The sequence below is a fragment of the Spiroplasma endosymbiont of Nebria brevicollis genome (assembly GCF_964030895.1).
Classification (GTDB): domain Bacteria; phylum Bacillota_I; class Bacilli_A; order Mycoplasmatales; family VBWQ01; genus Spiroplasma_E.
Genome location: NZ_OZ034986.1, coordinates 1,211,098 through 1,268,768, shown reverse-complemented (window position 1 = coordinate 1,268,768; position 57,671 = coordinate 1,211,098). Strand labels below are relative to the sequence as shown.

78 protein-coding genes (2 of these 78 only partly in view) are annotated in these 57,671 nt (G+C 23.4%); 50 read left to right on the top strand and 28 right to left on the bottom strand.

Annotation, left to right across the window (positions count from 1 at the left end):
* The 13 genes from AAHM98_RS07495 to AAHM98_RS07435 all read left to right on the top strand — a co-directional run.
* Positions 1 to 504, top strand: the 3' portion of a protein-coding gene (locus AAHM98_RS07495) for a hypothetical protein (protein ID WP_342275991.1). The gene continues 21 nt to the left of window position 1, outside the view; 504 of the gene's 525 nt are visible here — the last part of the coding sequence; its start codon lies off the left edge, out of view; the stop codon is at positions 502 to 504.
* A gap of 12 nt (positions 505 to 516) precedes the next feature.
* Entirely contained in the window at positions 517 to 1,836 is a 1,320-nt protein-coding gene (locus tag AAHM98_RS07490; protein ID WP_342275922.1) for a hypothetical protein, read from the top strand.
* A 3-nt stretch (positions 1,837 to 1,839) separates the two neighbouring features.
* Entirely contained in the window at positions 1,840 to 2,130 is a 291-nt protein-coding gene (locus AAHM98_RS07485; RefSeq protein WP_342275923.1) for a hypothetical protein, read from the top strand.
* Positions 2,096 to 2,938 carry a hypothetical protein gene (locus AAHM98_RS07480; protein WP_342275924.1) on the top strand — a complete coding sequence of 281 codons (843 nt, stop codon included), beginning with the start codon at positions 2,096 to 2,098 and terminating at the stop codon, positions 2,936 to 2,938. Before AAHM98_RS07485 ends, AAHM98_RS07480 begins: the two co-directional genes overlap by 35 nt.
* Entirely contained in the window at positions 2,938 to 3,855 is a 918-nt protein-coding gene (locus AAHM98_RS07475; protein WP_342275746.1) for a hypothetical protein, read from the top strand. The genes AAHM98_RS07480 and AAHM98_RS07475 overlap by 1 nt, the downstream gene beginning before the upstream one ends.
* Positions 3,856 to 3,863: 8 nt before the next feature.
* Positions 3,864 to 4,379 carry a hypothetical protein gene (locus AAHM98_RS07470; protein WP_342275917.1) on the top strand — a complete coding sequence of 172 codons (516 nt, stop codon included), beginning with the start codon at positions 3,864 to 3,866 and terminating at the stop codon, positions 4,377 to 4,379.
* A 6-nt stretch (positions 4,380 to 4,385) separates the two neighbouring features.
* Positions 4,386 to 4,727: a hypothetical protein gene (locus AAHM98_RS07465; RefSeq protein WP_342275748.1), complete on the top strand. Its 342-nt coding sequence runs from the start codon at positions 4,386 to 4,388 to the stop codon at positions 4,725 to 4,727.
* A 41-nt stretch (positions 4,728 to 4,768) separates the two neighbouring features.
* A complete protein-coding gene (locus AAHM98_RS07460) occupies positions 4,769 to 6,424 on the top strand; it encodes a hypothetical protein (RefSeq protein WP_342275926.1) in 1,656 nt (551 codons plus the stop codon).
* A 4-nt stretch (positions 6,425 to 6,428) separates the two neighbouring features.
* Positions 6,429 to 7,898: a hypothetical protein gene (locus AAHM98_RS07455; RefSeq protein WP_342275927.1), complete on the top strand. Its 1,470-nt coding sequence runs from the start codon at positions 6,429 to 6,431 to the stop codon at positions 7,896 to 7,898.
* 1 nt (position 7,899) lies between these two features.
* Positions 7,900 to 9,255, top strand: coding sequence for a hypothetical protein (locus AAHM98_RS07450; RefSeq protein WP_342275928.1), 1,356 nt, complete (start codon positions 7,900 to 7,902; stop codon positions 9,253 to 9,255).
* A complete protein-coding gene (locus AAHM98_RS07445; protein WP_342276221.1) occupies positions 9,209 to 12,139 on the top strand; it encodes a hypothetical protein in 2,931 nt (976 codons plus the stop codon). Before AAHM98_RS07450 ends, AAHM98_RS07445 begins: the two co-directional genes overlap by 47 nt.
* A 39-nt stretch (positions 12,140 to 12,178) precedes the next feature.
* Entirely contained in the window at positions 12,179 to 12,406 is a 228-nt protein-coding gene (locus tag AAHM98_RS07440) for a hypothetical protein (protein WP_342276220.1), read from the top strand.
* 292 nt (positions 12,407 to 12,698) lie between these two features.
* Entirely contained in the window at positions 12,699 to 13,169 is a 471-nt protein-coding gene (locus AAHM98_RS07435) for a Panacea domain-containing protein (RefSeq protein ID WP_342275932.1), read from the top strand.
* 67 nt (positions 13,170 to 13,236) lie between these two features.
* On the opposite strand, the gene AAHM98_RS07430 is transcribed toward AAHM98_RS07435, so the two are convergent.
* The 14 genes from AAHM98_RS07430 to AAHM98_RS07365 all read right to left on the bottom strand — a co-directional run bounded on the left by AAHM98_RS07430 (position 13,237) and on the right by AAHM98_RS07365 (position 19,618).
* Positions 13,237 to 13,413: a hypothetical protein gene (locus AAHM98_RS07430; protein WP_342275753.1), complete on the bottom strand. Its 177-nt coding sequence runs from the start codon at positions 13,411 to 13,413 to the stop codon at positions 13,237 to 13,239.
* A gap of 105 nt (positions 13,414 to 13,518) precedes the next feature.
* A complete protein-coding gene (locus AAHM98_RS07425) occupies positions 13,519 to 14,049 on the bottom strand; it encodes a hypothetical protein (RefSeq protein ID WP_342276219.1) in 531 nt (176 codons plus the stop codon).
* Positions 14,042 to 14,839 carry a recombinase RecT gene (locus AAHM98_RS07420; protein WP_342276218.1) on the bottom strand — a complete coding sequence of 266 codons (798 nt, stop codon included), beginning with the start codon at positions 14,837 to 14,839 and terminating at the stop codon, positions 14,042 to 14,044. Before AAHM98_RS07420 ends, AAHM98_RS07425 begins: the two co-directional genes overlap by 8 nt.
* Positions 14,839 to 15,489 (bottom strand): PD-(D/E)XK nuclease family protein, encoded by a 651-nt coding sequence (locus AAHM98_RS07415; protein WP_342276217.1) that lies wholly within the window; start codon positions 15,487 to 15,489, stop codon positions 14,839 to 14,841. Before AAHM98_RS07415 ends, AAHM98_RS07420 begins: the two co-directional genes overlap by 1 nt.
* Positions 15,464 to 15,634 (bottom strand): hypothetical protein, encoded by a 171-nt coding sequence (locus tag AAHM98_RS07410; protein WP_342276216.1) that lies wholly within the window; start codon positions 15,632 to 15,634, stop codon positions 15,464 to 15,466. Before AAHM98_RS07410 ends, AAHM98_RS07415 begins: the two co-directional genes overlap by 26 nt.
* A 2-nt stretch (positions 15,635 to 15,636) precedes the next feature.
* A complete protein-coding gene (locus AAHM98_RS07405) occupies positions 15,637 to 15,822 on the bottom strand; it encodes a hypothetical protein (RefSeq protein ID WP_342275906.1) in 186 nt (61 codons plus the stop codon).
* Between the two features lie 14 nt (positions 15,823 to 15,836).
* On the bottom strand, positions 15,837 to 16,043 hold the full coding sequence (locus AAHM98_RS07400) for a hypothetical protein (RefSeq protein ID WP_342275759.1): 207 nt from the start codon (positions 16,041 to 16,043) through the stop codon (positions 15,837 to 15,839).
* 13 nt (positions 16,044 to 16,056) lie between these two features.
* The gene (locus AAHM98_RS07395) at positions 16,057 to 16,236 is read right to left on the bottom strand and encodes a hypothetical protein (RefSeq protein ID WP_342276215.1); all 180 of its coding nucleotides are present in this window, start codon (positions 16,234 to 16,236) and stop codon (positions 16,057 to 16,059) included.
* 126 nt (positions 16,237 to 16,362) lie between these two features.
* Positions 16,363 to 16,851, bottom strand: coding sequence for a hypothetical protein (locus tag AAHM98_RS07390; protein WP_342276214.1), 489 nt, complete (start codon positions 16,849 to 16,851; stop codon positions 16,363 to 16,365).
* Between the two features lie 17 nt (positions 16,852 to 16,868).
* Positions 16,869 to 17,066 carry a hypothetical protein gene (locus AAHM98_RS07385; protein WP_342276213.1) on the bottom strand — a complete coding sequence of 66 codons (198 nt, stop codon included), beginning with the start codon at positions 17,064 to 17,066 and terminating at the stop codon, positions 16,869 to 16,871.
* On the bottom strand, positions 17,066 to 17,254 hold the full coding sequence (locus AAHM98_RS07380) for a hypothetical protein (protein WP_342276212.1): 189 nt from the start codon (positions 17,252 to 17,254) through the stop codon (positions 17,066 to 17,068). The genes AAHM98_RS07385 and AAHM98_RS07380 overlap by 1 nt, the downstream gene beginning before the upstream one ends.
* A gap of 483 nt (positions 17,255 to 17,737) precedes the next feature.
* On the bottom strand, positions 17,738 to 17,986 hold the full coding sequence (locus tag AAHM98_RS07375) for a hypothetical protein (protein WP_342276211.1): 249 nt from the start codon (positions 17,984 to 17,986) through the stop codon (positions 17,738 to 17,740).
* A 3-nt stretch (positions 17,987 to 17,989) separates the two neighbouring features.
* Entirely contained in the window at positions 17,990 to 19,309 is a 1,320-nt protein-coding gene (locus tag AAHM98_RS07370) for a hypothetical protein (RefSeq protein ID WP_342276210.1), read from the bottom strand.
* Between the two features lie 12 nt (positions 19,310 to 19,321).
* Entirely contained in the window at positions 19,322 to 19,618 is a 297-nt protein-coding gene (locus AAHM98_RS07365; protein ID WP_342275921.1) for a hypothetical protein, read from the bottom strand.
* Between the two features lie 109 nt (positions 19,619 to 19,727).
* Here AAHM98_RS07365 and AAHM98_RS07360 point away from each other — a divergent pair, with 109 nt between their 5' ends.
* The 7 genes from AAHM98_RS07360 to AAHM98_RS07330 all read left to right on the top strand — a co-directional run bounded on the left by AAHM98_RS07360 (position 19,728) and on the right by AAHM98_RS07330 (position 23,917).
* Positions 19,728 to 20,555 (top strand): Mbov_0401 family ICE element transposase-like protein, encoded by an 828-nt coding sequence (locus AAHM98_RS07360; RefSeq protein ID WP_342276209.1) that lies wholly within the window; start codon positions 19,728 to 19,730, stop codon positions 20,553 to 20,555.
* 192 nt (positions 20,556 to 20,747) lie between these two features.
* On the top strand, positions 20,748 to 20,969 hold the full coding sequence (locus AAHM98_RS07355) for a DpnII family type II restriction endonuclease (protein WP_342276208.1): 222 nt from the start codon (positions 20,748 to 20,750) through the stop codon (positions 20,967 to 20,969).
* The gene (locus AAHM98_RS07350) at positions 20,947 to 21,237 is read left to right on the top strand and encodes a DpnII family type II restriction endonuclease (protein WP_342276207.1); all 291 of its coding nucleotides are present in this window, start codon (positions 20,947 to 20,949) and stop codon (positions 21,235 to 21,237) included. Before AAHM98_RS07355 ends, AAHM98_RS07350 begins: the two co-directional genes overlap by 23 nt.
* Positions 21,228 to 21,470: a DpnII family type II restriction endonuclease gene (locus AAHM98_RS07345; protein WP_342277256.1), complete on the top strand. Its 243-nt coding sequence runs from the start codon at positions 21,228 to 21,230 to the stop codon at positions 21,468 to 21,470. The genes AAHM98_RS07350 and AAHM98_RS07345 overlap by 10 nt, the downstream gene beginning before the upstream one ends.
* A 24-nt stretch (positions 21,471 to 21,494) precedes the next feature.
* Positions 21,495 to 22,187 (top strand): 16S rRNA (guanine(527)-N(7))-methyltransferase RsmG, encoded by a 693-nt coding sequence (gene rsmG, locus AAHM98_RS07340; RefSeq protein ID WP_342276206.1) that lies wholly within the window; start codon positions 21,495 to 21,497, stop codon positions 22,185 to 22,187.
* Positions 22,188 to 22,272: 85 nt separating this feature from the next.
* Positions 22,273 to 23,037 (top strand): AAA family ATPase, encoded by a 765-nt coding sequence (locus tag AAHM98_RS07335; RefSeq protein ID WP_342276205.1) that lies wholly within the window; start codon positions 22,273 to 22,275, stop codon positions 23,035 to 23,037.
* Positions 23,030 to 23,917 (top strand): ParB/RepB/Spo0J family partition protein, encoded by an 888-nt coding sequence (locus tag AAHM98_RS07330; RefSeq protein WP_342276204.1) that lies wholly within the window; start codon positions 23,030 to 23,032, stop codon positions 23,915 to 23,917. The genes AAHM98_RS07335 and AAHM98_RS07330 overlap by 8 nt, the downstream gene beginning before the upstream one ends.
* A gap of 48 nt (positions 23,918 to 23,965) precedes the next feature.
* Here the strand turns inward: AAHM98_RS07330 and AAHM98_RS07325 are convergent, their stop codons facing one another.
* Positions 23,966 to 24,145: a hypothetical protein gene (locus AAHM98_RS07325; protein WP_342276203.1), complete on the bottom strand. Its 180-nt coding sequence runs from the start codon at positions 24,143 to 24,145 to the stop codon at positions 23,966 to 23,968.
* Positions 24,146 to 24,490: 345 nt separating this feature from the next.
* Between AAHM98_RS07325 and AAHM98_RS07320 the strand changes: the two genes are divergently transcribed.
* The 8 genes from AAHM98_RS07320 (at position 24,491) to gltX (ending at position 30,827) form a co-directional block, all read left to right on the top strand.
* Positions 24,491 to 25,063 (top strand): hypothetical protein, encoded by a 573-nt coding sequence (locus tag AAHM98_RS07320; protein WP_342276202.1) that lies wholly within the window; start codon positions 24,491 to 24,493, stop codon positions 25,061 to 25,063.
* Positions 25,033 to 25,170 carry a hypothetical protein gene (locus tag AAHM98_RS07315; protein WP_342276201.1) on the top strand — a complete coding sequence of 46 codons (138 nt, stop codon included), beginning with the start codon at positions 25,033 to 25,035 and terminating at the stop codon, positions 25,168 to 25,170. Before AAHM98_RS07320 ends, AAHM98_RS07315 begins: the two co-directional genes overlap by 31 nt.
* Before the next feature lie 103 nt (positions 25,171 to 25,273).
* A complete protein-coding gene (locus AAHM98_RS07310; protein ID WP_342276200.1) occupies positions 25,274 to 25,993 on the top strand; it encodes a hypothetical protein in 720 nt (239 codons plus the stop codon).
* A 224-nt stretch (positions 25,994 to 26,217) separates the two neighbouring features.
* Positions 26,218 to 27,315: a redox-regulated ATPase YchF gene (gene ychF / locus AAHM98_RS07305; protein ID WP_342276199.1), complete on the top strand. Its 1,098-nt coding sequence runs from the start codon at positions 26,218 to 26,220 to the stop codon at positions 27,313 to 27,315.
* A 73-nt stretch (positions 27,316 to 27,388) separates the two neighbouring features.
* Positions 27,389 to 27,895: a hypothetical protein gene (locus AAHM98_RS07300; protein ID WP_342276198.1), complete on the top strand. Its 507-nt coding sequence runs from the start codon at positions 27,389 to 27,391 to the stop codon at positions 27,893 to 27,895.
* 19 nt (positions 27,896 to 27,914) lie between these two features.
* Positions 27,915 to 28,568, top strand: coding sequence for a hypothetical protein (locus tag AAHM98_RS07295; protein ID WP_342276197.1), 654 nt, complete (start codon positions 27,915 to 27,917; stop codon positions 28,566 to 28,568).
* 14 nt (positions 28,569 to 28,582) lie between these two features.
* The gene (locus AAHM98_RS07290; protein WP_342276196.1) at positions 28,583 to 29,365 is read left to right on the top strand and encodes a hypothetical protein; all 783 of its coding nucleotides are present in this window, start codon (positions 28,583 to 28,585) and stop codon (positions 29,363 to 29,365) included.
* On the top strand, positions 29,304 to 30,827 hold the full coding sequence (gene gltX / locus AAHM98_RS07285; protein WP_342276195.1) for a glutamate--tRNA ligase: 1,524 nt from the start codon (positions 29,304 to 29,306) through the stop codon (positions 30,825 to 30,827). The genes AAHM98_RS07290 and gltX overlap by 62 nt, the downstream gene beginning before the upstream one ends.
* A gap of 692 nt (positions 30,828 to 31,519) precedes the next feature.
* Here the strand turns inward: gltX and AAHM98_RS07280 are convergent.
* Positions 31,520 to 31,735, bottom strand: a complete 216-nt coding sequence (locus AAHM98_RS07280; protein ID WP_342276194.1) for an ankyrin repeat domain-containing protein — start codon at positions 31,733 to 31,735, stop codon at positions 31,520 to 31,522.
* 475 nt (positions 31,736 to 32,210) lie between these two features.
* Here AAHM98_RS07280 and AAHM98_RS07275 point away from each other — a divergent pair, with 475 nt between their 5' ends.
* From AAHM98_RS07275 to AAHM98_RS07255, 5 genes are all read left to right on the top strand, one after another.
* Positions 32,211 to 32,777 carry a hypothetical protein gene (locus AAHM98_RS07275; RefSeq protein WP_342276193.1) on the top strand — a complete coding sequence of 189 codons (567 nt, stop codon included), beginning with the start codon at positions 32,211 to 32,213 and terminating at the stop codon, positions 32,775 to 32,777.
* Positions 32,778 to 32,794: 17 nt separating this feature from the next.
* Positions 32,795 to 33,700 (top strand): hypothetical protein, encoded by a 906-nt coding sequence (locus AAHM98_RS07270; protein ID WP_342276192.1) that lies wholly within the window; start codon positions 32,795 to 32,797, stop codon positions 33,698 to 33,700.
* A gap of 51 nt (positions 33,701 to 33,751) precedes the next feature.
* Positions 33,752 to 34,267, top strand: a complete 516-nt coding sequence (locus tag AAHM98_RS07265) for a hypothetical protein (RefSeq protein WP_342276191.1) — start codon at positions 33,752 to 33,754, stop codon at positions 34,265 to 34,267.
* Between the two features lie 17 nt (positions 34,268 to 34,284).
* Entirely contained in the window at positions 34,285 to 35,028 is a 744-nt protein-coding gene (locus AAHM98_RS07260; RefSeq protein ID WP_342276190.1) for an ABC transporter ATP-binding protein, read from the top strand.
* Between the two features lie 346 nt (positions 35,029 to 35,374).
* Entirely contained in the window at positions 35,375 to 35,524 is a 150-nt protein-coding gene (locus AAHM98_RS07255) for a hypothetical protein (RefSeq protein WP_342276189.1), read from the top strand.
* 92 nt (positions 35,525 to 35,616) lie between these two features.
* Here the strand turns inward: AAHM98_RS07255 and AAHM98_RS07250 are convergent, their stop codons facing one another.
* From AAHM98_RS07250 to AAHM98_RS07240, 3 genes are all read right to left on the bottom strand, one after another.
* Positions 35,617 to 36,252 carry a UPF0236 family transposase-like protein gene (locus AAHM98_RS07250; protein WP_342276188.1) on the bottom strand — a complete coding sequence of 212 codons (636 nt, stop codon included), beginning with the start codon at positions 36,250 to 36,252 and terminating at the stop codon, positions 35,617 to 35,619.
* A 240-nt stretch (positions 36,253 to 36,492) separates the two neighbouring features.
* Entirely contained in the window at positions 36,493 to 36,780 is a 288-nt protein-coding gene (locus AAHM98_RS07245; protein ID WP_342276187.1) for a hypothetical protein, read from the bottom strand.
* The gene (locus tag AAHM98_RS07240; RefSeq protein ID WP_342276186.1) at positions 36,755 to 37,645 is read right to left on the bottom strand and encodes an Mbov_0401 family ICE element transposase-like protein; all 891 of its coding nucleotides are present in this window, start codon (positions 37,643 to 37,645) and stop codon (positions 36,755 to 36,757) included. Before AAHM98_RS07240 ends, AAHM98_RS07245 begins: the two co-directional genes overlap by 26 nt.
* Positions 37,646 to 37,920: 275 nt before the next feature.
* Between AAHM98_RS07240 and AAHM98_RS07235 the strand changes: the two genes are divergently transcribed.
* The 11 genes from AAHM98_RS07235 (at position 37,921) to AAHM98_RS07185 (ending at position 45,369) form a co-directional block, all read left to right on the top strand.
* Complete coding sequence (locus AAHM98_RS07235) at positions 37,921 to 38,175, top strand: hypothetical protein (RefSeq protein WP_342276185.1); 255 nt, start codon at positions 37,921 to 37,923, stop codon at positions 38,173 to 38,175.
* Positions 38,154 to 38,489, top strand: a complete 336-nt coding sequence (locus AAHM98_RS07230) for a hypothetical protein (RefSeq protein ID WP_342276184.1) — start codon at positions 38,154 to 38,156, stop codon at positions 38,487 to 38,489. The genes AAHM98_RS07235 and AAHM98_RS07230 overlap by 22 nt, the downstream gene beginning before the upstream one ends.
* A 183-nt stretch (positions 38,490 to 38,672) precedes the next feature.
* The gene (locus AAHM98_RS07225; protein ID WP_342276183.1) at positions 38,673 to 39,062 is read left to right on the top strand and encodes a terminase small subunit; all 390 of its coding nucleotides are present in this window, start codon (positions 38,673 to 38,675) and stop codon (positions 39,060 to 39,062) included.
* Positions 39,056 to 40,186: a phage terminase large subunit gene (locus tag AAHM98_RS07220; RefSeq protein WP_342276182.1), complete on the top strand. Its 1,131-nt coding sequence runs from the start codon at positions 39,056 to 39,058 to the stop codon at positions 40,184 to 40,186. Before AAHM98_RS07225 ends, AAHM98_RS07220 begins: the two co-directional genes overlap by 7 nt.
* Before the next feature lie 22 nt (positions 40,187 to 40,208).
* Entirely contained in the window at positions 40,209 to 40,409 is a 201-nt protein-coding gene (locus AAHM98_RS07215) for a hypothetical protein (protein ID WP_342276181.1), read from the top strand.
* A 3-nt stretch (positions 40,410 to 40,412) separates the two neighbouring features.
* Positions 40,413 to 41,708 (top strand): hypothetical protein, encoded by a 1,296-nt coding sequence (locus AAHM98_RS07210; RefSeq protein WP_342276180.1) that lies wholly within the window; start codon positions 40,413 to 40,415, stop codon positions 41,706 to 41,708.
* Positions 41,671 to 41,874: a hypothetical protein gene (locus AAHM98_RS07205; RefSeq protein WP_342276179.1), complete on the top strand. Its 204-nt coding sequence runs from the start codon at positions 41,671 to 41,673 to the stop codon at positions 41,872 to 41,874. Before AAHM98_RS07210 ends, AAHM98_RS07205 begins: the two co-directional genes overlap by 38 nt.
* Entirely contained in the window at positions 41,852 to 44,500 is a 2,649-nt protein-coding gene (locus AAHM98_RS07200; RefSeq protein ID WP_342276178.1) for a hypothetical protein, read from the top strand. Before AAHM98_RS07205 ends, AAHM98_RS07200 begins: the two co-directional genes overlap by 23 nt.
* A gap of 18 nt (positions 44,501 to 44,518) precedes the next feature.
* A complete protein-coding gene (locus AAHM98_RS07195; protein WP_342276177.1) occupies positions 44,519 to 44,782 on the top strand; it encodes a hypothetical protein in 264 nt (87 codons plus the stop codon).
* A gap of 187 nt (positions 44,783 to 44,969) precedes the next feature.
* Positions 44,970 to 45,239 (top strand): hypothetical protein, encoded by a 270-nt coding sequence (locus AAHM98_RS07190; protein WP_342276176.1) that lies wholly within the window; start codon positions 44,970 to 44,972, stop codon positions 45,237 to 45,239.
* A gap of 1 nt (position 45,240) precedes the next feature.
* Complete coding sequence (locus AAHM98_RS07185; protein WP_342276175.1) at positions 45,241 to 45,369, top strand: hypothetical protein; 129 nt, start codon at positions 45,241 to 45,243, stop codon at positions 45,367 to 45,369.
* Positions 45,370 to 45,837: 468 nt separating this feature from the next.
* On the opposite strand, the gene AAHM98_RS07180 is transcribed toward AAHM98_RS07185, so the two are convergent.
* From AAHM98_RS07180 to AAHM98_RS07140, 9 genes are read right to left on the bottom strand one after another with little or no spacing between them, the layout of a single operon-like run.
* Positions 45,838 to 47,094, bottom strand: coding sequence for a hypothetical protein (locus AAHM98_RS07180; RefSeq protein ID WP_342276174.1), 1,257 nt, complete (start codon positions 47,092 to 47,094; stop codon positions 45,838 to 45,840).
* 14 nt (positions 47,095 to 47,108) lie between these two features.
* A complete protein-coding gene (locus tag AAHM98_RS07175) occupies positions 47,109 to 48,296 on the bottom strand; it encodes a hypothetical protein (protein WP_342276173.1) in 1,188 nt (395 codons plus the stop codon).
* A gap of 15 nt (positions 48,297 to 48,311) precedes the next feature.
* The gene (locus AAHM98_RS07170; RefSeq protein ID WP_342276172.1) at positions 48,312 to 48,692 is read right to left on the bottom strand and encodes a hypothetical protein; all 381 of its coding nucleotides are present in this window, start codon (positions 48,690 to 48,692) and stop codon (positions 48,312 to 48,314) included.
* Between the two features lie 21 nt (positions 48,693 to 48,713).
* Complete coding sequence (locus AAHM98_RS07165; RefSeq protein ID WP_342276171.1) at positions 48,714 to 48,899, bottom strand: hypothetical protein; 186 nt, start codon at positions 48,897 to 48,899, stop codon at positions 48,714 to 48,716.
* Between the two features lies 1 nt (position 48,900).
* A complete protein-coding gene (locus tag AAHM98_RS07160) occupies positions 48,901 to 49,158 on the bottom strand; it encodes a hypothetical protein (RefSeq protein WP_342276170.1) in 258 nt (85 codons plus the stop codon).
* Between the two features lie 15 nt (positions 49,159 to 49,173).
* Positions 49,174 to 49,866 carry a hypothetical protein gene (locus AAHM98_RS07155; protein ID WP_342276169.1) on the bottom strand — a complete coding sequence of 231 codons (693 nt, stop codon included), beginning with the start codon at positions 49,864 to 49,866 and terminating at the stop codon, positions 49,174 to 49,176.
* Positions 49,867 to 49,868: 2 nt separating this feature from the next.
* A complete protein-coding gene (locus AAHM98_RS07150; protein ID WP_342276168.1) occupies positions 49,869 to 50,162 on the bottom strand; it encodes a hypothetical protein in 294 nt (97 codons plus the stop codon).
* Between the two features lie 5 nt (positions 50,163 to 50,167).
* Positions 50,168 to 50,536: a hypothetical protein gene (locus AAHM98_RS07145; RefSeq protein WP_342276167.1), complete on the bottom strand. Its 369-nt coding sequence runs from the start codon at positions 50,534 to 50,536 to the stop codon at positions 50,168 to 50,170.
* A 4-nt stretch (positions 50,537 to 50,540) separates the two neighbouring features.
* Positions 50,541 to 50,807, bottom strand: a complete 267-nt coding sequence (locus AAHM98_RS07140) for a hypothetical protein (RefSeq protein WP_342276166.1) — start codon at positions 50,805 to 50,807, stop codon at positions 50,541 to 50,543.
* A 621-nt stretch (positions 50,808 to 51,428) separates the two neighbouring features.
* Between AAHM98_RS07140 and AAHM98_RS07135 the strand changes: the two genes are divergently transcribed.
* The 6 genes from AAHM98_RS07135 to AAHM98_RS07110 all read left to right on the top strand — a co-directional run.
* Complete coding sequence (locus AAHM98_RS07135; protein ID WP_342276165.1) at positions 51,429 to 51,914, top strand: hypothetical protein; 486 nt, start codon at positions 51,429 to 51,431, stop codon at positions 51,912 to 51,914.
* Positions 51,915 to 51,989: 75 nt separating this feature from the next.
* Complete coding sequence (locus tag AAHM98_RS07130) at positions 51,990 to 53,183, top strand: HD domain-containing protein (RefSeq protein WP_342276164.1); 1,194 nt, start codon at positions 51,990 to 51,992, stop codon at positions 53,181 to 53,183.
* 181 nt (positions 53,184 to 53,364) lie between these two features.
* Positions 53,365 to 54,462 (top strand): hypothetical protein, encoded by a 1,098-nt coding sequence (locus AAHM98_RS07125; protein ID WP_342276163.1) that lies wholly within the window; start codon positions 53,365 to 53,367, stop codon positions 54,460 to 54,462.
* Between the two features lie 93 nt (positions 54,463 to 54,555).
* A complete protein-coding gene (gene argS / locus AAHM98_RS07120) occupies positions 54,556 to 56,199 on the top strand; it encodes an arginine--tRNA ligase (RefSeq protein WP_342276162.1) in 1,644 nt (547 codons plus the stop codon).
* A gap of 52 nt (positions 56,200 to 56,251) precedes the next feature.
* On the top strand, positions 56,252 to 56,650 hold the full coding sequence (locus AAHM98_RS07115) for a hypothetical protein (protein ID WP_342276161.1): 399 nt from the start codon (positions 56,252 to 56,254) through the stop codon (positions 56,648 to 56,650).
* Between the two features lie 44 nt (positions 56,651 to 56,694).
* Positions 56,695 to 57,671, top strand: partial view of a CTP synthase gene (locus AAHM98_RS07110; protein WP_342276160.1) — the 5' portion only. The gene runs 628 nt beyond the window's last position; the window shows 977 of its 1,605 coding nt (coding positions 1-977); its start codon is at positions 56,695 to 56,697; its stop codon lies beyond the right edge, outside the window.

Here is a 57,671-nt window from a genome sequence, read left to right as displayed (position 1 = left end):
GATAAAGTAGATTATTCTAAACCAGAAAATTTACAAAGATTAGTTAAAGAACATGAAGAATTTATGGAAAATAAAATCTTAAATCCAAAACTACAAGAACAACAAACTAAATTAAAAGAATATGAAACTAAAATTAATAGTTATGAAGAGCAACAATTATTTTCTAATATTAAAGATACTAAAAAAGTAAATTTAATTAAAAATTTAATGAGTACTGATAATTATAAATCTTTATCTAAACAAGAAGCATTTAATAAAATAAATGAAGATTATAAAGAATTTCTTATTGATAAAATATCAGAATCTTTTAAACAAGAAAATAAACCTAATACAAATGATTTTAATCCTAAAACTCTTTTAGATTTACATACAAATAGTATTAATCCAGAAGAATTAGAAAGAAAATTAAATGAAAAAGCAAAAACTACAGGTATTACTGACCCTAACGAATTAGAAAAACTTGTAAATTTAGCAAGAGGAAATGCACTTAAATCTATTAAATAGAAAGAGGATAAAATGGCAATTCCACAAATACCTAAAGCATTTATTATTGGTGGTAATACACCTACTGAAAATGCTGTTTTAAGTGTACTTGAAGCACAAGTTCGTGGTGAATTAACTGCTGAAATAAGTACTTTATTTATGAGAAATACTGTTACTGCTGACCAAATAGCAAATATTAGTGGTGTCGCAATGGCAATATATAGAGCAACAGTTCGTGTATTATGAGGTTCAACATGAGATGAATTTACTGGTACTAAAAGACAAAAAGGAACAGTTAAAACAACAACATTAATTATTGATAAAGAATTAACAATTGATTTTAATATTCCAGAATTTGATATTGAAAGATTTATGACTTCACCAGCAAATGTAGCAACTCAAATTGTTTCAAATTGAACAAGTTCATTTATGAGAAATTTAAGAGAAAATTTTGAATTAATATTTTTACAAGGTACCAAAGATTATGCAATTGCTAAATCATTAGTATTACCTTTAAATTTAAATAATATGACTAAAGAACAAGCATTAAATGCTTATTATATAATTGGAGAAAGAAATAATAAATTAATTAAAAAAGTAGATGATATTACGGTTGGTATTAATAAAGCAGATTTAACTGGTGCTTGTGGTATTGATAGTAGTTTTAATTTGGCAAAAGCATTTACATTATTAAATTATGGTCAAATTGCTGCAAATACTTTAGCAACTGGTAAAAGATATACAAATCAAATTATGGGTATGGAATTTTATGAAAGTTTTTATTTAGAACAAGATTTTATTCATGATACAGTTTCTGGTATGCATTTAGAAAAAGATTATAATTTATTAAATTTATTTGGTGTAGTTTATAACAGATATATGTGAGGTATGCCTATTTCATTTACAAAAGTAAGAAATAAATTAGATAATGCAACAGATAATATTCGTATTATTGGGAAAGCATTATATGCATTACCAAGTGCAATTAGACCAGATTTAATGTATATTATTCAAGAAAAAATGCCAACAATTGATGAAATTAAAACAGCAAGAGCAAAAAATTATAAAACAGACCCAACTAATGTTAATGCTACTTATCAATCAACAGATTATGATAATATGAATATTTTAGATTTACAAAATATAATTTATTATAAAGATTTAGGAAAAATTACTATTGCTAGTGATAATCCTACTAGTGATGAATTAGATATAGCAATAGTAAAAATAGGTAATGTTGGATTTGAACCTAAAAAAGCAACATATACTAATATTACTAATACAAGTGCAACTATGACTGGTGATAATAAAGAATATTATGGAACAGTTAAATTAACATTTACTAAGGCTTAAATTATGGAATTTATATATAAATATTTTAATGATAAATCACATATTATTATAAATTCCCCAAAACCAGAAGATTTAAATAGTTCGCAAGATATATTAGCAATATTACTTTATGAATTTCCAACATTAAATCCAAATTATATAAGAGTAAGTAATGTACATGATAATTTTGCTGTATGTGTTGGAGATAATGTTAATTTAAAAGGTAAAGTATTAATTCAAATTAAAAAATCTACTAAATTATTAAAAGGAGAAAATAAACATGCCACAACATGCTGAAACTATACCATTGAGTAACTATACTTTAATAAAATTAATAAGAACAGGTATAAGTCCAATTTTAGCAATGATTGGAACCAGTGCTTATTATGGACAATTAATAGGTAATCCAATATTAGGCTCAATTAATTCTTTATTATTTGGTAAAAAATTAGGTTTAGATATATGAAATTTAAATCAAAGACCTTCTTCTAAAACTAAATTTATTAATAGTAGTAAAAAAATATTATTAGGTTTAGGAACAATTAGTTTAGCAAATTATAGTAAGTTTTTAAATACTGTTATTACACCAATAGAACCTAGTACAACAATTAATCCAATAACAAGTACTATATCTCCTATAACTACTACAAGTACAACATCAACAACTGTTAATCCATTTCCAGATAATTTATTTAATAATAATTCTAATAATTTAATGGATTGAGATACTTATATTTCATTAAATGCTTATGGTATTTCAAATCTTATTAGTGGAATTACTGAATTAATACCTAATAGATTTGAACCAATAAGAAAAATAGCAAATATGGGTACTGGTGGGTGTTTAATTAGTAGTGGTGTAGCAATGGGTATTAATAATGATTTTAATAATGCTTATGCTATTCCTACAATAATAGCGGGTGCTAGTGAAATTATACATAATTTATTACCAATGAAAACAAATCATGATAGAGAAATGCAAGAAACTTCATTTATTGATAATGAAACTCAACCAATAATATCAGATGATAATAATTTTGATTGAGATAACTATGAAACAAGAGATACTATTAATGATTATGACCCTAATATTCAACGTAGTAATAGTTTATTTACTTTATAATGTTACCTTTAATTATTAGATTAATATATTCTGCATTAGCTAGTGATGATATTCGAGTATTAATTGTTAGTTTATTAAAAAATTATAGTAAAGATAATGGATTAAAATCAGTGTTAGATAGTGAAAATGTTTCTATTGAAGAATTAAATCAACCTTATTCAGTTTTTAATCCTAATATTGCTAAAAAATTATTATCTATTTTAAAACCTAATGAATTAACTATTTTAAAAACTGAATTAGATAAATTATTTGTTAATCCAATTAAAAAAGTTAATAATTTATTTAAAGATAATAAAACTAAAGATACTAAAGATTTAAATAATAAAGATGTAAAAGAAACTGATAATAAAGATGATAAAGGTTGAGTAATATTATCTAGTTCATGATTAAAAAAAGGTTTATTTTATAAATCTAATAAATCACTTAAATTAGGATTATTACAAGTTTTAATACAATCTGATACATATAAAAATAAACGTTGATATGGTCCATATACTTATCCTAATGTAAATGAAGAGACTTGAGAATTAATGAAAGTTCAAAAAGGTAAAAATGGTAGTGGTGCTGGAACAATATTTTGAAGATATTTTTTAAGGGGTTTTTTACCTTCACAAATACGTAAATATGTTAAGAAACAACTTAAAGAAGAGAAAGGTATTAGTAAAGGTAAACAACGCTATAATGTGCTTAAATCAACTAATATTAATGTATTAAAAACAACTGCATTTATTAATAGATTAGAACGTGGATTTTTTAAACTTAAAGAATTTAAAACTTTACCAAAAACTGAATTAGGTAGTAGAGCATGAAGAGTAGAAAGAAAAGAATATTTAAATTTTCATAAAACAAGTAGTACTACTAAAAATATAGGTATTTCTATTTATAAAAATAAAAGTAAATATAAAACATGAAAGTAGGTGATTATATGGATATAGATTTAACAAAACCTATTAAACCAATTGGTATATGAAATACTATTAATCCAATATCAAAAGATAATAAAGAATATAAAAAATTAAATAAAATTTGATTTAATAAAAATAGTACTCATATAGATAAAATCAAAATATTAATATCTAATATTTTAAAAATAACTAGTCATATTATTGGTATATTAATAACATTATTTTTTACAATAACACCATGATTACTACCTAAAATACCAATAGAAATGGGAATTGGAAGTTATACAACTCAATATAATTTTACTTGACCTGACCATTTGGTTTTAACTTTATTTCCAATGTTTAGTCATATAGGATTAAATCTAGCAACTAAATTAGGTAATTATGGAAAATTACTTAAATTTGGATTAATAATAATTCCAATTATTATTACAAGTCCTTATTTAATTTATCAATATCAACAAATTAAAAAACATAAAAAAGAATGTATTTTATGTAAAAATCATTCAAATAAAATTCAAATAGAAAAGGTGTAATAAAAAATGAATTTAACAGTATATTTATTAAGTGGAATTATAGGAGGAGCAGTTACTAGTGGTGTTATTATTACTTTTGTATTATCTATTATTTCAAAAAAAATTAAAAAAAATAAACAAGATATAGTTGCTAAAGAACTTAAAATTAATAAATTAATTGAATATATTATTTTAAATATTAAACAATTAAATGATAGATTACAATTAACAGAAACTCCTATTGCACAAAAATTAGATGCTTTTGATGTTGATGAAAAAGATTTTGAAGATTTTATTATTGCTCAAAAAGCAAAACGTCAAGAATTAACAAATAAAGATAAGAAAAAAGTAACTAAAATTAAAATTTAAAGGGTTTAAATACCCTTTATTTTTACATTAAGGAGTAAATTATGGCAATTAAAGACCCAATATTATTTATTACAGTTGAAGAATTTAAATTATCAAAATATTTTAATGAATTATTTTTTGATAAAGTAACTACTCCAGATAATGAAATTTGATTTGCAATATCTGTAGCTAGTAGTAATATTGATTATTTAAGTGGTTTTACTATTAGTAAAAAATGACCAGAAATAACACCAACAGATTTTACAAATAATGTTCAAACAGCAACTACTAATTATGTTAGATTTTTATTAACTAAAGATGTAGATTATTTACGTGGTCAAGGTTCAATTAGTCAAGGTGGATTAACTTATAGTGAAACTAATCCAGATGACCCTTATTTTATCCCACCCGAAGTATTTAATTATTTAAGAAAAATTAAAGAATATCCAAATATTAAAGGTTTTAATTTAAAAGGAATAGAACCACAAAAAAATAATTATTTTAATAAATTTATTTCAAATTGTGGAGAAGATAGTCCATTAAATGCATATATACCATATACTAATATAAAATCATTAGATATTAGAACTAAAATTACTATTACTAATACACAAAATATGTTAAGACCAGTTGTTAATATTGATACTAGAGGTATTAATACAAGTACTACAGTACCTGAATTTAAAAGTCCAAAAAAAACTATTAATATTAAATATGATAAAGAAACTCATATAGTTAATAGTGATGTTAGTGATAAAGTAATTTATTTTGATGACCTTGATGATAAAAAAAATGCTATTGAAATTTTAAAACATACTTTAGTACCTAATTTTATATATAAATGAGTTGCTTATAAAAATTTTAATCCGTTTACAGAAGATTACTCAAGTTATTTAAATGGAACTTTAATTCCAAAAAAATATGCAGATGATAAATTATTATTAAAACAAGATAAATTAATTGCAGGTACTAATATAACTATTAAAGATAATATTATTAGTGCTACTGGTGGTAGTGAACCGCCAGATTTAACTGATTATTATAAAAAAGAAGAAACTAATAATTTATTAGATAAAAAAGAAAGTATTGAAAATCATAATAATGATATAAAATCAGTAGAATTAAAAATTAGTCAACTTCATACTGAAGTAACTAATAATATGAATATTATAGTTTTAAAACAAAATATTAAAGATGATAATTTACAAACTACTGATAAAACTATTACTGGTGCTATTAATGAATTAAATAAAAGAACTAAACCTTTAAAACTTAAATCAAGTAGTTTAGAAACTAATGAAATAGAAGAAAATTATTGAGATATTGAATTTAAAAATAATCCAAATCCTACTCCGAGAATTCCAAAATGAAAAAAAGTAGGAAAATTAATAAAAAATAACACACAAATAGAATATGAATTAAAACCTAATAAAAAATATAAATTAACTTATAATAATGTAAGTAATCTTGAACCTTATTATAGTTATGCTCCAAAATTAGAAATTATATTTACACCACAATTATTACCAGACCAAGTACCACTTACTCCAAAAATATGTCATCTTTTTGGAAGTGTTAAAGGAAATTATGGAATTACTGGTGCAATTTATTTAAATAGTATTCCAGTTGGTACACGAGAAAGAAAAATTGTTTGTGTTACTATAATTGATTTATATAATTCATCTGGTTTATATTTACTAGAAGAATTACAGGAATAATATTATGAATAAAGAATTTACTTATTTAAATGAAATTAGTTATTGATTATTAAATAAAAGTGATTTTACTCATAGTGAATATAATCTTAGTGGTAGTAGATATTCTAGTAAAACATATAGTATAGCAGAAGAATTAGCAATATTAATAGTTATATCAATTAAAGTACAAAAATCAATTGCTATTTATGCATTTAGAAAATTAAATAAAGATATTAATGATTTAGTAAAAGAAATATATAATGCTTTAATAATAATTGGATTGAATGATTATAAAGACTTTACTTTAAAATACCCTAATAAGCAAGCAGACTTTCGTTTTAAAGGTTTTAAATCATTTATTAGGGTAATGGGTGTATATAGTAATTCAAATGATAGAATACCTTTAAAAGGTCTTTCTCGTAGTGAAATAAAAGGTTTTGATTTAGCAATTGAATGATGTGAAGAAGCAAATGAATTTAGTCAACAAGAATTTCAAGCAATAACATTTGCATTAGGTAATGCTAAAAAAAGAATAAAAATAAAAAGTTGTAATCCAGATAATATTTATCAATATTATATTGAATATATGAATAAAATTGTACCTTTTAATTTAGAAATAATGAAAGAAAAAAATGAACAAATTAAATCAATATTTGATAATAATATTTTTAAATTATTTCATTATAGTAATTGAAAAGTAAATGCTCATAATCTTACATTAGATATGATTAATGATTTAGAAGAATTAAAAGTATTAGATCCAATTAAAGCACAAAGTTGATATTATGGTGTACCAAGTATTTTACAAGGTGCTATTTTTGCTAGATATTTAGATAAAGTTAATACTAAATTAGATTTTCAAGTACAAAGATTAACTGGTGGTTTAGATATAGGTATGGCAACAAGTCCAAGTGGTCATCCTACATCTGCTTCATTATGATTTATTGGTGAAAATGATAATGGTAGAAGAGCACATAAAGAAAGTGAATTTTATCATAGTAATGTTACTATGCAATATAAAGATACTGATACTTTAGCAAATGATATTATTAATTATTATATTAATGAAAGTAAACGTTATATAGCAATGTTATTTGGTTTTACTTGTTATGTTGATTATGGTAATGGTGGGTTAGTATTTATTGATGTTTTAAAAAGTTGAGTTAAAAAACGTAATATAACATGATTAAAATTTATAGCAGTAGATAAATCAATTTTATATTTAAATGATAGAATTGATTTTACAACAATTTGTATGCTTAAAAATATTATTAGTTTTAATTGAGAAAGATGTCCAGAAACTAAAAGACAATATAGTTTAATGCAATGATTAGATAAAAAGAAATTAGATACTAATAATAGTCCGAAAATGTTAGATTTACATGATGATACTTGAGATAGTGATATGTATGCATTAATGCATGAAATGAAATGATTAATTAATGGTATTAATAATAAATTATTAATTAATAAAAATAATTTTGGTGGTGATTAATATGATAAATACAATGGAATATTTAAGTTGTGATAAAAAAGATTGATATATTGATATACCAATGATTATTGCTCAAAAATCAACTAAATTATGATTAGGTAAAGGATTTTTATTTAATTCAAGTAAAAAAGAAATATTAGATTATCTTAATGAAATGAATTTAAAAGATAAATGATTAGAAAAATTTTATAAATTTGGTTTACAAAATTCACTAATGGGTAAAGTATTTATTATGATTATAATTAATGAAGATAATAGTAAATCCCTTAAAATATTACCTAATAGTTTTTGTGGTAGAGTTGCTAAATATAATGAACAAGAACAATCAGCAGAATTTTATTTTATTAATGAACAAGCTGATAGTGCTACTTTAACTTGAGTAATAATACAAAATGGAAAAGTTAAATATGAAACATATAAAGATAATAATAAAGATATTATTTTAGGTTCTACAAGAACTAAATTAAAACCAAATATAACACCATTAAAAACTTATGAAATTAAAAATTCATTTAATTATATTCCTATTTTTGAAATAACTAATTTACCAATTATTAATTTATATGGTAATACAACTACTTTAAATGCATATCCAGATTGTACAGCAGTATGAGATTTAATATGAGATTTAAATCAAGTTATTAAGAAAAAAAGATTAGAAAGAGAATTTAATGTTACTACTTTATTTGCTGTATTAGATAATGAAACAGTTAAAGAAATGCAAGAAAATGGTAATATTATTGAAAATCCTAAAAAAGATATGATAGTTAATGTTGGTAGTGCTGGATATGATAAAAATGGGAATGGTAGTATGCAAATTATACAAGGTGACCCAAAATTTAGTGAATATTGATTAGATTATAATGGTACTGCTAAAGCAATATTTAATGGTTCTGGTTATGATTATGATGAACATGGTAATGATGTTTATACTAATAAAACACAAAGTATGTTTAATAATAAATTTGATATGGAAACAACAGAAATTAAAATAGCATTTTATAGTGCTTATTTTTATCGTATATTTGATTTACTTCTTATTAGTGAAAATTTATGAAATGGTATTGGTGAAAGACCTTATTCATTTAAATTTATACCTATAGCAATGACTGACCAAATAGTACAAGACCAAATTATTAATTCAAGATTAAATAATGGTACTATGACAGTAAGTGAAGCAATTGGTGAATATGATAATATTGACCAACTTATGGCAGAAAATAAATTTGAAAATATTATTACAGAAAATAAAAAATTAAATAAAGAATTAGGAGATAGTGAAAATGAGCAATCATCAACGAATTCAATTAATGAAACACGCACATCTAAATCTAAAGAGACAACAAGCAATAATTAAACGTTTAAGTCATTGAAAAATATTTCCATTTATAATTAATAATGGAGCAATACCTTTAACTGAAACTGGTTATAAACCTATTAATAGTAAAATTAGTGATTTTGGTCAATATGAATTAATACTTTCTGGTAATACTCCAGTTGTATGTATTTGAAAAAATAGTACTAAAATCTATCAAAAAAATAAAGGTATAACAGACCCAACTACTCATAAAACTACTGGACAAGACCAATATTATACTAAACAATATAAAATTGGTGATTATTGAAATGCTTATTTAATTGATGATACAAGTGGTGTAGATTTTGGTGGTTTACCTAATAATCAATTATTTAAAACAATTTCTACAACAAGACAATATATATTAGTTATGTTTGAAGAACAAATTACAGTAGATGATTATTTACAATTTTTTTGTGTATTTAATGATAAAAATGAAAATATTGGTGGTAATACTGGTAAAAATCAAGATAGACAATTATTATATATTTCAAATGTAACTAATTATTATAGTCCTTATAATGGTGAATTTAGTATGCAAGTATTAACTTTTAGTTCAGTTAATGATAGAGCAGTAGCAAGTGGTCAAAATACGCTTGATTATGTACAATATGCAAGTCCAGGTAGTGGTTATGCTTTCCCTACTATTCAAAATAGTTTAGTAACGTTAAATCGTACTTTAATGCGTGATATTGGAGTTAGATATAGTCATAGACAATCTTATGGTTTAGAATTATTATCTAGTTGTTATTATTATGGTAGACCTATAATACAAGGTCAAGCACCTAATCAAATTAATAATAATGAAATATTTGAACAAAAAGTATTTGCTTCAAGAAGATTATTTATTGCTGGTAATAATGACCATTCAAGTACATCAGTTAAAAATAATGGTGGTTTATTAGCAGGTATTAATGATAAAATAACTACTAATAGTCATCCAGAAACTACATTTTATAATTTAATGGATGCAAAACCTACTGGATATCTTAATTTTAAAAATTGAAAAGAATGATTATCAACTAGTTTAAATTTACAAGCAAATTTATTTGTTACAAAAGATTTTAAAGGTATGTTAGCATTTGATAAAACAAAAGCAACTAATAGTAATGGTACAGCAATTGGAGAAGCTAAATTCTTTTGAGATAGTGAATGAAATATTAATAATATCTCTGGTAATTATAATGTAGATATGTCTAGTAATTTTAAATATAAAGACCCAGATACTAATTTAATTATTGGTTCACCAACTGTAGATTATTCAAAAATAAGTCAAAAATATATGAGTGCTATATTAAATTTTAATTCAGTAGTATTTAGTAGTTTAATACAAATGCCTTATGATAGTGTACAATGATTACCTTTTGCTTCAAGTGATATACCATTAATTGGTAAATTATTAAATGTTTTAAGTTTAGGTATTCCAATTGGTTTTATTATTAATCAAAATAATCAACAATATAAAAAAATGTTATATTTTAATGGTTTTATGTCAGCATTTTTTACAAATAATTTAGAAAATATTATTGGTAATGGTGGTTTAATTCCATTAAATGCTTTTGCTAATGAAAATGCTTTTGCTATTGGTAAATTATTAGGTGCTAATGTTTCTACAACTGCTATGACTATGAAATTAACTGATAGAATATCAGTATATCCATGAGACCCTAAAACTGGTCATAAATTAAAAACAAAAGAACAAATAAGTACAGTTGATTTATCACAAAAGAAAAATAATAAAGTTTATATTTTAGCAGAAGATACTGAATTTTTAGATATAGCAAGTCCATTAACTAACTTAGACACAGAAATGCAATGAAATCCAACAAGTAATGGTGTTGGTGATAGTTCTAATTATGCATACATTATTGATACAATTGTAACTCAATCATTACATCAAGGTGAAGAAAGACATACATTTTATAGTGATAATCCATTTACTTATCAAGGTGATTATAATGAACTTTCAATAGCACAATTTAGATATAAAAATAAAGGAGCATTAACTAGTAATGCTTTTAATTGAACTACTTTATATAAATTAAATCATGATGAATATAAAGAAACTGAAGAAACTACATTTAGTTATCCAGCAAATATCTTACCACCAAGTCCACAAAATATAGCAAAACAAATAGTTATTATTCCAAGTAATCCAACTATAAAAATGGATTTACCATTAGAAAGTTTATTTAGTATAGGTAATGATAATAAGTTACAATATTCACCTTATAATTGAAATGATTATGTAGCACCAAAAATTAAACCCTTAGAAATAGATATTAATTTTAAAGATTATTTAGACCCTACATTATTAATTAATACTTTTAATGATTTAAAAAGATATTATAAAAGTATAGATGTATACTTAAGTTATGAATATGAAACAGATGAGTTTATTAATCATCAAACGGAAGGTTGTTCTACAAAAGAAATTTTTAAACCTTCTAAATCTCAAACCTTCGTTTTTTCAAGAGATTTAAAAGAATTATTAACATATAATAGTTCATTAAAATTAAAATATTATGAAGACCATAATATTACATATCATGGATTATATGCCGGATATTATGGTAATGGTAAAATAGGAATAGAAATTGATAGAAATGAAAATAATGTATATAGTGTTGAAAATACTTATATGCAATCTAGAATTGAAGATAATATTACTACACAAAGTATTGAAAATCAAAAAGACACAATATTAGGATTTTGTGATTTATCTGACAAAGAATTTAAGTGAAAAATACAATTATTACCAAATATTATGCAATTAGAAGTTTCTTGATTCAGTGAAAAAGCGGTTTTAGGTTTAACACAGTACATAAGATATTATAAATATTATAATTTAACTATTTCACAAATTATACTAAATTCAAGATAAACATGTTATAATAAACATATTAGTAGGAGGTTTAATTAAATGAATTGATTATTAGGAACAACTCATGAGATTATATTAGTTAAAATAGCAGTAATAGCAACTTTTTTTATGATAGTATTTTTAATACCTGCAGTATTATTATGTAACTCTATTGAAAAGAAAAAAAGTATTAAAAACAAAAGCGGAATTATTGGTATTTGTTTTTCTATATTAGTTTTTATGTGCATTATAATAGTTGCGTTAGCAACATTTACTAATATATTTTAGATTTTTTTGTTTATATTATTAAATATATTTGGTTTAATATTAGGTTGTTGATGATTATATAATAAAACAAAATAATATTCCCCCACAATCTTAAATATTAATGTATAATATAATTAATCTATTTATTTTTTCTTAGTAGTTTTGATAGATTAAATTTAAGGTTAAAAAGTTACTAGAAATAGTAACTTTTTTTATTATATTTTTGTATTATCAATTATTCATTTTTTAAATATGTTAATATGTGAATATAAAATAATAGTTTTTGCTAAGTTATCGTTCGGATGTGATTAAAATGGAAATTAATAAAGTAAAAGGATTATGTAAAGAAATCATAAAATTTTATGATAAAGAACAAAAAAATAAGAATATACCAAAAGAAATGCAAGAAAATATTAGTAATTTAAGATTACAAAAAATCTTATTATTTCTTTATTGTTATTATTGAAAAGAACTTAAAAAAGAAATAATAAATATTAATTTTTATGCTTGAACATATGGACCAGTAGTAAAACCATTATATAATTTTTTAAAAGATTGTGGTTCTAATGGGATAGATATTTATAGATTTCAAGAATTTGAAACTCCTAAATATAATAAAAAAATATTTCAAAAAATATTAAATCATTTAAGTCAATTTTCTACAATGAGATTAGTTAGTGCTTCACATGATACAGAACCATGATTAAAAACTCCAAATTCATCTGTTATTGATAATGAATTAATTAAGAAATGATTTGAACAAGATGTCCCTGAAATCAAATAAAAATAGACAAAAATCATTAAATATAAATTATCTATATTTAGTTATTAATCTCAATCAAATTCATTATTTACTCCTTATTTTTATAATATTCTTTAATTTCTTTTACTTTATTATTAAAATCTAATTGATGTTTTTTACACATTTTAAAAAATTGAACAGAAGTATTTTCTAAATCTGTAGATTGTAATTTAATTAATACTTTACTATTACAATCTTTACAAATACATTTTAATTTAGTTTTCATTTTATTTTTTCCTTACTAAATCAAGTAATAAAACAATAAAACAACCTAAATTTATTAATGCTATTATTGTAGAATTTATAATTATTAATATTTCTCATCAAACCATTATTTCACTTCCTTATTTAAATAATATCAACCAATTAATAAACTTTCTGCTTGGTCATGGTCTTTAATTTTAATATTTCAATTATGGTTCTTAATCATGAATTGAGAAAGTTCAATTGATAACTCTTTAGTTCAAGGTTTATAATTTCAATTATATTTAATTTCATCTAAACTTTGATATCATTTTCTTCATTCACTACTACTAACTAACATATCTTTAGTTAATAATTTATTAAATTGTCCAGCAATAAAACCACGTAAATGGTCTAATGTTTCTTTACCTTTACCAAATTTTGGATTAAATATCCCACGTTCAATTACTAAATATAAACTATAATCTGTTTTATCATCAATTAAACCTAAATTATTAGTTTGACATTGTAGAAAAACTATATTAATAAAATCAGTAAAATAATGATAATCTTTTTTAGAAAAATTAAGACTAGTTATTAATATTGGTATTTTATTTTCTCATAATGTAAACCCAGTATTTTTCATACTTGGATCTATTGAAAGTAAATAATTATTCATTACTAAATACTACCTTATCTAAATTATCAATATTAGTTTGTATTTGTTCATAATTAATATTTATTTCTTCTTTTGGTTCTTCAATAGATTTTAATTTAATTTCTTTATTATCATTATTTGGATTATCAACATACATTATATTTTCATTTTCTAATACTATTGCTTGATCAATTTGCATTGCTCTATCAATAATATTTTGATTTTCTAATTTAATACTAGGGTCTTTATTAATATCTCTAATAATTGCTTTAATAACTGTTTTAAGTGCCATAGCATTAAAACTAGTAGTTCATGGACTATTACCATTTGCTTTACTATATTTTTTTCTATGTTCTTCACATTCTTGTTTAGTCATACCTTTAATAAAAGTAATTATTTTACCTAAATAATTTTTAATAGAAATCATACCATAATAACCAATAATTATTTTATTTTCAAATATTTTACTAGGGTCTAATTCTCAACGTTGAGTTTCTTTATTAAAAATATGTTTATCAGTAATAATTTCTCTTTGAAAATCAATTACACAATTTGAACGTTGTAATAAAGTTAAAAAACCATCTTCTTGTATTTGTACTTGTAATTCATTATTATAAGGTATTAATGCTATTTCTTTTTTAATTGGATTATTACTTAAATCTAATTCAAATATAGTTACTAAAGTATTAATAACTGATTGTGGATTTAATGTTGATAATTTTTTATCATTTAATTTTGTTAATTCATAATAGTTAGTAAATTGTTGTATTTTTGATTTATCTATATTTTTAGGTAAAGTTAAATTTGCCATTAGTGATTTTCCTTTCAAAGTGCAATTGCCATTTCTCATTCATATACTAATTCATCTGTTATTTCTACTAATATTTTTTCTACATTATCTTTTTGAATTCAATAAATATAATGTGTATTTGATAAATTAAAACCATTATTTTTTAATATTCAATAATAAGCAGTTAATTGTAATATTGATTTTTCTTTATTTTCTTTATACATATTTGATAATGTTTTAAAATCAATTATTGTATATAAATTATTTTCTTTATAAATTAAATCTGGTGTTCCGGCAATAATATCATAAGTAAATACTTGTTCACATATATATTTAGTATTTACTTTAAATTCTTGTAAATTATTTAATAAATTTTCACAATATTGTAAATAATTTTTATTAAATAAATGTTGAATATTATTTAATAATTTATCTTTTATATTATTAATATTTATATTTTTAAAATATAATTCTGCTACTTTATGAACAGTTTCTCCTCTTAATCTAGCATTTTCTAATCTATCAAAAGGTATATTTTCATAAGGATTTTTATCTTCATATAAATAATATTGAATAATTTTAGAAACTGAGATTTTTTCTTCTTTATTTAAAAAATATTGATGTGTATCTTTTTTAAAAATTAAATTATTTTTTTGCTCGTTTAATTGCATTTTTAATTAAATTCCTTACAAATTCAGAAATAGTTATTTCTCTTTCTTTACAAAACTGTTTTAATTCTTGAAATTCAAATTCTTTAAATCTAATTATTAATACTTTATTTAGTAATTCTTCTTTTGGTATATTTTTTGGTGACATTATTATTCAACTCCTTTAATATCTAATTCCATTACTAATATTTCATAATGTTCAATATAAGCATTTTCTAATATATGATGTTTATAATTTTTATGAAAATTAATAGCATTTTCAATTGTAGAAAATATTTTTTGTTTTCTTTTATTAGTATAATTTACTTTATATTTTAATAAATAATTATATTGCATATTATTTTTCTCCTTTAACCTTTAATAATTTTTTTATAATGAATAATTACTTGTTCTAATTTATTTATTTTTTCATATGAAAAATAATCTTTCATAATTTTTAAATCACCATCATTATCAATTTCAAATTCTAATTCTTCATATTTACTATTAAATTCTTCTTGTAATTCTTCAAATTTATCTATTAATTTTCTTGCATTTTGTAATTCTAATTGATTCATTATCTTTTCTCCTTTAAAAATTTTCTAATTGTAATTCATTAATATAATAGTTATATAAACTATCATAGTTATCACTTGTTAAATATATATCTTCTTCAATCATATTATTATTATTAATACATTTATTACAATAATAAGAATTATCTATTTCACTAATTCAAATATATTTTTTATTATGTAATTTACATTTCATTATTTTTACCTATTAATTTATAAAAACAGTTATTACATGTTCTATTAGCAAATGAAGATTTTTTATAACAAATATCACAGTTATGAGTAATAATATTTCAATTAAGCATTTATATTAATTCCTTTCTTAATATTTTAAATAAAATATTTTATTATTATGAGTTACTAAATCTTTTAATGATGTTACTATATAATTTATTACTAAATCATTATGATTATATGGATTATTTATTTTAAAACTTTTTCTATCTTTTTCTCAGGTAATATTATATTTAAAACATTCTTCATTTTTTATTTGTCCAATATAATAACCATTATATTTTTTATAAAATTCAAGAGTAATTAATTTTTCAATCATTTTATTATTTATTATTGGTTTTTCTTTTAAATCTTCAATTTGAATATATTGTTTTAATAATTCTTTTAATTGCACACCATTTAATTCTTTTTTTATATTATCTTTAAAAACTCAATATATTCGTGTTTCATCAATATTAAAAGAATTTTTGTTAATAAAACATTTAGAAATTGATATTTTATATTCTCCAAATTCAATTATTATTGCACCATTATTTGTTTCTTTAATAATTTGGTCTTGTGAAAATTCTATTATCATTTTAAAAACCTTTCTTTTTATTTATTACTTTCTTTTTGTTTTTTATTATAAATAATTGCAATTCCTAATAATAAACCTATAAGATTTAAAGTAATAAATAATATTATTACTCCCATTGCATTATTATCATTACACATAAATAAACCCAGAGTTGTTAATATTATTCATGCAAAAATTCCTATTATTAATAATAATATGATTGTTTCAATACTCATTAATATTTCCTTTCTTTTTTTTCATATCAAATTTCTTTTAAATGTAATTCTAATTTTCAACAATAAATACAAATAACTTTATTATTTTTATCTTGTAAAAATATATTTTGAAAATAAAATAAATGTTTTATTCTATAAGTATCACAATAATTACAATAATATCTTTTAACAGTAAAATTATGTTTCATTTTAAAAACCTTTCTTTTTATTCAGCACCGCTACTTTTAGTAAGCGGTTGCTGTTTTTTTTATTTTCTTTTTTTAAAAATCTTATAAATAGGTTCTTGTTCACTGATAGTGACAAGACCTAAAAAAAATAAAAATATATTTACTAATTATTTAATTTATGTTAATATATAATTGATAAGGTATGTATTTATATATAACCCCCTTTATGTGTAATAATTTAAAAATAATTAAAGAACAGGGTTTATGGTTATTACATAATCTTGAAAAATTCTTTACTAACTCAATATAGAGACTTCAATTAATAGACAAATACATACAATAACAAATTCAATAAAAATTAATAAATTACTCTTTTATCCTGATATAGAAGTATTTTCATAAAGAACTCACAATTTGACTTCTACGACAGTATATTTAATTTAACAATTAAAAATGAGAGTATTATCTCTCATTTATATTTTTATTAAATTATAACTATTAACTTTATACGTCCTTTAATTTAGTAGATTTTTTAATTTGAATTAATACTTTACCTTTTAAATTAACATTATCTCCAACACATACAGCAAAATTATCATGTACATTACTTACTCTTATATAATTTGGATTTAATGTTGGAAATTCATAAAGTAATATTGCTAATATATCTTGTGAGCTATTTAAATCTTCTGGTTTTGGGGAATTTATAATAATATGTGATTTATCATTAAAATATTTATATATAAATTCCATAATTTAAGCCTTAGTAAATGTTAATTTAACTGTTCCATAATATTCTTTATTATCACCAGTCATAGTTGCACTTGTATTAGTAATATTAGTATATGTTGCTTTTTTAGGTTCAAATCCAACATTACCTATTTTTACTATTGCTATATCTAATTCATCACTAGTAGGATTATCACTAGCAATAGTAATGTTTCCTAAATCTTTATAATAAATTATATTTTGTAAATCTAAAATATTCATATTATCATAATCTGTTGATTGATAAGTAGCATTAACATTAGTTGGGTCTGTTTTATAATTTTTTGCTCTTGCTGTTTTAATTTCATCAATTGTTGGCATTTTTTCTTGAATAATATACATTAAATCTGGTCTAATTGCACTTGGTAATGCATATAATGCTTTCCCAATAATACGAATATTATCTGTTGCATTATCTAATTTATTTCTTACTTTTGTAAATGAAATAGGCATACCTCACATATATCTGTTATAAACTACACCAAATAAATTTAATAAATTATAATCTTTTTCTAAATGCATACCAGAAACTGTATCATGAATAAAATCTTGTTCTAAATAAAAACTTTCATAAAATTCCATACCCATAATTTGATTTGTATATCTTTTACCAGTTGCTAAAGTATTTGCAGCAATTTGACCATAATTTAATAATGTAAATGCTTTTGCCAAATTAAAACTACTATCAATACCACAAGCACCAGTTAAATCTGCTTTATTAATACCAACCGTAATATCATCTACTTTTTTAATTAATTTATTATTTCTTTCTCCAATTATATAATAAGCATTTAATGCTTGTTCTTTAGTCATATTATTTAAATTTAAAGGTAATACTAATGATTTAGCAATTACATAATCTTTGGTACCTTGTAAAAATATTAATTCAAAATTTTCTCTTAAATTTCTCATAAATGAACTTGTTCAATTTGAAACAATTTGAGTTGCTACATTTGCTGGTGAAGTCATAAATCTTTCAATATGAAATTCTGGAATATTAAAATCAATTGTTAATTCTTTATCAATAATTAATGTTGTTGTTTTAACTGTTCCTTTTTGTCTTTTAGTACCAGTAAATTCATCTCATGTTGAACCTCATAATACACGAACTGTTGCTCTATATATTGCCATTGCGACACCACTAATATTTGCTATTTGGTCAGCAGTAACAGTATTTCTCATAAATAAAGTACTTATTTCAGCAGTTAATTCACCACGAACTTGTGCTTCAAGTACACTTAAAACAGCATTTTCAGTAGGTGTATTACCACCAATAATAAATGCTTTAGGTATTTGTGGAATTGCCATTTTATCCTCTTTCTATTTAATAGATTTAAGTGCATTTCCTCTTGCTAAATTTACAAGTTTTTCTAATTCGTTAGGGTCAGTAATACCTGTAGTTTTTGCTTTTTCATTTAATTTTCTTTCTAATTCTTCTGGATTAATACTATTTGTATGTAAATCTAAAAGAGTTTTAGGATTAAAATCATTTGTATTAGGTTTATTTTCTTGTTTAAAAGATTCTGATATTTTATCAATAAGAAATTCTTTATAATCTTCATTTATTTTATTAAATGCTTCTTGTTTAGATAAAGATTTATAATTATCAGTACTCATTAAATTTTTAATTAAATTTACTTTTTTAGTATCTTTAATATTAGAAAATAATTGTTGCTCTTCATAACTATTAATTTTAGTTTCATATTCTTTTAATTTAGTTTAAGATATGTTACCCGATTGTCCTATTTCAAATCAAACTATTAGTAATATAATAAAAAATAGTAAATTTACTATTCAACCTTTAAAAGAAAAAATTAAAGTATTAGATAATCAAAAACTTCATATTGATATTGATGATTGTTATGAATTTTTAAGAAATGATTATGGAATAATAGAAAAACATTGTATTAAAATTTTTAATCTTTATACTCATAAAATTAATATTAGTAAAAATAGAAATAAATTATTAAATAAAACAACAGCATTTTTATTATATAAAAATGATGATAATATGTCACAAGATAAAGTATATAATTTTGTTTTTGAAACTATTAATAATAATTATGATATTAAAATAAATAGTTTAAAAGATTTAGAATCTCAAAATCTTAATTTAATAATTGCAGGTGATGGTGCATTATCAATAAGAGCAATGGCTAAATTATTAGGTGGTTATTATATATTAGATAAATTTCATGCTTTTAGTTATCTTTGAAAATCATTTGTTGGTAAAAGGGGAAAGAAAAAAGAATCTACTGATTGAACTAAGTATATAGATTCATCTGCTTCTTTTAAAAACGGTAATTATAATCAATTTATTAATATTTTAGAAAATAATGTTGATGAAAAAACATTTAATTATTTTAAAAATAATACTCAAGGTATTATTAATCAAGGAGCAGATTGAAATATTGGTTGTTATGCTGAAAGTACTGTTTTTCATTTAGTAAAGTCATTAAAAGGAAATGGTGCAAAAGCATATAATTCTAAAACATTTATTAATATGTTAAATGCAAGAGTAGCATATCTTAATAAACAAAATATTAGTTTTTAGTTAATATAAAATTAAATAAATATTTACCTAAATAGTTAGGAATTTTTAGATTAAAATAGTAAAATTAAAGTGATATTATTGTTTACAAGAATGATAATATATGGTATAATTACACTAACAATTAAAGATATATTTCTCTCATTGAAAGTATCTATACGTATATTTTATTCGCCCAATATTTAAATTCACTAATTGGTTCAAAAAAATATCGAAAAAGATTTTATAAAAATTATTAATGATTATCCGAAAGTAATTTCAGTTCTTCCATTATTATTAGCAGTTACAAAATTTGATATACCAGTTATTGATCAATACTTAATAACATATAATTTTAAAACAAAAAGTATGTCAAATAATGAATATGTTAATTTTATGAAAAAAACTAAGTTATTTGATTTTGTTATTTTCAAATAAATCAAATAACTTAGTAGATTATGTTACAGGTATTACTGTCGGTTTAGATTCTCATGCAAGAAAAAATAGAACTGGTTTTATTATGGAAAAGATAGTAGAAAATTTTATTAAAAAAACAAATTATGTTGAATTTTTTAATAAAATTAAGAAAATAGATATTGCTAATAAATATGGAATAGCTATAGATAAGTTATTAGTAGATAAAAATAATAAAGAAGCAGAAAAAAATTTGATTTTGTTGTTAAAACAAAAGAATGTTTATTTTTAATAGAAGTTAATTTTTATAATGCTGGTGGTTCAAAATTAAATAGTGAAGCTTCAAGATTTAAAACGCTATCTAAAACTATTAGTAAATTGGATAACATAACATTTGTGTGAATAACTGATGGTATAGGTTGAAAGACATCTAAACCTAATCTAAGAGAAGCATATGATGAAATAGAAAACTTTTATACTTTACTTGATTTAGAAAATGGAGTTTTAGAAAAACTATTTAAATAATTAATCAGACCAAAGGAGTAACCAATGAACAACTGAACAGCAGGTCTAAATAACCTAACCCTAACTCCAATCATGGAACAGCAATTAAAACAATATTACGAAATCTTAATTTCTGAAAATAAAAAATACAACTTAACTACTATCACTAAAGAAATTGATGTTTATTACAAACATTTTTATGATGCCCTTTTAATTACTAATGACATAATTTTAACAGACCAAAATCTTTGTGATGTTGGTAGTGGTGCTGGTATCCCTGGTATTATTCTAAAAATTTGCTTTCCTGATTTACAATTAACAATAGTTGAATCTAATAGTAAAAAATGTCAATTCTTACAACAAGTAGTAACGCTATTAAAATTAGAAAACGTTCATATTGTTAATCAAAGAGCAGAAGTATTTGCTCACCAATATCGTGAAACGTTTGATATTGTTACAGCAAGAGCTTTAGCATCACTAAATATTTTAAGTGAACTATGCTTAGCATTAGTAAAAATCGATGGTTTATTTATTGCCTATAAAGGTTTAAAAGTTGATGAAGAATTAACTCTTTCCCAAAACAGCATTAAAACTATGGGTGCCAAAGTAGTTAATCAATTTACTTATCAACTACCAAATGATTATGGTCAAAGAACATTAGTCCACTGTCAAAAATGTAAATTATGTGCCTTAAAATATCCAAGAACCTACCAACAAATTAAAAATAAACCTTTGTAAAGAATATTAATTTAATTTAATGTTAAACTTAAATAGTACTACTTAAATTAAAATATTAATAATTGGGTTTAGAAAGGTAGAATTTATGGGAAAAATTATTGCAGTTGCTAACCAAAAAGGTGGAGTTGGAAAAACTACCACTGCTACTAATTTAGCTGCTGGTATTGGCAGAGAAAATAAGAAAGTATTGTTAATTGATTTAGATCCGCAAGGTAGTGCTACCATCTCAATGGGTTTTGCTGGTGACACGATTGAAGAAGATATTTATGATGTTTTAGTCCATGATGTTAAAATTGAAAAAGTAATTAAAGTCAATGTTTGTCAAGGTGTTGACTTACTGCCTTCTACAATTTCCCTAGCTGGTGCTGAAATTTTCCTATTAGAACAATCACGTAATAAACGCAATATTTTATTAGAAAAATTAGCGCCCATTAAAAATAATTATGATTATATTATTATTGATTGCCCTCCCAGTTTAGGATTAGTTAATCGTAATGCATTAGCTGCTGCTAATTCAGTTATTATTCCCTTACAAGCTGAGTTCTATGCTTTAGGAGGATTAGTGCAGTTATTATCAACTATTAGATTGGTACAACAACTATTTAATCCAAATTTGGAAATTGAAGGAATTTTATTAACCATGGTTAATATTAGGACGACATCCTCAGTGGAAGTTATAAAAGAAATTGAAAAGAACTTTCGTGAAAAAGTTTATAAATGTTACATTCCACGTAATGTGACATTAAGTGAAGCGCCTAGTCATGGTAAAAATATTTTCACTTATCGTCCGAAATGTGTTGGAGCAATAGCATATAAAAATTTAGTTAATGAGGTGTTAAAAAATGAGTAATGAGAAAAAAAATCGTATTTCAACTAAAGGTTTATCTTCTATTTTTGGTGAAGGTTTAACAGAATTAATAACTAATATTGAAAGTTCACCAGAAATGGCCAATTTTTATGCGCAAACTATTTTATTAAGCAAAATTGTTCCTAATCCTTATCAACCACGGATGATATTTAACAATCAAGAAATCCTAGAACTAAGTCAATCAATTAAAGAACATGGCTTAATTCAACCGATTATTGTTAAAAAAACTTTAACAGATGGTATTTATCAATTAGTAGCTGGTGAAAGACGAACTAAGGCTGCAAAATTAGCAGGATTAGAAACAATTCCTGCTATTATGATTGAAGCAACTGACCAACAATTAATGGAATTTGCTTTAATTGAAAATATTCAAAGAGTTGATTTAAATGCCTTTGAAGAAGCACAAGCTTATCAAACATTAATTAGTAAAATGAAGTGAACACAAGACCAATTAGCACAAAAAGTTAATAAATCACGTAGTCATATTGCAAATACTTTACGAATTTTACAATTACCAGCTGAAATTTTACAAATGGTACAACGTAATGAATTAACAATGGGACATGTAAAACCATTACTAAGTTTAGGAACTAATGTTCAATTAATGTTAAGTATTGCCAAGCAGGCATTAACTGACCAATGAAGTGTCCGTAAAGTTGAAAATGTTGTTAAAATGCAACAAGTAAGTATGAATAAAGGTAAGAATAAACATAAAAATGATGATATTCATTTATTAGATTTAGAAAGAAATTTAACTAGAACTTTAAATACACGTGTTAAAATTAAAAATAACCAATTAGTGATTACTTATCTTAATAATAATGATTTAAATCGTATTTTAAAATTTTTAAAACTAATATAAATATTAAAAACTGGTATTAACTTTTAAAAGTTAATACCAGTTTTATGATTAAAATGGTTGTTTGCTGAATAATGCGGGTAATAAATGATTTACATTAGCATGGATAACGAGTAGCATAATACAAGCGAATAGAATTGAGATTCCAACCACGATTTTGTTGGCACCAAGAATAATTGCCATTTTCGTTGGTAGGTTATGGTTATGGTCTTTGCGGTATTTATTTTTCATAATTTACCTCCTAGTGAAAATAAAAAATCTTTTAATCTCTCATCAATTATAACACATTGAAAACTATAAAATGAGACTTATTTTGGAATAGAGTAAAAGATTTGCCTATAAATTATTCTATTAAGAAGACAAGTTTCCTTAGTTAACTTTATGTCCATTTATTTTTATCAGTTGCATCAACAATTCTATTTCACACACTTTTACTCTCATTATTGTAGTTTTGTTAAAGAAGGTTTCTAATAATTACATAGGTAAAGTTGGATAGGGTCATCTCTATGTTGGATAAAATAAGCATATTTAACACTATAAGTATACAATTATATATATATATATATATATATAATTGTGATTGCCTGTGGGGATACTAAAGCGCCAGATGTCACTGACGAACCCCTATCAGCAACTGCCAAAGAAAAAATTCAAACTGAGTTTGCAAATTTGGTTAATGACGGACAAAATCTACGAACAGTTGGTGATATCACAAATGGTGATAAAATTATGAAATATTTAGAAAAAATTGGTCAAATATCAGATACAGTTATTAATCGAAATGATAGTTCAGAAACAGTTACTGGTTTCTTAGAAGTTCTAACAGAGCAAGTTAAAAATATTAGTAATAACCTAGTAACAAAATATCCAGAATTAAAACCATTATTTAATGGCATTAATCCCAACGATATTTTAACAATAAATACCGATGGCTTAGATAAACTATTGACTAACAAACAATTTGAATGAAAGAATAATGATTTTGGTCAAGGTTTTGATGCGAAAGAAGATTATGGTGTTACTGATTGGTATCATATTACTGCTGATTTAAAGTTAAATTTCACATGTTTAGGTGAAAATACCGAACCATTACTAGCGATATTACTCAATCATACGAGATGTACTTTGACAATCAAGGTTCTGATTTAAGTAAAGCTGTTACTTTTAATTTTCAAAAAACTTTAAAAGATTTTATTGCAGAATTAAAAGTTACTGTTTCTAGTGATAATGATGTAACTAGTAAAGCAAAAAATTAATAATCCTAAAGTAGATATTAAAAATATCGTTTTTAATAATAAAGAATTAAAAGTATTAAACAATACTGTTATTAATGGTAATTATTATGCAACTAGTCGAGCTATGTATGAAACTTATAGTAAATCTACAGTTGATAAAGCAATTGGTTTATTAAAGAATTATTTAACATCTAATGTAACACTATTTGCTACTAATTTAGATAAGTGAATCACTCGCCCTATTACAGTAAATAAAGACAATATTAATGAATATGGACCTGTTACTATTGATGATTGAAGCATTTCTGGTTTAACATTGAAGTCTATAAATTTAGACTTTATTAAAGTTCGTACTGACCAGACACAAAACAAATGGGCAGAACAAACAGCAACAGCATTAGGCACAATATTTTGTTCAAAAGGTACGTTTGCTCAAGGTCGTATTAATTTATCTACTGGTTGAAATTTAACTATGTATATAAACCCGGCAGATTTTGATAATTTTGTTTCTAACGATAGCAAACTAAGTGATATTAGTACCTATATTAGTGAAAAAATAAACAATAATGCCAAAAAAGAACACATCATTACAAATAATATTTCAACATCTTTAAATGGTTTGTGGTATAAAAACCCTAACTTAAGCAATTCTGGAATTGTGACAAAGGTAGATGATAAGACATTCAAAATTATTAGGGGACGAGGTCGTATGATTTCATATAATTATCTTAAGATATTCTATGAATACACTTCTTTTGCATGTGGTAATATTAAAAGTGTTGTGGGTGATAATCTTTCTTTCAATAATTGAATTATTAAAAGAGCAGATACTGATGTTTGATAATTTAAAGGACATCCAAAGGCTTTCCAATTATTTGGTAAGGCCAACAATGGTGTGTTATAAATAAGTGTTAAAAATAAAATAACTGATATTTTCAGTATCAGTTATTTTATTTTTAATTAACCCTCCCATAAAACTTTATTTATTCCCTTTTATTTTTCCCTTAAAATCTTTACATTTTATATGATACCATATATTATATAACTAAAAAGAAACAGGTGTATAATATGTTAACTGCTGGTATCGTTGGATTACCTAATGTTGGTAAATCAACGCTTTTTAAAGCCATTACCAACTCTCAAGTATTAATTGAAAACTATCCATTTGCCACTATCAAACCAAATGTTGGTAGCGTTCCTGTCAATGATGAACGATTTAAAAATTTACTTAAAATTTTTAATCCCCAAAAAATTGTACCAACTATTTTAGAAATGCACGATATTGCTGGCCTTGTTCGTGGTGCTAGTAAAGGTGAAGGTTTAGGTAATGAATTCCTTGGGAATATTAGAACTGTTGACGCAATTTGTGAAGTAATTCGTTGTTTTGATGATGCTAATGTTAGTCATGTGGAAGGTGAAATTAACCCTATCAATGACTTCGAAACTATTGAATTAGAATTAATTTTTGCTGACCAAGAAGTAATTAGTAAAAGAAAAGAAAAAGTTCGTAAAAAAGCTGAAATCACAAGAGATAAAAAAGTGATTGCTGAAGTTGCATTGTTAGAAAGGATTAATGAAAAGTTAAACCAAGAAATTGCTATTCGCGATCAAGGATTAAGTGATGATGATTTGGAGACGATTAAATCATATAATTTTTTAACTGCTAAACCATTAATTATTATTGCTAATATTGGTGAGAATGATCTAGAAACTAAAACTAATAAATATGTTGAAATATTAAAAACATACATGAATAAGAAAAAGATTGAAGTAATTGTTGTTTGTGCTAAAACTGAATGTGAACTATCAGAACTAGAACCAGAAGAAAAAGCAGAAATGTTTAAAGAATTAAATATTTCTAATTCAGGAATTAATCAAATTGTTGTTGCTACTTATCAATTATTAAACTTAGCAACCTTCTTTACAGTAGGCCCCAAAGAAGTTCATGCCTGGACTTTTATTAAAGGTATGAAAGCACCACAATGTGCTGGTATTATCCATACTGATTTTATGAAAGGTTTTATTAGAGCCGAAGTTTATAACTATCAAGATTTAATATCATTTGATAGTGAGAAGAATGTTAAAGATCAAGGTAAACTACGTGTTGAAGGAAAAAATTATATTTTTCAAGATGGTGATATTTGTCACTTCCGCTTTAATGTTTAAATTAATAATATAAAGTCTAATAGTTTTGTTATAATTAATACGAAAAAACTATTTAAAAAAGGAGAACTTATTTATGTTAAGTAGCGATTTACAAACGTTTAATCCTGTTGAGTCTAATGAAGATAATTATACTGTTAACAAAAAGACTAAGCGTTTTGATTTAATAAAAAAATTAAAATTAGCCCGTGGTTTATTATTTTGGGGTCCTATTGCCCATATTGCTGGTAGTGTTATTTTTCTAATATTGTTATTAGTAGATGCTATTGTTGGTAAAAAGTTAGGTTTTGAATTAAATAAATTAGAATTAGCATTATCGTTATCATATGTAGGAATTGCAGTTTTAATTGATATTATTTGTTTCATGTTACCAGCTAAGAAATTGAAAAAGAAACGTTCAATTCGTATCATTGCCATTTTAACTTTAATTTTATCAACTTTGATTTTAAGTGGTAGTTTTGTGTTTTGAGCAATACCTGTATTATTATTTTTTTCTTTGATAACATTAGTTATATGGATATGTGAAATTATTGCAGCTATTATGCTAATCTTAGTAGTTGAAGAATTGCCAAATCAAAAATAAAAAAAGTAGGAGTGTAATAATGAACAAGACAGATTTAGAAAAACTTGAAACTAAAAAACCAGTTTTTTTCCCTTATGAAAGGAAAATAAAGAAAGCATATTTTGTCTACTTAGGAGTTTGTGTTGTACCTTTTATATGAAGTTTTATTTTTTCATTATTCGCTACTATTAATGTTGCTAAGTATCAACTTTATGATTTAAGTCTGACAGATTTTAAATATAATATTTTAAATCTATTGTATACTCCTGTGCTTTGTTTATTTTTATTAATAATTAGTATGCTCCTATTAACTTTTGCTCCTAAGGTAAGTAATATTTCTTCTAAGTATAGTAATCGTATGTTTTATATTGCCTTTTGATTTTTAATTCTTAGCATCATGTTAAGTTCAGAAGTACAATTAACTTATACTTCGCAATCAGAAATTTTAAAAAGTACTCATTACAATTGAATTAATCCCATTGTTGCCCGTATCTTTATTATCATTAGTATCTTTTTAATTTTGGTTGTTCAAGTTTACTTTTGAATTATGCGTCGTAAATTTACTTTTATGAATTCAGACTACGAAATTTATACTAATCGTAGTATGATAAAACAAAATTATAAAATCAAAAAACAAGAATTAATTCGTGAAAAGAAACAAAAAAAGTTTTTACTTAAAGCAAATAAAAAGTAAGGAGAATTTTAAAAATGAAAAATCGTAATTTGTGATTTATTAGTTTTTATTTATTATTAGCAATATTTCTTGTTTATCAACTAGTATACTTAATTTTTTTATCGCAAAATCGTGAATTAAGAAATTTATATACTAATGGTTTTGAAATAGTCGTCCCTACTTCTAGTTTTAATCCTTCTAGTTATGCTGCCGTATTTTATGTACCAGTCATTGGGTTAGCAATTAGTAGTAGTGCATTTATTGGTTGTGTTTTTACTTCAAGAATTTTTATTGATAAATCACCTCGTGTTAAATTGATATTTTTAGTAGCAACTTTTAGTATTTTTATCGTTGGTTTTTTAATTAATTTTGCTGGTGAGTTATTTTATAATGAATGAAATAATAAAATTGCTATTATTCAGCCTAAAAATCTCGCAACTGGTGTTACTTTTACTGCTAATCATTTTTATCAAAACTGAGTTGCTAGTTCAACAATAGTTTGGTCAATATTTGGTATATTTTTTGCCATGCTAGTTGGATGTGTAATTTTACTAATTAAATTGAATTTGATTAATATTCAAATGTTTAACTATCAAAGTCAACATGAAAAAGAAGAGCATTTAGAACTTGAATTACGACAACCATTACCAAGTTCTAATGAATTTGATCCCAATGATAGCCAAACTATTACCATTTTTCTTGATAATGAAAATGATGAAATGATAGATTTAGAAACAGAAGATGAAAATGATGAATATGAAGAAGATGATAAAAGTGAAACCAAGAAAATTAAACGAAAAAAAAGGAAACAAAAATAATAAAGACGGTGATATTATGAAAGTTAGAGTGCGATATGCACCAAGTCCTACGGGATATTTACACATTGGTGGCGCACGAACAGCATTATTTAATTATTTATTTGCTAAAAACAATAAAGGACAATTCATTGTTCGTATTGAAGACACTGATTTAGAACGTAATATTACTGATGGCATTAGTTCACAATTAGATAATTTACGTTGAATGGGAATTATCCCTGATGAAACTATTGATATCCCAGGTGAATATGGACCATATAAACAAACTGAACGTTTAGATATTTATTTAAAATATGCTCATGAGTTAATTAAAAATAAACAAGCATATTACTGCTTTTGTACTAGTGAAACATTAGACAAAATGCGTGAAGATCAAACTGCTAATAACATTTCAGCTTTTCAATATGATAAAAGATGTTTAAAATTAGATAATAAAACGATTACTAATAATTTACAAAAAAAAGTTTCTTATACTATTAGAATTATTATTCCTGATGATAAAATATATACGATTGCTGATTTAGTTCGTGGTAATGTTGAATTTAAAACTCAAGATTTAGGCGACTTTATTATTATCAAATCCAATGGTGTAGCTACGTATAATTTTGCCGTTGTTATTGATGACCACTTAATGGAAATTAGTCATGTTTTTCGTGGTGAAGAACATTTATCTAACACACCACGACAATTAGTAATTTATGAATATTTTAAATGAACACCACCAGTTTTTGCTCATATGACATTAATTGTTAATAGTGACCGTAAAAAATTATCAAAACGCGACGGTAGTTTAATGCAATTTATTCATCAATACCGTCAAGAAGGTTACTTACCAGCAGCCATTTTTAATTTCATTGCTTTACTAGGATGAAGTTCGCATGAAGAAAAAGAAATTTATAGTAAAGAACAATTAATTAAACTATTTACTCCTAAATATTTAAGCAAAGCACCAAGTATGTTTGACCCGCAAAAGCTATTATGAATAAATAACCAGTATATTAAACAGTTAACTAGTAAACAATACTTAACATTAGTTATCCCTTTCATTAAAACTAAGTATAATTGAAGTAGTAATTCTTCAGAATGATGAGCGGAAATGTTAATCATTTATCAACCACAATTAGAGTATGGTGTCCAAATTAATGAGTTAGTAACATTATTCTTTAAAAATAATTATCAATTAGAAGTTGATGCTAAAACATTTATGAAAGAAAATGATTGTAAAAATGTGTGTACAACCTTTATTAATAAAATTGCTGTTTGTCAAGCATGAACAAATGATAATATTAAAACTATTATTAACGAAGTTAAAACTGAAACTAAAGTAAATGGTAAATTGTTATTTATGCCCATTAGAATTATTAGCACTGGTCAAATGCATGGCCCTGATTTAGTAAGCACTATTAAATTATTAGGTTATGATACTATTTCTAAAAATTTAAAATTAAATTTTAAGAAATAACTAGAGTAAATAAAATTGTTATTGGTAAAAACATATGTTTATTAATCTTTATTTAACTGTTTTTATTTGATTTAGAACCGACAACCAATAAAAACATTTCTGATTTAAAAATAAAATATAGACAAATTTGTTTTTTATATTATAATTAAATAATGATACTTAAATTAGGATTTAAAGTTATAAAATGAAAAAATATTAAATATAATTAGTATATTTATCTGTAGTTTTTTTACAATTTTACCAATTAATGCCTGTACATTTTTTGATAATGATTCTCATAATTCGCACGCTTTATATAAATACGAAAAATCATTTAATGGCACTAGTTCTGAATATGAAGGGAATATTGTAAATAACATCAAAATAGAATCTTGAAAAAAATATGCAAACGATTGACAATCATTTATTAACAAATATAAATTATTGAAGTTTAGTGATACTTCATTTATTAAAATTGAAACTCCTAACTATATAAATGATCCTACACGTGATTTTAAATACCCAAATGAGATTACGGGTCCTGACTTATGAATTAATACACAAAGCATTGTTTCATCAATTCAAAAAGATGATTCACGAAATCAAATTTGAAAAATGAGTTTTATGTACTATTATGGCTCATGATTAACTCCTTTAGTTTATATCAATATGCTGTCTCATTCTTTTATTTGATATAGTGATAATGGTTATATTTATTTAACTGTTTGTTTAACTGAAAAATCAAAAAATGCTGTAGAAGGAGCACGATTTGAAATACTTATAGATGATGTGCTTTTATAATTAACATCAGCACCAGCAGTTATTAATTTTTTTACTTCCTCTAAATTACCATTTTCAGCAGCAGAATATAATAATTTGTTTCTTTTTCGCTCATTTCATATTTTTTTCAATCATTCAATAATAAGCACAAATTTTTCTCCTTCCAAAATAAAAACCTATTTACTTTAAAATTAAAGCAATAGGTTGAAAACTATCTTTAGTTTTTCATTTTAATCATACATATATCTATTAACTTTACGTAATATATACAATAATGTTCTAAAAAAGAGTTGAAGGTAATCATTTCGCAGAAAATTTAAATCAACTTCAAAATGAAATCGCTATTGATATATTGTAAGTGTTGATAACATTTTACAATTTAATTGTGGTATAAAAGCATAATCAGTAGGCAAACCTTGTTAATTAAGGACTTTTAGCTAAAAAATAAAATTTTAAATGTGCTCTTCTTAATTATTTAAGAACATTTTTCCTGTTATTAGAAATGTAGTTAGTAATTTTATTTTTGCATTAATTATCATTGAATTATATTGACAATTCACCTATTGTAAGTTACATTTAAATTATGAATATTAAATGGGTTTAAAAAGAATGGAGATATAAATTATGAAAACATTTTTATTATCATTGAATTTTTTAGGGTTAAGTACTTTTGTAACACCAATTGCTAATTTATTAAGTAATTCTTCTGTAATTGGCAATAATAATTTACAAGTAACTGATGAATATGAAGTTAAAAGTAATTACAGTTATCATTCAGGTTGAATTGAAGTTGATTTTGATGATACTGTTTTAATTACAACTATTTATAAAGAAGTTGACAAATTATTATTAGAACAACAAGAAACAGGAATAAAAAAGAATATTGATGTTCAAAAAATATTAGTTATAATTGAACCAAATAATTATATTGATTTTACTAACTATGAAACTATTTTAATTGATGTTCAAAAGTATATTGATAAAGGGGAAATAGATACAGATTATTACAGTTTCTTTTACTTAAAGGGTAAAGAAGTATATAGTTGAGATTGAGCTCACGCAGTTCCTGGATATACTTGAACTTATAGTAAACCTGATAAATCTGAAACCTTATTTACATACTATAATTATGGTTATGGAAATTCTGATCATTCAATTTATTTTAAATTCGGAATTTCTCACGATAGTTAAGAAAAGAGACTATTCTAATGTTAACTACTTTATTTAAAAAATCTTTTAAAAGTAAACTATTTATTTTGCTATTTACTATTTTTACATTGGCAAGTGGGGTATTTGTCGGTTTTCCTTTGATGGTAAGTTTAGCAAACGGTTTTACTATTCAAATGATAAATAATGTAATGTGAACCATGATGTTTTGTGTTTTTATGGTAGTATTACTAATTATTTTGCTAGTATTAAAAACTATTATTTTTGATAAAGATTTAGATTTTTTAATTAAAGTTGAAATTCAGTATCAAATAAGTAAAACTAAAATTTATTTTTATCGATTTTTAGTTTTACTTACTTATGCTTATATTTATATTACTTTTTGTTTAATTTGTTATTTTATTTATATAGACATTTTTGTTCAAGGAAAAATGAACCTTAATATTTTTTTAACAGCAACGGTTGGTTATGTTGCTTTCTTATATATTTTTGTTTTAGGAACAATTGCTATTTTATTTTTAATAACTTTTATTAAAAATACTGGATTTAAATTTTCATTACCTTTTATCATATTATTGCCTTTTATTGGAATGACAATAAATTCACAATTTTTTCTAGCACCTAATGCTAATGTTTCTTTTCAATCATTTATTGCAATTGAGCAAGATATGTTAATTTATCAAAAATTTCAAACATCTAATATTTTAGATGACTATTCTGATTGTTTTAATAACAATATTTTAAATCAAGAAATTGAAAATATTTTTCCTGAAAATCAACTACATGATTTTGAAAAATATAGTATCTTTTTTAAACAAACTGTTTCTCAAGGTGGAGGAACTATTTATCAAGGTGAACCAAATCAAATTAACTATAATAAAAAAAATCGTACCATTACTGATGTTTATTGAGATTTTTTTAATAAAACTAATGATTTTCGTTTTTAAAAATTTTTGACGTGCTTAGCAACAATGTTTTCTAGTTTTGAAATTAATAACATGTTTAACTTAAACTTTTTACAAGGTGGACAAAATAGTATAGGTTTTATTAGTAAACAAGATTTTGGTGAAATGTTTTATAATAGAACCGCTGGCAAATATACTAAAAGTATAGATGCTTTTATTGCAGAGCATTTTATTAGTTTGGCGCAACATTATGGTAGTGTCATTAATCAAGATCAAGTAAAAAAAATTCAAACATATTATCATGACTTTACTAAACAAATTACCTTAATGGCAAATTTATTTTTTTGAGAGCAACCAGGTTATATTTTAGTTGGCAGTGATTATAATCTTAAAAATGATTTAAATCGTGCTGCAATTTACATGACATCTACAATTATTCAAAGAGCAATTAATTTTAATTTTACTAATAATTCTCAAGGATATGTTATATCAAGTTCAAAAATTAAAAGAATGTATTCTTATGAGTTTTTAGTAATCCTTTATTTAAGTATAATTATCATTATGAATTACATTGCATTTATCTTTTTTAAAAGAAAAGTTATTCCTTAAAGGAGAAAATAAAAAATATGCTTCAAGTTAAAAATTTAACTAAAAAATATCAGAAATTCTTAGCATTAAATAATATCAATTTTACCTTTAAAAAAGGTGAAATTCTTGGTTTAGTAGGTGACAATGGTGCAGGAAAAACCACTTTAATTAATTGTATTTTAGGCAATGTTAAAACAACTTCTGGTCAGATTTTTTTAAATAAAATTGAAATTGAAAAAAATCACAAAGATTGTTTAAAAATAATTTTTATACCTGATTTAATGGGTATGACAATTGATTTAACTATTAAAGAGTATGTTAGTTACTTAGCAATTTTAAAAAAAGAAGATAAGAAAAAAGCATTAACTAAACTAACTATGGCACTTAACGAATTAGGTTTCGAAAAAGATTTGGCTAATAAAAAAAATAGTAATTTATCAGCTGGACAAAAGAAAAAAGCTTTTTGTGCGATGCTTTTGAGTTTAAGTCTTGATTTATTAATTTTAGATGAACTTACTGCAAATTTAGATGTTAAAACTAAAGAAGAATTTATTGAAATCATTAAATTATTAAATAGTAAAGGTGTAACAATTTTAATTACATCTCATATTATTGAAGAATTACAACAAATTATTAATCATTTAGTAATTATTAATAATAAAAAAATTGTTTATGATCAAAAATTTGATAAAAATAAACAAACAATTAAAACAATTTATGATCAATTTGTTGAAAGAAAAATACAAGACTTAAATAAAATTAAAGATATTATTAGTTTCTAAATGTAATTTATTATAAGGTATAATTACACAGAAAAAGTAAAGATAGTTGACATTAGTTTTGTTAAATCATAAGAAAAATAGCAAAAATATATAAGAATGGTTTCAATTTCATAATTATGAAAAGATTCACTATAAATTTATGTTTCCAGCAAAGGAAGTTTTAATGAAAAATTTGAGGTAAAATTAAAAAGAATTTTTTGTATTATTAAAGGATAGAGATGATTATCTCAGTAATTCTATCTTTAATTATCCAGTCCCTTAATGTATCATTGTGGCACAAAATATGATAAGATTTTAATAAGATTTAAAATCTAAGGAAAAAATAGGAAGAATTGGGGTGATTAAAATGAAAAAAAATAATCAACTAGATTATATGGATATAGCAAGATATTTATATAATAATGTAACGGTTATTAATAATTTAAAATTACAAAAGATGATGTTTTTTTCTTATATTGAATATTATAAAGAAACTAAAAACGAGTTGTTTAATTAATATTAGTTTCGGTAAAACAACCGATATTTTCGACTAATGCTTGATTAAACACTCCTTCTTTTGCATTAATAAAATAACCAACTTTTAATTTTTTATATTTTAAAGTCAATGATTGTAAAAAAAACAATTAATTCATCATATTGACCTTTTGCAAATAAATTTTGTGCATATTCATAATGAAATTTAGCAATTTTATCTTTTTTTCTTCCACCCATAATTCCAAGAAATAAAACGTGAAAAGCATGAAATTTATCTAAAATAAATTTAGCATTTAAAATGTTAGCTGTTTTTCTAATTCATTGTGCGCTATCTCCACATACAATTAAATTTGCTTGGTCAAAATTTTCATAAAATAAATTACCATATTTTTTAATTAATTGTGCAGTTTTATCTGCACCAATTTTTGTTAATCTGATTTTACAAGTAGCTCTTTTATTAATTAATTTTCCGTTTTTCTTTTTACCAGTACAAAATACTAGTAATCTCATAGAGCATTTTTTACAATTTTTACTATTATGTTTATCATTAAACTTAAATTTTCGATGTCCATCATCAATATTTATATATAAAGTTTGTTTTAATTCTAATGGTATTTTAGGAATATTAATTTTTGGTCATTGAAATTTTCTACAAACAGTACTATTACTTATTAAATCTTCTATAAAAGTATCACAAATATCACGATATCTTTTACCATCAGTAAAATATTTTAAAATTTGTTTAATCACATCAGGTGCAAGTTTACTATACTTTTTAACACCAAGATAGAAATCTAATAATGGGACGAATTAATCTAACGTATAGATTTTCTAACTTCAAACAATAAAACTAGCAAATCTAAATATTTGTTAATTAAATTATACCATAAATTTTAAAAATTATAAAAAATATAATTATAAAATTACAATTAAAAAACACAAAAATACTAATTTTAATAATTAGTTTTTAAAATATTAAGTTATATTATTTTAAGCACTATTAATATAATTTCTACTATTTAAATAATTGCTTCTCGCCATTAACATATTAATTAATGTTGGATAAGCATATATTTTTGCACCTTTTGTTTGAGATTTAACCAAATGTTGAATATCACTTTCAGCACTACAACCAATATTTCAACTAGCAGGTTGATTAATAATACCTTCTTTATTATTTATAAAAGTCTTTAAATTATCTTTATTAATATTAGTTTCAATTAAAAATGCTATTAATTCATCATATTGTCCTTTACAAAAATATTTTCAAGCAAGCAATTAAAAAGTTTTTTAAATTTTCTGGATTAACTTTATTTTTTCTTTTATCAGGTTTATATGCAGTTCATAAAAAATAAAAAGCATGATATTTATCAAATACATAATAAGCACCTAAATATTTTGCTAAATTATATATTCATGAAGCACCATCCCCTGAAACTACTAATTTAGCAGTGTCAAATTCAAAATACTTTTTTAAGCCATTTCAAGTAAAATCAACTGTCGGATTTGCTTGTAAATAATCTTCTTTATTACTATATTTATAATCACCCATAAAAGTATATATTTTATTTAATAACTTATTTCTGTTTTTACCTATTTGTTTTTTACCAGTATTATAACTAATACTACGAATTTTTTGCATTTCTCTTTTATTATTTTTATTTCACACAGGAACAAAACAATCATCAGCATTAATATAAATAAATTCATTATTTTTTACTTTCAATTTTTGTTGTGGTAATTTTTCTTCAATTTTTGCATTTTTATGAATTTTACTAATTGTTACTTTTGAAACATAAGTATATTTTAAAATATCTTGTATATCTTGATAATGTTTTTTTCTGCCAATATATGATGCTATCTCTTGTTTTAAATCTTTAATAATTCTTGCACGTTTTTCAATATTAAATTCTTCATCAGTAAAATAACGATATCTTTTTTCTATCGTATCTAAATATACTCTTCTATTAAAAGTTACAAATCCAATTTCAATATTTATTGTTCTATTACATTTTTTAGCAACTTTATATCTATCTTTATCTCTAGTTTGAAAAAAATATTCATCTCAATTTTCGACTTTTTTAACAAATTTTGTTATACTATTACTGATTTCAATTTCTTGAAATTCTTTAAAACTAAACATTTTTTAACGCCTTTCTATTTATTTTTTGGCTTCTAGCATTTTATCAAATTTATTAATTTATTGTTGAAAAAAGTTTTATTTATAGTATAATTATAAAGAACGGTAAAATAAATCGCAAATTCTATATTTAGCGTTTAAAGATAACTTTAATTAGTTATCTTTTCTTTTTTTTAAAATAATGTATACTAAAAGAAAAAAAGGAAAAGAAAATGGGATATATGTTTTTGACCGAAATAAACAAAAAAGTAGATCAGCCTATGGTTATGTTTTATATCATGTTAATTCCTATAACATTAGCATGAATAGCATTTTCTATTCATTTAATAAATTGTGGTTTAGTTTTATGTGAAAAAAATAATCCTTTTGGAATACTATTACTTACTATTTCTTTAAATATTATTGGAACTTTTATTGGTTGTATGATTATATATAAGAAGCAAAATCCAGAATTTAAATTTTGAAAAAATATAAAATTAAAAAAGAAAAATAAAAGGAGATATTTTATTAAATGGGAATGTTTAAAAGAATAATTAATTCTACTATTAAAAATAGTATTAAGAACACTATGAATAATAGTACTAAAAATAATAATCTAAAACTACTAGACGAATGTATTACTAAAGAAATAAGTAGATTTTTAATATTAAATGATGATAAAAATTATAAGTTTAAAGATAATGAACTTAAGAACGAACTAGAAAACTCTTTAAAGGCAGTAATAGTTGATTTACGTGGGGGATTATTCAATTTAAAATCAACATATATAAATAAATCACCTAATAAAATAAAAGAAATCAATAATATAATTAGTTATTACTATAAATTAGATAAAAAAATATTATAGAAATAGATAATTATATAAAAAATGAAAATTAAAATGTTATAATTATATTATAAAAATTAAATAAAATATATATGAACTATTTAATAAAGTTTTATAAGTTATTGTTGCTACACCTAACTTAAAAGTTATATTAAGTATATCATAAATTTTTGTATTTTAAAACAAAATTAAGGAGATTTTTATGTGCAAAATGAAAAATTAAGAACAATTTTTAATGATGCAAAAGTATTAAGAGAAGCATTAGAAAATTATTTTATTCATTGTAATAAATTTAAAGAAATTCCTACAAAATTAGGTATGTTAATTTATTTAGATATAACTGAAAGTACTATTAGAACTTGAAAACAAAAGAAAAGAAATACTTTTTTACAACAAATAAATTGAGCGCATTCTCAAATTGAACACTTAAATTTACAAAGATATTTAACTTCAAATGCAAGTACTTCATCATGATATTTAGAACGTGCTTATGTTAATAAATATCATTTATCTACAAAAATTGATATAAAGAATGGTGATAACGTCGCCCCTATACAAGTTAATCTTGAAAATAAAGGTAAGAATAAATGTTAAATAATTTTGGTTATTTATTAGATATTGCTAAAAGAATGTATTTAAAACAATCTTTAAATATTACTAAAATTAAACAATTAGGTTCAAGAAAATCAGGTAAAACATTTAGTGATATTGAATTCTTAGGTATTTTATTAATGTTAGATAATATTAAAATACATGCTTATTTAATTAGAAATATGTCAAAACAATTAAATGATAGTTGACAAGAATTAAAACAAATTATTAAAGCAACATATCCAACAATTGATTTTATTATTAGTGAAACTAAAAAAACTATTGAATTTAATGGTAGTAAAATAACTTGTAAATATTTACATGCACAAGATAATAGTAATGTTAAATTAACTGGATTAGCAAGTAATTATTTATATGATTATGTAATTATATGAACTGATGAACGTTATGAAATTACTGAAAATGATTATCAAGATTTAAAAGATGCTATTCGTGGTGCAAATCAATTATTAGAAATAGAAAGTTGTAATCCTTGAAGTATTCTTAATGAATTTATTAAAAAGACAGTAACAGCATGTCCACAAAATGAAAAACAAATTATTAATGAATATGAACAATTTACTATTATTGATAATACTATTTATCATTATCAAAATTGAAAATTAAATACTTATTTAAAAGATAGTGATAAATATCAATTATTAGAAATAGAAAAATTAGACCCAATATCTGCAGGAGTTAGAAGTCATGGTTTAGTAGGTTATGAAAGTGGTGGAATATATTCACATCTTATTCATAAAATTAGTAGATTATTACAATCAAGTTATAGATTTAGTGCAGGTTTAGATTATGGTTTTAAAGATGATGCAATGGCATGTGTATTATTAGGTTTTGATTATGATTTTAAATTTGTAAATGTTATTGATTGTTTAAAAATAGAAAATAAATTAGTGCGATATGATAATAAACAATTAGCAAAATTAGTAGTTGAATTTTATATAAATTTAGCACAAAAATATAATTTATTATATGAATATGGTTTAACTGTATATTGTGATTTTAGTAATTATACTTTTATTGAAATGTTAAATGATACAGCAATTAAATATAAGGCTCATACATGGCTTTATTTTAAAGATTGTGTGAAATTAAGACTTGAAATTTAGAATTGGTAAAAACATTGCTTTAATGGCAACAGAACGCTTAAATATAAGTATTCAAGCACAATTATTATTAGATGAATTTAGACTTGCTGTTTGAGACCCTAAAAGTATTAAACAAATACCATTAGCAGGTAATGACCATTTACGAGATGCATTTGATTATGCTATTGAACCATATATTAGAAATTTAAGTGCAAATATAAATCCTTATTTTGAAAGGAAGTAAGATATGAGTAATACAGAAATATTAAAATCAGAGTGATGTATGCTTAATTTAACAGAAATGATTGCTAATCATGGTTCTAAATTACTTTGGGGTAATGGTTATACTTTAACAAGTGAATATCCAGAATATAAAGAAGCAATTGAAAAATTAAAACAATGAAATAATTTAGATAGTTTATTTTATCGAGATTGTCATATTAAATCTGGTTATGGTTATAGTATTACTCAAATTGATAAAACTAAAACTGGAAGAATATCTTTAAATTTTGCTCAACCGTATGCTCAATCAAGAGTTGCAAGAGTATTAGAAACTGAATATAGTGCAAGTACTTGGTCAAGAATACAATATGATGACCAAAGTATATATGTTAAAACAACATATACTCCAAATCAAATCATAAGATATTTTACTAGTGATACAGTTACATTAGATGGTTTACAAGAAAAAATAAGTAAAGATTTACAATTACCATTAATAGAAAATCATAATTTAGGTATTATACCAGTTAAATTTATGCAGAATTTACCTAAAAAGAATTTCTTTGGTGGAGTAGTTGGTGATTATTATCCAGATATGACACCAATTAAAGATTTACAAAAATTATTAAATCATACTTTTAAAATAATATGAAAAGAACTTGAATATAATCGTACAAGAGTTTTTGCTGATATTACTGCACAAGAAATAAATCAATCTAAAAGTGCATTTGAATTCAAAAAATTATTTGATGATTTTATATTACAAACAAATTTAAGAAGTATGGGAAGTACTAGTGGAACACCACCAATAGCAATAATTCAAGGTAATCCTGTATTAGATAAATATGCAGATTTTATTCAATTTATTATTGATAAAGCATTTGAAGGAGCAGGATATAGTCCTGTTAATGATACTACAAGTCAAAAAACAGAAGCAGAAGTATTAATTACAAATAGTAGAGATATGGAAACTACAAGAATTAAAAGGACTTTAAATCAAAGTGATTGAAATGAAATATTTCAAAGATGTTTTTTATTAATGGGATTAGATGGTGATAAATCTAAATGAACATTTGAAATTAAAGAAAATACTATTACAGATAGATTAAAATCACTTGAAATTGATGAAGTAGAATTAAGATTAGGAATTACTAATATTAAACGTATTATTGTAAAAAGATATGGTGTAAGAGAAGAAGAAGCAGAACAAATTATTAATGAAAATAGAAAATATCAAAAAGAAGAAATTGAATTTAATAATACTTTTTTAGGAGAAACTAAAAATGACAATGATACCGAAAATAAATCATCAATTAATTAAAACTGTTTGAAAAAGTACAGGTGAAATTGAAAAAGATTTTACACAAAATAAAGATTTACAATTTCGTATATGTCCATTTACTATTATTTTAGGGGCTATAAATTCAACAGAAACTGGTTATAAACCACCAACAAGTATCCCTAATGACTCTCTATACATCATTTAGTAAGATTTTTACTGGTAGAGAAGCAATACAAGCAGTTTGAGACCATTCTTATAAACCAATAGATATAAGTGGTGATATTAAATATAAACAGTTACAAGTTGGTGATGTATTTTATGGAAATATATTATCAGACCAATTAGGTATTACTTATTCAGCAACTCCATCAAATAATGCTTTTATTCAAGAACAAGCAATTAAAAATGTAGTTATTAATATTCCAAATGAAGAAAAGAATTTTGATTTTATTAATAATATTGTGTCAAATTTATATAAATTATATATGATACCAGAAGTTAATAAAGTTAAAAATACTGATAATACTTATAAAGTTGATAGACAATGATATATTCTTGAAGTTGCTAGTAAAACTTATAATAATGAAAATAAAGAACTTGCTTCTTTTATTCAATGTACTTTTAGTTCATTAAATGATAAATTAGCACATAGTGGTTTAGCAATTAATCAATATGTACAATTAGGCGCACCAGGTGACCCTGTAGCATTACCAACTTTAGATGAAAATAATGATATTATTTTAGACCAAAATTATTTAACACCTAGACCAGTAACACATTGTCAAATCTCTTTTTATGGTTCAGTAAAACCAATTAGTATTGCTTTATGGGGTAGAGATATTGACCATAATCCTGATAATATTAAACAACATAGATTTCAACAATTTCCAACTAAATTATTATTTCCATGACAATATCAATGTAGTACTTATGACCCTATAAGTTTTCAAGCATTACCTGAAACAAATTATATATTAACTGTTCAAGGTCAATCAGTTATGGATAGTTATCAAGATTGACAAAAAGTAATTGCACCTAATTATGATGATGGAGCGCTTAAACATTATGAAGGACATTTAAAAACTAATGTTGATAAAACTAAAAATACTAATAAAGTTGATATTTCTAATAGATTAGTAAATTATTGAGATAATAATTTTTTAAATAGTGCAGAAATTGAAGATTATAATTATGCAACAGCAGGTAATCCTTATTTTCAATATTATAATAAAAATACTAAAAAATTTATTGGTAATAATCATTATAATATGAATAATAATAAATTTAAACAATTAAATACTATTAATGCTTTACATTATTTTATTTATAATCCTATTAGTGAAATACCTTTAACAATAAGAGAAACAATTAAAATTAATCTTAATACTATACCAATAATATTTGGGTCATTTATGAATTTTTTTGTTGGTGGTTTAGATATTGGTGCTAAATTATCAAGTAATTTATTAATACCACAATTTCCTTATATTAATGGGTTAATAAGTGCTGAATTATATAATTTTTATACAACATTATTATATAGTTCACAAAGTACTAATCCTGCATTAATTCCATTAGATGTATTTAGAAATGATACAGCAGATACTATTCAATCTGTATTAGGTATAGCAAGTCACATGACATCATTTACATTTAATTTAACAGATAAAATGACAATGGCAACGTTTGATATTAATAGTCAATCATTAATCTCTAATATTAACCAAGAAACAGATAATTTAGGGCAAATAGAACGTATAAATAAAAATTTAATTAATTTACTTCCAACAGCAGATATTGATAAACCTTTATTAAATGAACCTGATTTTAGAGATACTAATATTTTAAAATGAGCAATTGATATGATTGATATTAAAGTTGTTGGCAAAAGTAATTTTAAAATAACATTTTATTCAATGCCTGATAATAGAAATGGTGCTGTTAATGATAATTTTGCAATTTGAAGTGGTACTTATCAAACAGTAGGTAAAGCAAGTAATAATAGTAGATTAATTCAAAATACATTTTTATTAGCAAATAATACTTTTAAATTTGATACACCTTTTAATTTTCCACAAGCAATACAACCACCACCATTAATTGAAAGAGCGCACCCAATATTTATTGATTTACCAAGTAGTACTTATGGAATTAATAATAATATTAATAGTACTCTTAATACTTCAAAAGATACTTACCAAATGAGACCCCACATTTTAGAAGATAATAATGGTAAATTGCATAATACTATTATTATTTATGTAAATCAGTATGGTTATGTTAATATTGATAAATTTAAAGATGATTATGAAAGTATGACATTTAATTTTAATTTTGCAATGAGTTCTAAATGAAAATTAACAAGTGTAAGTGAGAATTATACTAATAATAAAAATTGATTTACACCAATTACTATTAAATTAAGTGATATTGGTAATTTTCCAGATGACCAAAATAATACTACTTTATTTCAAGATAAAGATAATACTTATAATAATAACTCAGGAAATCATAATGATATGAATAATAATTGAACATTTAATGTCAAAAATTATCAAGATGATGGTTTGCATCCAAATCAAATTGCTTCTTTAACTCATGCAGAAAAATTAAATAAAATATATATTAATGATTTAATATGAACAAATGATAGTCCAAGTAGTACTTGATTTAAAATAATGGCTTTTAAAAATAATAATTTAATTGTTATTGAATATCAATTTATAACGACTTTTGTTGGGTTGAATTATCTTACAGGGGCAACAATAAGTAGTGCTAATTGAAATCTTCAAACTAAGTCATTGGTAATTAATCCAAAAAGTTCAACATAGAAAGGTGGTGATGAATTTATGTTAAATGAAAATATAGAGAAAGAAGGTATAAATATGGAAGAAGAAACAAAAAAAGAACAAGAAGAAATTCAGGAACTTAAAGAAGAAGAAAAACCTGAAGTACTTGAAGAAACTAAAGAACCAAGTATTGAAGATAAATATAAAGAATTAGAAAAAAAGTATAAAGAATTATATAAAGATAAAATTGATAAAGATAGAGAAATTAGACATTCTCAATCATATTCAAAATATGATTTATCAAAAGAAAATATTAATTTTTAAAAAAAATATCTTGGAGATAAAGAAGATATTGAAGAAGAATTAAAATTATTAAATAAAGATTTTCCACATTTATTTAATAAAAATAAAGATACAAATATTAATAAATCATTAGATATAAAAGATAAATTTAAGGAAGATAAATCAAAAGAAATTGAAACAAATAAATTTGGAATGGTAGGTTAAAAATATGACTATTGAAGAATTTAATAAAAAATATGAAAATCTTAATATTGATTATCCCGATTTTTTTAATGCTAGTAGAATTAATAGAATTGAATTACTAAAAGATGATGATATTAAAAAAATAATGACAGAATATGAAAATTTAACATGTCATTATCAGAAACAAATAGAGTTTATAGTACAAGTAACTAATGATTTATTAAAATTACAACCAGTTTGAGAAATTGAACCAACTAGAGAATGTTACAGATTAGAAGAAGAAGGAGAAAAATAAAATGCCAATTATTACAACACAATCAACAACAATTAAAGACCCTAGTACAGAAAGTGGTTTTGCTGATTTATCAGTTAAATATATTAAAAATTTAAAAGTATTATTATCAAAAAAGAGTAGCATTAATTAATGCTACAACTGAAAATAGAGAACAATTAGATGCAGGTACTGCTATTTATAATATTACAAAACGTAATATTACACAAGATTATAAACGTGGTGCAGGTGAAAATGATATAACAACAATTCGAACAGAACAAATTTTATTAAATAAAGCAAAAGAAATTAATTATGAAATTGAAAGTTTAGATTTAAAAAGATTAGGTGCAAAATTTGAAGATGGTGCTATTACTATTGCAGATAGTTATGCTAGTGGTTGAATTGATGCAAAAGCAAAATCAGTAGAAATATATTTAGTTGCTAAATTATTATCATTAGCAGTTAAAACAGCAAAAGATAATGGCATTATTAATATTGCTTTACCAAGTAATCCAAAAATAGATGATTATAGAATGTTATTATGATTAAAAATATCAAATACATTAGCAACATTAAAAGCACGTATTAATGATGAATATATTGGTACAGATGAAGAAGATTATACATTATGAGTATCTAGTTTTTTTAAACCGTTAGTTTTATTAGCAAATTCTAATTTAGGTAGTGAAAGTTCTAGTGATAATGGTTGAATTTTACATCCCATAAATACTGGTGAATTTAATGGAATTAATTGTGCATGTTTAATTGCTTTTTTCTCAGCACTAGTAAATAAATCACTTGCTTTTTCTTTTAATTTATTAATTTTTGCTATTGCTTTTTCTTCTAATTGTTCAAATTTTTCTTGTAATTTATATATATTTTCACGTAATTTTTCAAAATATGGTGTATCTTTTCAAAATTTATTTAAACTTTTTTTAAAATAAAATCTAATATCAAAATATTTAAAAGTTTGATTTGTTTTTAAAACAACTTTATGAATACTACTATTTTTAAAATTAAATTTGATTGCATTAGCACGTATTTGTTCTAAAATTAAAATTAATGCTTTACCCTTATTTTGTATTTGTAAAGTATGAACTAAATTTAATCATTCATGTTGATTCATATTTAATACTGCTTTAAATTCAGTATTATATTGTTTTAAAAAGTTATTTACTCTATCCATATCTTTAATTTTAAATTTAGTTTCTAATTGTGGATTTAATTTTACTAATAAATTTTGTAATGATAAATAATCTTTTAATTGTTGTGCTTCTAAAACTTTAAAATTAATTTTAAATTGTCTTTGAGCAACATAACCTAAGTTTTGCAATATTGTTTCACGATTAGGTGCAACTGAATAGTTAAATAAATATCGTTGTTTGCCAATAATTTTATCTGTTAAAATTTCTTTACCTGTTACTTGATTAATAACATCTTGTAAATTTTTTGCTTCTTTAATGCCAATTTTTTCTAATGTTTTAGTTTTTTGTGCTAGTTTAATAAATTTAGTAGTACGAAAACCACGAGTAATTTTATTAAGTCCGGCAAACGCTGGTAATACATTAAAGAAAGTATTTAATTTTGTTACATTTCCTTTTAAATAATCATAAACTTGATTAATAGTAAAATCAGTTGTTGCTTCAACAGCAACAGCGATACTACTACCAATTAAATCACTGGCACCTAATCCAAGTGCTAAGTCTTCACTTAAACCACCAGTAAAAGGAGCAAGTGCAACTGCTATTACTTGTACACTTACCATTTCTAGAATTTCTAATCATAAACTTTTATTTTCTTGTTGTTTACTTATTCTAGTATGTTTTGGTTTATTTATGTTTAAAATTATAGCAGTGCTAGTAGTACCAATTGGCATAGTATTAATTTTCCTTATCTAAGATTAATTTTAATAGGATTTGTTGAACCTTTATAATTTGGGTCATTTATATTTGTTCTAATAATTACATATAAATCACCAGTTTTTTGTTTATTATTACTTATAATATTTTTACCTTGGTCATCACTAAAATATTTAATTGTAGGAGTTTCTAAACTTGGATTTAAACCATTAATTTCTTTTGTATATAAAATATTTGTATCTAAATCTCTATTATTTTTATCTGTTCTTGCTGTAGTATCTAATGTTAAATTTGTAATTTTAGATTTTAAGTCAGTTTTTACTTCACTTTTAATTACACCACACATCATTCAACGAGATGTTGTTTCTTTTTTTGACATATAAGGAATTGATTGACCCAATACTTCACCACCAACTTTATATGCTCTACCAACTTTACCGTCAGTAATCTCTTGCACATAAACAACTGTATTTTCTAGCATATATCTTTTCATTGCTTTTGGTGTTGCTAGAATAAAAGACATAATTTCATTTTCATTTTTATCATTAGTAAATGTCATATAATCATCAAGTACAATTTGACATAATACTCCTTTTACATATAAATCATTACCGTTTAATCTTAATTGCTGTGCTAATTGATTATCAGTAATTATTCCTTTATTATCTGCTAAATAAACTAAACTATCATAAAGATTATTAGTAATAAAGAAACGAGAATTAGCACCATTTCTTAATTGAAATAAAGTATTTCATGCCGATAACATTGCTTTTAAATAACCAATTGGAGTTGTATCATTAATTAATACCTTAGTAGCAAATTGTGAAATTACATTAGTGTCATCACTTGCTAATTTATCTGTTAAATCATTAGCAACTTCATATTGCATAGTATCTAATAAATTTTGACCATTTTCTGCTAATAAATCAACAGCTGCAATAGTTTCACCTGCAACGTATAATTTTTCAATAATTTTGTCAATTTTATCAGTTTGAGCATAACTAATATCAAGTCTTGTACTTTTATCATTTCACTCAAGTACTTTAATTTTTGGGTCTTTTGGTAATTTAATAATGAATTCAATTTTAGTTGAATTAACCATTTCAATAGGAAAAAAACTTGCTCAGGGACTATTTGATTGTTTAAAAAATTCAATAAATTCAGGAGCTTCTACTAATTTTTCTGTATTATTTAAGTTTGTTTGGATATTTACTGCCATTTTAATTTTCCTTTTCTATAAATAATTTTTCTTTTTATAATCTAATAACGGATTAATTTTTGTTGATATTTGATTATTGATAATTGTTTGTTGATTACCACCAGTATTAAGTGGTATTCTTAATACTGGTTGTTCTTTAATGAATTGTTTTATAGTATTTTCTATTTTTTCACTTTTAGTATCTTTTGTTTTAAACTTTAAAAAATCATGAAATTCTTGTTTAATTTGATATTTATTAAAAATATTAATCATTTGTTTTTCTTTAAGTTCTTGATTAATTTTATTTAATTTATTTTCTGCTTCACTAATTTTTTGATTAATTTCATTATCAGGTTGATGTTCAGCATTATTTTCAACTAAAAATTCATTTTGTATATTAGTTTCATTTTTAATCATGTTTAATATTTCCTTTCTTTATTATCCTAATAATCAATCTTTAACTACCTGTGGGATTTCATTTATAATTTTTTTATAATCAATAATTGTTTCTTTTAATATGTTAATATCAGAAAATTTAAAACAATTATCAATATATAATTCAAAATCCCTATCAATTTTGATATCATGTTTTCTATATTTTGTGTTAAATTCATTTCTTGTCATTTTATTTCACTTCCTTACTTGCATTTAAAATTTTACTTTCTTCTAAATTAAATGGAATTGCTAAAATTTGATAATGAATAATTTCACGATTAGGATAACCGATTTTAGTAACTACTTCTTTAAATCCTAAATGAAATAATGTTGCTAATTCTAATGTTTCAAATGCTTTATATTTCATATCATCACTTTGATTAGTTTTATACATTAATAAATAAATTTGTTTCATATTAGTTGTCATTCTAATTTCATTATTTTTCATAGTTATTTTGCTTCCTTACTTTTTCCTTTTTCCATAAGTTTTTCTAATTTTATTTATAGCATAAGCATTATTAAAATCATTATTAATACCCATTGCTACACCACTACTAATTAAACACCCACCAGTTGCCATATTAGCAATCTTTCTAATATTTTCAAATCTATTAGGTATTAATTCAGTAATTCCACTAATAAGATTTGAAATACCATAAGCATTTAATGAAATATAAGTATCTCAATCCATTAAATTATTAGGATTATTATTCTCATTTAACATTAATGGTCATGGTGGTGTTTCTGTAGTAGATGTTGTACTTGTACTTGTAGTAGTTGGTAATTTTGTAGTAGTAGTTATTGGATTAATTGTTGTAGTGGGTTCTACGGGATTAATAGTAGTATTTAAAAACTTACTATAATTTGCTAAACTAATTGTTCCTAAACCTAATAATATTTTTTTAGAACTATTAATAACTTTATTTCTAGTAGTTGGTCTTTGGTTTAAATTTCAAATATCTAAACCTAATTTTTTACCAAATAATAAAGCAACATTATTCTCAGGGTCAGAAATAACTATATGTTTTGATTTAACATTAGGGTATTTCATTAGGATAATTGCTCTAATATCATTATGTGTATGAAGTGCTTGCGGAGATGATGATAATATTTCAATTTCATCTTTATTTCCAAATAAAGTAGGTAGTATAATCATATTTATTCCTTTCATTTTTTAAATCATTTAACATTAATGGAACAAAATGCACGATTTTTTGGAATATTTAAAGTATTAAAGATTTGTCCAGTTACCATAATTTCATCATTTTTGTTTAATAAAATAAATCGTTTATAAAGTTTGGGATTATTAAAAATTAAGGTAATATAGTTTAATCCATTTCATTGACCACGAACAGTATAATATAAATCTTTATTACCTTTCTCATGATATTTTGCTTCTATACTGTTACTAAGTTTTACTGTTAATTTAATGTAATTCGCTTTATCTTTCATTTTTTTTAGTTCCTTAAATAATATTGAATATGCTTATAAGCATCTTGTTCATGTTTTGTTAAAATAATATTTCCTTGATAATTTTCTATTTTACTTTTATTTTTTGGTTCACTTTCTTGATAATCTAAATTCATAACATCTTGTACTAGTACCATTAAAGCACCAATAACTTTTGGTGTTGCTAGGGGATTTGTTAATAATTGTTTTGAATTTAAAAAGAAATTTTCTACAATAACTAAGATTTTTTTATTACCTAGAAGTGTTTTAAATTGCATTAATTTTTCTTTATAAAGATTTTTACTTTCTAAAATAGTTTTTGCTTGGAATGTTTCATAATAAATAATATTATTAGTTTCATTTGAATATATAACCACCCCGCTATTTCCAATACCCGCGGGGTCAATACCAATAATTAATTCATAATGCGTTATTAATATATGGTTTTAATAATTCTTTTAATTGCACACCAGTTAATTCTTTTTTAATATTTTCTAAATTATAAATTCAATAATTATTATTATCATAAATATTAAAGGTATTATTTTTAATAAAGCATTTTGGCATTGATAATTTATAGTCACAATAATCAATAATAATAGAATTTGATTTTTCAGTAATTTGTTCTTTTTGAAATTCTATTTGCATTTTAACAATCCTTTCTTTTTTTTATATATCCTGTCGCTATAAGCGTAAAGGATATATATGTTATTTATTTTATTAACACTAATATAATTAATATTTTTTAGAAAAACTGGGCTCGTAAATAAATTGTAAAATTTTGAAAAAAACTTAAAGCATTTGATTCAATTTTTAATAACTTGCATTTAGCAAGTTATATTTATATTGAACCAGCCCCGTTTAATTTTTTTTTACAAGTTTTAAAATTTATGTTACTCGCCCAAAAAATGAAAAAAATAAAACAGCAACTGCTCACTGAAAGTGGCAGTGCTGTTAAATAAAAAACTAATTACAGTATGTCCCCCAAAACGGGTCTATATATACTAGTTGCCAATCCGCTCCCACCCCAAGGATTACCATTATTAATGGTTAGTATATTTTGTTAGGTATCACTCTACTTTTTATTTCAACATGCAAGTCCACATGCTAGCCACTATTTTTAACAACTGTGTTATGGTTCACTATTTTATGTTCCTAACACGTGTTGATAATAGTGATAAAGACGGTTATAAAATTTGCAAATTTTACAATTACAAAAAAAGACGATACTTATTTCTCGTCTTTTTGTGAATTTTGATATAGATTGTAATGAGGGTTAGCAAGGAATCTATTTATAAAAATGATGAGTTATCGACATCTTTGCCACGCTCCCAAAAATGAAAACTATCAAAAGATTTTTATAGAACTTTTAATAAAAATTTTTTAAATTTTAAAGATTTGTATATTAATTTTAAAGATGCTATTAATAAAATAAAAAGATTGGGTTTAGAAGATAATGAAACAAATCAACTTATTGAAGCAATAATTTCAACTTATATAGATAAAAAATCATTAGATAATAATTTTAAAGATTTAAACAATGAAATTAAAAGTGCAGTCACACAATTAAGTGAATTTATTATACCTTTTATTAATAATGAATTTGAAATGTTAAAAGAAAATGTAGAAGGTATAATAATAAAAATTGAAAAAGAAATAGCATTATTCAATGTTCAAATGTTATATTGTTATGAACATAAACACTCTTTTAGAAAAAAATATTTATTCAGTCTAGTAAATATAAAATTTATATAAGATAAAGCAAATATTATGTTAATATTAAAGTAAAAAGTTAGTAATTTACAATTTTTATTACGAAAGGATAATCATATGCCAAACATTCATTTTAAACAAACTTTCATTCGCGATGCTGTTCATAAAAATATTAACATTAGTGCTCCTGTCATTAAAGCGCTTGTCGGATGCAAAGAATTTCAAAGATTAAGATGAATTAGTCAACTTGGAGGAGCTCAAATTGTTTTTCCTAGCGCTACTCATACGAGATTTGGACATAGCCTTGGTGTTTATCATATCTTAAATCGAGTTCTTAATGAAGTCACTGGTTCTGAACAGATTAGTAATGAAGAAAAAATAAGTATCAAAATTGCTGGTTTATTACATGATTTAGGCCATGGTCCTTTTTCTCATAGTTTTGAAAAAATATTAAATCTTAATAATGTTAATGAGCATCAATTTACTCATGAACAATATACTTGTGATATTATTAAAGATAGCAATACTGAAATTAATAGCATTTTAAAAAAATTTAAAATTGATGTTGATACTATTATTGGCATTATTAAAAAGAACTATCTTAACCATCCTAAATATCAAATTCAATTAGTATCTTCGCAATTAGATTGTGATCGTATTGATTATCTAATGCGTGATGGTTATTTCACAGGTGTTAATTTTGGAAGTATTGATTTAGAATGAATTATAACTAGTATGATTATTGATGTTAAAGTTGGATTAACTTTTTCTCAAAAAGCTATTTCTGCTATTGAAAACTATTTAATAACTAGATTTCATATGTATTCACAAGTCTACTATCATAAAAGTGGAATTGTCTTTGATAGTTATTTACAACAATTATTTAGTCGTTTAACAACATTGCATAATGATAAGAATTATAATTTCACAATTAATGTTGATGAATTTATGCCAATTTTTACAGGTAACAAGATTAATATTACTGCTTATTTAAGTTGAACTGATGCTACCATTATCAAATTATTACAAGATATTATTTTGTTAGAACAAGATAGTGTATTGCTAGATATTGCTAAAACTATTCTCTTTTGTCACGAATGACAAGAACAACTAGATTTACTAAAAATTAATGTTACTACCACCGATAAAGGTTTTAAACGAAGATTAAATAATGTACTTTATGATTTGACTAAAGACCCTATTTTAATTAAAACTACTAATGGTAAATATGTGCCTTTAGAAAAACTTTCACAAATTTTACAAAGTCCCACTAAAATTCAAACTACTACTTATTTCTTAAAAAGAAAATAAGTAGTTATTACTAACTACTTATACTTATTGTTAATACTTAAATCTTCTATCTTATAAGTATCTATTAAATTATACACGCACTTTTTTGTTTTAAAACAAAATTTTCTATAATTTATATGAATAATTATATTAAAATTATCAAATTAAAGTTAATAATAAATACTATTGTAAAGAGGTTATCATGAATATTAGAACCACAGTTCAAAAATTTTTATTAAAACCCCAAGTTTTAGATTTAACACCTGGTGATTTTTATCTTAAAGCTCAAGAATATGATTTGGAAACTCAAGAACTAGTTATTGTTCTAGGTGTGTTAATTAATAAAGAAAAACTAGATGGTGCAATTAAAACTTTAAATCTAACGTGAGAAAATAATGACGAAAAAATAATTACTTTTTTTGCTATTTTTGCTTTTCTTTTTATTGGTACAGAATATAATGATTTGAAATCAATTAAAAGCAATATTCCTCATTTAGACAATAAAATATTACAAACCAAATTTGAAGAGGTGTTAACAATTGTTATTAAACATTTACCACGTACACTTCATTTAACTAGTGTGCTTGGTAATGATAATGATCGTGCTAATATGTATGCTGTCAATGCTATTTTAAATATTAAAAAAGGCATGGGTTACAATAACTTTCATATTATTTTATTTTCTGTTTATCAATCATTAGAATTGAAATTAAAACATTGTTTACGCAAATATATCCAAGTTGAAGCTTCGGCCAAAAAGAAAAAATTTAATTTTCACAACTTAGTACGTTTAATTAAACTTATTAGTACGACAAGAGTTGAAGATGAGAATATGAGTAATATTCTTTTAAATCTTCGTGAACGTTTGCGTTACTTTGAACAAATTAATCCAGGTGGTCAAGCAGCGCGTTATGAAGCCGATGATAATCATAGTTATTTTAGTAATTTAACATCAGACATTATTAATGAACAAGAGTTATTAACAAATTTTGTGCAAGGCCTGAGTTTACTACAAGAATTATATTTAAAACTAATTGAGTTATATGATATTGAAGAACAACATCAAGAGCAAATAACACAAAAAAATATTGATGTTGAATTAGCAAAAGTATCAGGAATTAGTAAATTTGATGTTCCACATAAAGTAAATGAAAAACTACGGAATGTTTTAGATAATCAAATATTTGGTAACTATCAAGAATTAATTAATTTAAGTTATGATGATGTTGCCATCTTGGAATTTTTAATTAGAATTGGATTTATGCAGTATGTTAACAATGCTATTGAACAACTTTTGTAAAAAAAACTTTATTTTTATTATTTAATGTGATATAAACTGAAATTATAAGTATAATAAAGAAATTGCATATTGAGAAAGGAGTTTAAATGTTTTATGAATAGTTATGTCATTAATGAATTAACAAATATTGTTAAAGATGCACTAGTTAATACTAAATATGAAATAGATCAAAATCTAATTGTCGTTGAAATTAACAAAAATAGTGCATTAAGTGATTATGCTACTCCCATTGCCATGGTGTTGGCTAAGAAGTATAAACAAAGACCATTGGACATTGCTCAAACTTTGGTTAAACATATTCATCAAAAATATCCATTAATTAAAAAAATTGATTTTGTTGCCCCTGGCTTTATTAATATTGATATTAATCCTGCAGTCTTTAGCGTTTTATTAATGAAAATTATTAAAGAAAAATCTAATTATGGTCGTGGTGAAAAAAAGAATATTATTTTCAATGTTGAATTTATTAGTGCTAATCCCACAGGTTTATTACACTTAGGTCATGCCAGAAATGGTGCCATCGGTGATAGTTTATCTAATATTTTAGCGTTACGTGGCTATGATGTTATTCGTGAATATTATATTAATGATGCAGGTAAACAAATTAGTGTATTAGCTAATTCTATTTATGTTAACTATCAAAATCTTTGTGGTGCTAAATTAGAATTACCTGAAGAAAGTTATCGTGGTACTGAAATTCAAGATGCAACTGTCGCTTTTAAAAAAGAACATGGTATTGAATATTATAAAAAACCTTTTACAGCTCCTGCAAGTTTAATATTTCAAATGTTTGGTATTAAGTATATGTTAAACGAAATTAAAAAGGATTTAAAAAAATTCAATATTAAAATGGATAAATGATTTTCTGAATTAACTTTATACCAAAATAACATTATTCCTAATTTAATTAAGAAGTTAGAAGAACAAGGACATACCTATTTATTAGATGATGGCCTATTCTTAAAAACCACACCTTTTGGTGATGATAAAGATCGTGTTATTGTTAAAAAAGATGGTAGTTATACTTATATGTTACCTGACTTAGCATATCACCATGTTAAATATCAACGTAGTGATTTACTAATTAATGTTTGAGGAGCTGACCACTATGGGTACATTCATCGTATTAAAGCAGGATTAACAATGATTGGTCATAATGCTAACAATTTAGATATTTTATGTATGCAAATGGTAAAAGTTATTGACAATGGTAAAGAACAAAAAATGTCAAAACGGGCTGGAACAGCAATTACTTTACGTAATATGTTAGACATTATTGGTGTTGATGCTTTACGATATTTCATGGTTTCACGAAGTATTGAATCGCCATTAGACATTGAATTAGAAGTTGCTAAAAAACAAACAACTGATAATCCAGTTTTCTATGCCCAATATGTTCATGCACGAATTAATCAAATTATTAAAAACCAACCTAACTTTAAGATTGTTAATGAAATTAATTTATTAACTAACCATAAAGAAAAAGAATTATTAATAACTCTCGATGAGTATGTATTAGTTTTACAAAGAATTGAAAACCAACATCAACCCCATTTATTAACTAATTACATTCAAAAATTAGCAAAATTATTTCATTCGTACTATAATGAATACAAAGTTATTGTGCAAGATGAACCTCTAATAACAGCACAAAGATTAACCTTAGTTTTAGCAATAAAACAAATTATGGCCAACGCCCTAAATTTAATTGGCGTAAAGGCACCAGAAAAAATGTAAAAAATGTATTTTTTTATAATTTATGATATACAATGTAGAAGGTGATTAGACCATGCAAAAAAAACCAACATTAGTTGAAGAAGCGTATAAATTTTTATGCAAAAATAAAAAGGCTGATTTGAAAGAAATTTTAAAACACGTTAAAAAGCAATGTAATATTGCCAAAGAAGATGAAGAAAAAGCTGGTGGTGATTTATACACTGCCATGATTTTTGATCCTAATTTTTTCTTAAAAAATGATAAAATCTGATATCCTCGTAGTGAAGTTTCACAAGAAGAAATCAAAGAACAAATGACAAGAATTGATTTGCCAACAAATAAAGATGATACCAGTGAGATGACTATTGATTTAATAATAACGACAGACCTAACTAAAACATTAGATGATGAAGAATTTGATGAAGATGATACCATTGGTATTAAAATAGTCGAAGACAACTATGATGAGTAATATAAATTATATTACTCATATTAACATTTAGGAGAAAAATAACTATGAATCCAAAATATATATTTATTACTGGTGGTGTTGTTTCATCACTAGGAAAGGGTATTACTGCTGCTTCAATAGCAAGAATTTTAAAACAAAAAGATATTAAGATTTTCATGCAAAAATTTGATCCATATATCAATGTTGATCCAGGTACTATGAGTCCTTATCAACATGGTGAAGTATATGTGACTGGTGATGGTGCTGAAACTGATCTTGACTTGGGCCATTATGAACGTTTTATTGATGAAAATCTAACTAAAGATTCTAACATTACTACTGGCAAGGTTTATCAGCGAGTTTTACAAAAAGAACGTGATGGATTTTATGAAGGAAAAACAGTTCAAGTCGTACCTCATATTACCGATGAAATTAAAAATCATATTTTTAAATCTGCTGAAAATAGTAAAGCCGATGTTATTATTACTGAAATTGGTGGAACCGTTGGTGATATTGAATCATTAGCTTTTGTTGAAGCCATTAGACAAGTACGTAATGAAAAAGGTCATGATAATGTGATTGTTATTCATACTACTTTAATTCCTTATTTACATGCGGTTGGTGAATTTAAAACTAAACCAAGTCAACATTCAGTTAAGGAATTATTATCATTAGGAATTCAACCTGATATTTTAGTTTGTCGTAGTGAATTTATGCCGCCAAATCATATATTTGATAAATTATCATTGTTCTGTAATATTAAACGTGCTAATGTTTTAGCAATTCCTGATTGTGATAATATTTATAAAGTGCCATTATCATTAGCACACCAAAAAGCCGACGTTGTAATTTCTGAATTATTAAATTTAAATAAAACTAAACCTGATATGAAAGAATGACAATCGGTAATTAAAAAATTAGAAACTATGAATCATGAAGTTACTATCGGGATTATTGCTAAGTATGCTAATTTAAGCGATGCTTATTTATCAGTAATTGAATCATTAAAAATTGCTGGTTATAACCTTAACACCAAAATTAG